The 56,364-nt window shown below is 61.2% G+C and carries 54 protein-coding genes (1 of these 54 cut by a window edge); 31 read left to right on the top strand and 23 right to left on the bottom strand.

What is annotated here, in order from left to right:
• Positions 1-123 precede the first annotated feature (123 nt).
• Positions 124-501 carry a hypothetical protein gene (locus AB4O09_RS24075; protein ID WP_003198577.1) on the bottom strand — a complete coding sequence of 126 codons (378 nt, stop codon included), beginning with the start codon at positions 499-501 and terminating at the stop codon, positions 124-126.
• 246 nt (positions 502-747) lie between these two features.
• On the opposite strand from AB4O09_RS24075, the gene AB4O09_RS24070 reads away from it, so the two are divergent.
• Together AB4O09_RS24070 and def are read left to right on the top strand one after the other, a co-directional pair.
• Entirely contained in the window at positions 748-1,698 is a 951-nt protein-coding gene (locus AB4O09_RS24070) for a YihY/virulence factor BrkB family protein (protein WP_003198579.1), read from the top strand.
• Positions 1,695-2,234 (top strand): peptide deformylase, encoded by a 540-nt coding sequence (gene def / locus AB4O09_RS24065; protein ID WP_003198581.1) that lies wholly within the window; start codon positions 1,695-1,697, stop codon positions 2,232-2,234. The genes AB4O09_RS24070 and def overlap by 4 nt, the downstream gene beginning before the upstream one ends.
• Positions 2,235-2,358: 124 nt before the next feature.
• On the opposite strand, the gene AB4O09_RS24060 is transcribed toward def, so the two are convergent.
• The 3 genes from AB4O09_RS24060 to gntR form a co-directional block, all read right to left on the bottom strand.
• Positions 2,359-2,778 (bottom strand): GNAT family N-acetyltransferase, encoded by a 420-nt coding sequence (locus tag AB4O09_RS24060; protein WP_003198583.1) that lies wholly within the window; start codon positions 2,776-2,778, stop codon positions 2,359-2,361.
• 291 nt (positions 2,779-3,069) lie between these two features.
• Positions 3,070-3,624, bottom strand: a complete 555-nt coding sequence (locus tag AB4O09_RS24055; protein ID WP_003198586.1) for a hypothetical protein — start codon at positions 3,622-3,624, stop codon at positions 3,070-3,072.
• Between the two features lie 156 nt (positions 3,625-3,780).
• Positions 3,781-4,812, bottom strand: a complete 1,032-nt coding sequence (gene gntR / locus AB4O09_RS24050; protein WP_027912033.1) for an HTH-type transcriptional regulator GntR — start codon at positions 4,810-4,812, stop codon at positions 3,781-3,783.
• 216 nt (positions 4,813-5,028) lie between these two features.
• Between gntR and AB4O09_RS24045 the strand changes: the two genes are divergently transcribed.
• Together AB4O09_RS24045 and AB4O09_RS24040 are read left to right on the top strand one after the other, a co-directional pair.
• On the top strand, positions 5,029-5,562 hold the full coding sequence (locus tag AB4O09_RS24045) for a gluconokinase (protein ID WP_003198590.1): 534 nt from the start codon (positions 5,029-5,031) through the stop codon (positions 5,560-5,562).
• Between the two features lie 92 nt (positions 5,563-5,654).
• The gene (locus AB4O09_RS24040) at positions 5,655-7,007 is read left to right on the top strand and encodes a GntP family permease (protein ID WP_003198592.1); all 1,353 of its coding nucleotides are present in this window, start codon (positions 5,655-5,657) and stop codon (positions 7,005-7,007) included.
• Positions 7,008-7,174: 167 nt separating this feature from the next.
• Here AB4O09_RS24040 and alaC read toward each other — a convergent pair whose 3' ends face one another.
• Entirely contained in the window at positions 7,175-8,392 is a 1,218-nt protein-coding gene (gene alaC, locus AB4O09_RS24035) for an alanine transaminase (RefSeq protein ID WP_003198594.1), read from the bottom strand.
• Between the two features lie 208 nt (positions 8,393-8,600).
• Here alaC and AB4O09_RS24030 point away from each other — a divergent pair, with 208 nt between their 5' ends.
• Complete coding sequence (locus AB4O09_RS24030) at positions 8,601-9,263, top strand: LysE family translocator (protein ID WP_027912032.1); 663 nt, start codon at positions 8,601-8,603, stop codon at positions 9,261-9,263.
• A gap of 79 nt (positions 9,264-9,342) precedes the next feature.
• A complete protein-coding gene (locus tag AB4O09_RS24025; protein ID WP_460107567.1) occupies positions 9,343-9,831 on the top strand; it encodes a GyrI-like domain-containing protein in 489 nt (162 codons plus the stop codon).
• A gap of 11 nt (positions 9,832-9,842) precedes the next feature.
• On the opposite strand, the gene AB4O09_RS24020 is transcribed toward AB4O09_RS24025, so the two are convergent.
• Both AB4O09_RS24020 and AB4O09_RS24015 read right to left on the bottom strand, forming a co-directional pair.
• Positions 9,843-10,448, bottom strand: coding sequence for a pyridoxamine 5'-phosphate oxidase family protein (locus AB4O09_RS24020; RefSeq protein ID WP_027912031.1), 606 nt, complete (start codon positions 10,446-10,448; stop codon positions 9,843-9,845).
• 35 nt (positions 10,449-10,483) lie between these two features.
• On the bottom strand, positions 10,484-10,969 hold the full coding sequence (locus AB4O09_RS24015) for a GNAT family N-acetyltransferase (protein WP_003198602.1): 486 nt from the start codon (positions 10,967-10,969) through the stop codon (positions 10,484-10,486).
• 140 nt (positions 10,970-11,109) lie between these two features.
• On the opposite strand from AB4O09_RS24015, the gene AB4O09_RS24010 reads away from it, so the two are divergent.
• The 4 genes from AB4O09_RS24010 to AB4O09_RS23995 all read left to right on the top strand — a co-directional run bounded on the left by AB4O09_RS24010 (position 11,110) and on the right by AB4O09_RS23995 (position 13,695).
• Positions 11,110-11,544 carry a YybH family protein gene (locus AB4O09_RS24010; protein ID WP_003198604.1) on the top strand — a complete coding sequence of 145 codons (435 nt, stop codon included), beginning with the start codon at positions 11,110-11,112 and terminating at the stop codon, positions 11,542-11,544.
• 67 nt (positions 11,545-11,611) lie between these two features.
• Positions 11,612-11,956: a YciI family protein gene (locus tag AB4O09_RS24005; RefSeq protein ID WP_003198606.1), complete on the top strand. Its 345-nt coding sequence runs from the start codon at positions 11,612-11,614 to the stop codon at positions 11,954-11,956.
• A 27-nt stretch (positions 11,957-11,983) separates the two neighbouring features.
• On the top strand, positions 11,984-12,460 hold the full coding sequence (locus AB4O09_RS24000) for an SRPBCC family protein (protein WP_013692446.1): 477 nt from the start codon (positions 11,984-11,986) through the stop codon (positions 12,458-12,460).
• Positions 12,460-13,695: an RNA polymerase sigma factor gene (locus AB4O09_RS23995; RefSeq protein ID WP_003198610.1), complete on the top strand. Its 1,236-nt coding sequence runs from the start codon at positions 12,460-12,462 to the stop codon at positions 13,693-13,695. Before AB4O09_RS24000 ends, AB4O09_RS23995 begins: the two co-directional genes overlap by 1 nt.
• A gap of 161 nt (positions 13,696-13,856) precedes the next feature.
• On the opposite strand, the gene AB4O09_RS23990 is transcribed toward AB4O09_RS23995, so the two are convergent.
• From AB4O09_RS23990 to AB4O09_RS23975, 4 genes are all read right to left on the bottom strand, one after another.
• Positions 13,857-15,200 (bottom strand): imelysin family protein, encoded by a 1,344-nt coding sequence (locus AB4O09_RS23990; protein WP_003198612.1) that lies wholly within the window; start codon positions 15,198-15,200, stop codon positions 13,857-13,859.
• 267 nt (positions 15,201-15,467) lie between these two features.
• Complete coding sequence (locus AB4O09_RS23985; RefSeq protein WP_038855942.1) at positions 15,468-17,519, bottom strand: putative bifunctional diguanylate cyclase/phosphodiesterase; 2,052 nt, start codon at positions 17,517-17,519, stop codon at positions 15,468-15,470.
• A gap of 294 nt (positions 17,520-17,813) precedes the next feature.
• The gene (locus tag AB4O09_RS23980; RefSeq protein WP_003198616.1) at positions 17,814-18,410 is read right to left on the bottom strand and encodes a superoxide dismutase; all 597 of its coding nucleotides are present in this window, start codon (positions 18,408-18,410) and stop codon (positions 17,814-17,816) included.
• A 175-nt stretch (positions 18,411-18,585) separates the two neighbouring features.
• The gene (locus AB4O09_RS23975; RefSeq protein WP_460053050.1) at positions 18,586-19,188 is read right to left on the bottom strand and encodes a LysE/ArgO family amino acid transporter; all 603 of its coding nucleotides are present in this window, start codon (positions 19,186-19,188) and stop codon (positions 18,586-18,588) included.
• A gap of 97 nt (positions 19,189-19,285) precedes the next feature.
• Here AB4O09_RS23975 and AB4O09_RS23970 point away from each other — a divergent pair, with 97 nt between their 5' ends.
• The 4 genes from AB4O09_RS23970 to AB4O09_RS23955 all read left to right on the top strand — a co-directional run bounded on the left by AB4O09_RS23970 (position 19,286) and on the right by AB4O09_RS23955 (position 23,336).
• Positions 19,286-20,185, top strand: coding sequence for a LysR family transcriptional regulator ArgP (locus AB4O09_RS23970; protein ID WP_003198619.1), 900 nt, complete (start codon positions 19,286-19,288; stop codon positions 20,183-20,185).
• Positions 20,186-20,269: 84 nt separating this feature from the next.
• Positions 20,270-21,262 carry an NAD-dependent epimerase/dehydratase family protein gene (locus AB4O09_RS23965; RefSeq protein ID WP_003198621.1) on the top strand — a complete coding sequence of 331 codons (993 nt, stop codon included), beginning with the start codon at positions 20,270-20,272 and terminating at the stop codon, positions 21,260-21,262.
• Positions 21,263-21,368: 106 nt separating this feature from the next.
• Positions 21,369-22,238: an ATPase gene (locus tag AB4O09_RS23960; RefSeq protein ID WP_013692448.1), complete on the top strand. Its 870-nt coding sequence runs from the start codon at positions 21,369-21,371 to the stop codon at positions 22,236-22,238.
• 255 nt (positions 22,239-22,493) lie between these two features.
• Complete coding sequence (locus AB4O09_RS23955) at positions 22,494-23,336, top strand: cache domain-containing protein (RefSeq protein ID WP_003198625.1); 843 nt, start codon at positions 22,494-22,496, stop codon at positions 23,334-23,336.
• Positions 23,337-24,428: 1,092 nt separating this feature from the next.
• Here AB4O09_RS23955 and rapA read toward each other — a convergent pair.
• On the bottom strand, positions 24,429-27,275 hold the full coding sequence (gene rapA / locus AB4O09_RS23950) for an RNA polymerase-associated protein RapA (protein ID WP_003198627.1): 2,847 nt from the start codon (positions 27,273-27,275) through the stop codon (positions 24,429-24,431).
• Between the two features lie 229 nt (positions 27,276-27,504).
• On the opposite strand from rapA, the gene AB4O09_RS23945 reads away from it, so the two are divergent.
• The 3 genes from AB4O09_RS23945 (at position 27,505) to ccoM (ending at position 28,363) form a co-directional block, all read left to right on the top strand.
• Positions 27,505-27,846 carry a hypothetical protein gene (locus tag AB4O09_RS23945; protein ID WP_003198629.1) on the top strand — a complete coding sequence of 114 codons (342 nt, stop codon included), beginning with the start codon at positions 27,505-27,507 and terminating at the stop codon, positions 27,844-27,846.
• Between the two features lie 94 nt (positions 27,847-27,940).
• Positions 27,941-28,102, top strand: a complete 162-nt coding sequence (locus AB4O09_RS23940; RefSeq protein WP_003198631.1) for a hypothetical protein — start codon at positions 27,941-27,943, stop codon at positions 28,100-28,102.
• Between the two features lie 144 nt (positions 28,103-28,246).
• Positions 28,247-28,363, top strand: coding sequence for a cytochrome c oxidase subunit CcoM (ccoM, locus tag AB4O09_RS23935; RefSeq protein ID WP_014336959.1), 117 nt, complete (start codon positions 28,247-28,249; stop codon positions 28,361-28,363).
• A 254-nt stretch (positions 28,364-28,617) separates the two neighbouring features.
• Here the strand turns inward: ccoM and AB4O09_RS23930 are convergent, their stop codons facing one another.
• A complete protein-coding gene (locus AB4O09_RS23930; protein WP_003198633.1) occupies positions 28,618-30,093 on the bottom strand; it encodes an inorganic phosphate transporter in 1,476 nt (491 codons plus the stop codon).
• Positions 30,094-30,459: 366 nt separating this feature from the next.
• Positions 30,460-30,660 carry a hypothetical protein gene (locus AB4O09_RS23925; RefSeq protein WP_003198635.1) on the bottom strand — a complete coding sequence of 67 codons (201 nt, stop codon included), beginning with the start codon at positions 30,658-30,660 and terminating at the stop codon, positions 30,460-30,462.
• Between the two features lie 578 nt (positions 30,661-31,238).
• Between AB4O09_RS23925 and pcaR the strand changes: the two genes are divergently transcribed.
• The 11 genes from pcaR to pcaC all read left to right on the top strand — a co-directional run bounded on the left by pcaR (position 31,239) and on the right by pcaC (position 42,082).
• Positions 31,239-32,081: a pca regulon transcriptional regulator PcaR gene (gene pcaR, locus AB4O09_RS23920; protein ID WP_003184507.1), complete on the top strand. Its 843-nt coding sequence runs from the start codon at positions 31,239-31,241 to the stop codon at positions 32,079-32,081.
• A 140-nt stretch (positions 32,082-32,221) separates the two neighbouring features.
• Positions 32,222-33,568 carry a 4-hydroxybenzoate transporter PcaK gene (locus AB4O09_RS23915; protein WP_003198637.1) on the top strand — a complete coding sequence of 449 codons (1,347 nt, stop codon included), beginning with the start codon at positions 32,222-32,224 and terminating at the stop codon, positions 33,566-33,568.
• 248 nt (positions 33,569-33,816) lie between these two features.
• A complete protein-coding gene (locus AB4O09_RS23910; protein ID WP_003198638.1) occupies positions 33,817-34,677 on the top strand; it encodes a CoA transferase subunit A in 861 nt (286 codons plus the stop codon).
• Entirely contained in the window at positions 34,674-35,453 is a 780-nt protein-coding gene (locus tag AB4O09_RS23905; protein ID WP_003198639.1) for a CoA-transferase subunit beta, read from the top strand. The genes AB4O09_RS23910 and AB4O09_RS23905 overlap by 4 nt, the downstream gene beginning before the upstream one ends.
• On the top strand, positions 35,450-36,655 hold the full coding sequence (gene pcaF, locus AB4O09_RS23900) for a 3-oxoadipyl-CoA thiolase (protein ID WP_172681394.1): 1,206 nt from the start codon (positions 35,450-35,452) through the stop codon (positions 36,653-36,655). The genes AB4O09_RS23905 and pcaF overlap by 4 nt, the downstream gene beginning before the upstream one ends.
• Before the next feature lie 37 nt (positions 36,656-36,692).
• A complete protein-coding gene (gene pcaH / locus AB4O09_RS23895; RefSeq protein ID WP_003198643.1) occupies positions 36,693-37,397 on the top strand; it encodes a protocatechuate 3,4-dioxygenase subunit beta in 705 nt (234 codons plus the stop codon).
• A 1-nt stretch (position 37,398) separates the two neighbouring features.
• Positions 37,399-37,965: a protocatechuate 3,4-dioxygenase subunit alpha gene (gene pcaG / locus AB4O09_RS23890; protein WP_053161982.1), complete on the top strand. Its 567-nt coding sequence runs from the start codon at positions 37,399-37,401 to the stop codon at positions 37,963-37,965.
• Between the two features lie 196 nt (positions 37,966-38,161).
• Complete coding sequence (locus AB4O09_RS23885) at positions 38,162-39,457, top strand: MFS family transporter (RefSeq protein ID WP_003198647.1); 1,296 nt, start codon at positions 38,162-38,164, stop codon at positions 39,455-39,457.
• Between the two features lie 44 nt (positions 39,458-39,501).
• Positions 39,502-40,866: a 3-carboxy-cis,cis-muconate cycloisomerase gene (locus AB4O09_RS23880; RefSeq protein WP_027912024.1), complete on the top strand. Its 1,365-nt coding sequence runs from the start codon at positions 39,502-39,504 to the stop codon at positions 40,864-40,866.
• Between the two features lie 12 nt (positions 40,867-40,878).
• The gene (pcaD, locus tag AB4O09_RS23875; protein ID WP_013692454.1) at positions 40,879-41,679 is read left to right on the top strand and encodes a 3-oxoadipate enol-lactonase; all 801 of its coding nucleotides are present in this window, start codon (positions 40,879-40,881) and stop codon (positions 41,677-41,679) included.
• Between the two features lie 10 nt (positions 41,680-41,689).
• The gene (gene pcaC / locus AB4O09_RS23870) at positions 41,690-42,082 is read left to right on the top strand and encodes a 4-carboxymuconolactone decarboxylase (RefSeq protein ID WP_003198653.1); all 393 of its coding nucleotides are present in this window, start codon (positions 41,690-41,692) and stop codon (positions 42,080-42,082) included.
• A 224-nt stretch (positions 42,083-42,306) separates the two neighbouring features.
• On the opposite strand, the gene AB4O09_RS23865 is transcribed toward pcaC, so the two are convergent.
• Entirely contained in the window at positions 42,307-43,560 is a 1,254-nt protein-coding gene (locus tag AB4O09_RS23865; protein ID WP_039010766.1) for an OprD family porin, read from the bottom strand.
• A gap of 1,018 nt (positions 43,561-44,578) precedes the next feature.
• Between AB4O09_RS23865 and AB4O09_RS23860 the strand changes: the two genes are divergently transcribed.
• Complete coding sequence (locus tag AB4O09_RS23860; protein ID WP_013692456.1) at positions 44,579-44,929, top strand: DUF6124 family protein; 351 nt, start codon at positions 44,579-44,581, stop codon at positions 44,927-44,929.
• 213 nt (positions 44,930-45,142) lie between these two features.
• On the opposite strand, the gene adeC is transcribed toward AB4O09_RS23860, so the two are convergent.
• The 3 genes from adeC to AB4O09_RS23845 are packed head-to-tail and all read right to left on the bottom strand — an operon-like array spanning position 45,143 to position 50,922.
• A complete protein-coding gene (gene adeC, locus AB4O09_RS23855) occupies positions 45,143-46,600 on the bottom strand; it encodes an AdeC/AdeK/OprM family multidrug efflux complex outer membrane factor (RefSeq protein ID WP_003198658.1) in 1,458 nt (485 codons plus the stop codon).
• Complete coding sequence (emhB, locus tag AB4O09_RS23850) at positions 46,597-49,761, bottom strand: efflux RND transporter permease subunit EmhB (protein WP_003198660.1); 3,165 nt, start codon at positions 49,759-49,761, stop codon at positions 46,597-46,599. Before emhB ends, adeC begins: the two co-directional genes overlap by 4 nt.
• A gap of 3 nt (positions 49,762-49,764) precedes the next feature.
• Positions 49,765-50,922: an efflux RND transporter periplasmic adaptor subunit gene (locus tag AB4O09_RS23845; protein WP_003198662.1), complete on the bottom strand. Its 1,158-nt coding sequence runs from the start codon at positions 50,920-50,922 to the stop codon at positions 49,765-49,767.
• A 275-nt stretch (positions 50,923-51,197) separates the two neighbouring features.
• Between AB4O09_RS23845 and AB4O09_RS23840 the strand changes: the two genes are divergently transcribed.
• Positions 51,198-51,830 carry a TetR family transcriptional regulator gene (locus tag AB4O09_RS23840; RefSeq protein ID WP_003198664.1) on the top strand — a complete coding sequence of 211 codons (633 nt, stop codon included), beginning with the start codon at positions 51,198-51,200 and terminating at the stop codon, positions 51,828-51,830.
• Between the two features lie 212 nt (positions 51,831-52,042).
• Here the strand turns inward: AB4O09_RS23840 and AB4O09_RS23835 are convergent, their stop codons facing one another.
• The 4 genes from AB4O09_RS23835 to AB4O09_RS23820 form a co-directional block, all read right to left on the bottom strand.
• A complete protein-coding gene (locus AB4O09_RS23835; protein ID WP_013692457.1) occupies positions 52,043-52,669 on the bottom strand; it encodes a hypothetical protein in 627 nt (208 codons plus the stop codon).
• Positions 52,670-52,852: 183 nt separating this feature from the next.
• Positions 52,853-53,902, bottom strand: coding sequence for an alkene reductase (locus AB4O09_RS23830; protein WP_003198668.1), 1,050 nt, complete (start codon positions 53,900-53,902; stop codon positions 52,853-52,855).
• A 33-nt stretch (positions 53,903-53,935) separates the two neighbouring features.
• A complete protein-coding gene (locus tag AB4O09_RS23825) occupies positions 53,936-55,102 on the bottom strand; it encodes an MFS transporter (RefSeq protein ID WP_003198670.1) in 1,167 nt (388 codons plus the stop codon).
• Positions 55,103-55,120: 18 nt separating this feature from the next.
• Positions 55,121-55,423 carry an ArsR/SmtB family transcription factor gene (locus tag AB4O09_RS23820; RefSeq protein ID WP_003198672.1) on the bottom strand — a complete coding sequence of 101 codons (303 nt, stop codon included), beginning with the start codon at positions 55,421-55,423 and terminating at the stop codon, positions 55,121-55,123.
• Between the two features lie 156 nt (positions 55,424-55,579).
• Here AB4O09_RS23820 and AB4O09_RS23815 point away from each other — a divergent pair, with 156 nt between their 5' ends.
• Complete coding sequence (locus AB4O09_RS23815; RefSeq protein ID WP_003198674.1) at positions 55,580-56,164, top strand: acyl carrier protein phosphodiesterase; 585 nt, start codon at positions 55,580-55,582, stop codon at positions 56,162-56,164.
• Between the two features lie 113 nt (positions 56,165-56,277).
• Here AB4O09_RS23815 and AB4O09_RS23810 read toward each other — a convergent pair whose 3' ends face one another.
• A protein-coding gene (locus tag AB4O09_RS23810) for a lysophospholipid acyltransferase family protein (protein WP_003198676.1) crosses the window boundary here: on the bottom strand, positions 56,278-56,364 show its 3' end. The gene runs 708 nt beyond the window's last position; the window shows 87 of its 795 coding nt (coding positions 709-795); its start codon lies off the right edge, out of view; its stop codon occupies positions 56,278-56,280.

Raw genomic sequence — 56,364 nt, 5'->3', positions numbered from 1 at the left:
GCTATTCACTTAAGGAAACGGCGCTTTTCCGAGGGAGGGAAAGCGCCGTTTTCTTTTGGGCTGGATTGGGTACATATCCGTTACCGCAGCAACGGATCTACACACCAAAGCTAGGAAATCGCATTACAACCTGAACTGCGCAAAATCCAGATTGGTACCCCCCGGACGCATGTCCTGCAGGTAGGAATCCTTGTCAGCGCTCAATTCCAGGCTCAGGGCCGCCTTGCGCTTGCCCTGGTTGCGCACTTCCAGGCCTTCCATTTTCTCGCGCAGGAACACGGTCGGCACCTTCAGGTGCAGCAGCTCATCGGTGGCCGGCGTGTGCAGCAGCAGGTGAATCCATTCGTATTGACCAATGGCCAGGCGCCCCACCGGGATATCGAACCAGAAGATGTTGCGGTTACGGTTCAATTCGCTGAAGTGGCAGTTGTTGACGCCCAGTACGGCGCCGCCCAGTTCCTGGTTTCTGCGGGCGATGGCCTGCTTTTTATCGAGTTTCATAACGTTCCTACGGGGTTGGAGCTTCAGGCCGCAGCCTGAATACGTGGGGCATTCTCGGTGGTTGCCGGGCAAACATAAAGCCCCGGCTGTAGGAACAATGAAACTTGGCTTGGCAATCGTCGGTCAATTCAGCGTCGGGCATGAAAGACGAAATTGATCCAACGTCGCCAAACAGGCTACTTTGTTGTGATAACGGCCCCTGAGTCGCCAAGCGACCCCCTTTTTTTGCGGCGAAAGGAGACGCACATGATGTTCCCGGCCTTGAAAGGCTTACCCTTGCATCGTGTGATGATGCGCACCGTGACCGAGTTTCTCGACGACGAGATGTCGACCTACGCCTCGGCATTGGCTTACCAAATGCTGTTTTCGCTGTTTCCTTTCATTCTCTTTTTGATCGCATTGATCGGCTTCCTGCACCTGCCGGACTTCTTCTCCTGGCTGCGCCTGCAATCGGAGCTGGTGCTGCCGCCCCAGGCCCTGGAGCAGGTCAACCCAGTGATCGACCAGCTCCAGCAATCCAAGGGCGGGCTGTTGTCGGTGGGTATCGTCATTGCGTTGTGGACCGCCTCGGCGGGCGTGCGGCTGATGATGAGCGCGATGAACGCCGCCTACGATGTGGTCGAGGGCCGTCCGGCCTGGAAGCGTTTTCCGCTGTCGATTTTCTACACCATCGGCATCGCCGGCATGCTGTTGGCCGCCGCTGCACTGATGGTGCTCGGACCGCAGGTGATGGGCTGGATCGCGGCCCAGGTCGGATTGGAGACGTTCATCGTCACGCTGTGGACGATCGTGCGCTGGCCGGTGATTGTGTTTCTGTTGATGGTGGCCGTGGCGCTGATCTATTACGTGATGCCCGACGTCAAGCAGGAGTTCCGCTTCATCACCCCGGGCTCTGTGCTGGCGGTGGTGGTGTGGATCGTCGCCTCCCTGGGATTCGCCTTCTACGTCAAGACCTTCGCCGACTACAACGCCATGTACGGCAGCATCGGTGCGATCATCGTGTTGTTGCTGTATTTCTATATTTCTTCGGCGGTGCTGCTGCTCGGTGCGGAGATGAATGCGGTGATCGAGCACATGTCCACCGAGGGCAAGAACCCGGGCGAAAAAAGCGCGGGCGAGCACGAAAAACAGCATGTGTCGGGCCTGGGCCGCGACCATTCCATCCCTCATCCCCACCCTGACGAAGCCCGACCATGATCCGTGACATCCTGAAAATGGGCGACGAACGCCTGCTGCGCATCGCCCCACCGGTGCCCGCCGAAATGTTCGACAGCCCAGAGTTGTGGCAACTGATCGACGACATGTTCCAGACCATGGAAAGCGTCGGCGGTGTCGGCCTGGCGGCGCCACAGATCGGCGTGGACCTGCAACTGGTGATCTTCGGCTTCGAGCACAGCGAGCGTTATCCTGACGCCGAGGCGGTGCCCCAGACCATCCTGATCAACCCGCTGATCACCCCACTGGGCCCGCAGATGGAAGAGGGCTTCGAAGGTTGCCTGTCAGTGCCGGGCCTGCGCGGGGCGGTCGAGCGCTACCAGGATATCCGCTACGAAGGCTTCGATCCCAAGGGCGAGCCGATCGTGCGTTACGCCTCGGGCTTTCATGCGCGGGTGGTGCAACATGAATGCGATCACCTGATCGGGCGCTTGTACCCGTCGCGTATCAGTGATTTCAGCAAGTTCGGGTTTACCGAGGTGATGTTCCCGGACCTGGACCCTACGGCCGACGATTGATAACCCACCACAGAACACTGTGGGAGCGAGCTTGCTCGCGATTGCGGTGTGTCAGCCACTATTGATGCAACTGACCTGACGCCATCGCGAGCAAGCTCGCTCCCACAATGGGGTGTGTTGATTTTCAGGATTTTGCAGGCGCAAGCCCCATCGCAATCATCGGCTTGCTACGCGCATACCGGCTCAGGCGTTCGGCCATCGCATAGGGCAGTTCGGGGTCGAAGCTGAAACCACTCCGTTCATAAAAACCGCGCAGATCCGGGTGGCAGAACAGCCACACCGGTTCATTCACGCCGTTCACCGCTTCGGCGATCAACCGTGCGGCGATGCCTTGTACTCGGTACGCCGGGGCGACGAACAACCCTGTCAACCAATGCCCACCCGACACCGGCCGCAGGCACAGGGCGGCGACGATCTCATCGCGCCGCGCCACCCAGAGCTGCGCGTCACGCACCGCTTTCATCGAGGATTGGTGGGCGCGATAGAACTTGTTCATCAGCGGCCAGAGCGACTCTTCGAGCGCTGCATAATGGATTTCGGACATGACAGGGTCGTGGGCGATAAGGGGAGGGCGATTATAAAAGAACGCAGGTGCGGCGATAGGTGTATACCTGACTTCACATCCCGTATGAGTGGAGTACGTATCATGGCCAAAGGCATGGATTCAAAAAAAGCGGCAAAGAAAAAACCGGCGAAAACTGCCGATGAAAAGCGCGCCGACAAAAAAACCAAGAAGGTGAACCTGTTCGGTCATTGAACCGATACTGCTTCGGGTGGCCTCAGGTTTGAGCTGGGGCGCTAACCCCCAGCTCAAACGCTCCGCCATGCGCGAGGCTTAAAGCGAGGCGAGAAACATATCCGTGGCCGAGGCTTTGTCGTCGGTGCGGCTCTGCTGGGCCTTTTCCACCTGTGCGATCGCCGACTTGTCCTGCATGCGCTGGGCAATTTCCTGGCTGACAGCCATCTGCTTCTCGGGCGGCATCGCCTCGAACTCTTCCTCGGTAATGCCCATCTCTTCGAGAATGCTGTCGCGCAGGCGCTCTTCGGGCGTCTTGCTCATGTAGTCCTTGAATTCTGCCGTCGCAGAACCACCCAATGTCGTGGTTTCTTCGGATGCTGGTGAAGCCACGGTCTGCAATTGCACGCGGGTCTTGGCGAACGCCTCGTCGACGTTGTCGCTGATGGCGGTGCTCGCATTGACCTGTTGCGTGGCTCGTTGGGTGAAGGACTCCTGGACCTGGGCAGCGCCCTGGCTGGCCTGGGCCTGGACGTTATCGCGCAAAGCCTGCAACGCGGCACTTTGCAGGCCGCTGGCGGCTTCGGCAGTGGGATCTTCGCCCGGGCGTTTGAGCGGCAAGACCATCGCTTGCTGTTTTGCACTGACCAACATGATGAATACCTGTGGGTAATGACTGAGCGATGGGCAGGAGCAATTCCCATGCCGTCGCCGCGAGGCCCGTATTCCAACGCGATGGGCTGGCGCGGGGCGAGCGGGGCGGCCAATCCTTGCCGTTCGTCGGCATGGATCGACCGCATCGTGCCGGGCTCAGGTGCTTTCGCGGACCTTGAGCTCAAAGCCCATGTCCACCACCGGCTGCGCGATGCGGTTGCCGGCCATTAACGTCAGCATTTGCTCGGCTGCGCGGCGGCCGATGGCTTCCCGTGGGGTGCTGATGCTGCTCAGGCGCGGCACCGTGTGGGCCGAGGCGGGCAGGTCGTTGAAGCCCAGCACCGCAACCTGCTCGGGAATCTTGATGCCGCAGCGAAGGGCCTCGAACAAGGCACCGTGGGCCAGGTCGTCGTTGCCGAAGAAGATCGCATCGACATCGGGGTGGTTGTCCAGCAACTGCAGGAACAATTCGCCGCCCAGGCCTACCGATGACGGGCGCGGGGTCAGCAGTTCCAGGTCCGGGTCATACAGACCGGCTTTCTGCAGGGCGCGGCGAAAACCTTCGCCACGCAGCAGGGTGCGTTGGTCCAGTTGCGCGCCGATGTAGGCCAGGCGCTTGCGGCCCTTGGAGATCAGATGCTCGGCCGCCGTTTCGCCGGCCTTGAGCTGGGAGAAGCCGACGCAATTGAGCCCCGCGCCGGGGTCCAGTTCCATCATGTACACGCAGGGAATATTGCTGGCCTCGATCATGCGTCGGGCGCTTTCGGTGCGGTCGAAACCGGTCAACAGCAAACCACGCGGCTGATAGGCCATGTAGTTGCGCAACAGGTCTTCTTCTTCGTCCCGGGAATAGTGGTAGTTGCCGATCACCACTTCGAAACCCTTGGGTCGCAGGACCCGATGAATGGCTTCCAGGGTGTCGATGAACAACAAGTTGGACAACGACGGCACCAGCACCACCACCGAATGGCTCTGGGCCGAAGCCAGGGCGCGGGCGGCGGGGTTGACGACGTAGTTGAGCTCCACGGCGGCCTGGCGGACCTTTTCCACCAGATCGACGGCTACGGTGCTGACGCCGCGCAGGGCACGGGAGGCGGTGATCGGGCTGACACCGGCCAGGCGTGCGACTTCGTTGAGCGTAGGGCGACCGGTGGTGCGAGTATTCTTATCGTTTTTAGGGGCGGTCATCAGGGCGGCTTGCCAAACAAAAATCAAGGCACTAAGGTAGCGCTGTCTCGACGCGGCTGCAATTGCGTAAGTGGGGTTTGCCTGATCCCCCGTGTGCTGGTGTCGTGAACGAACATGCTGCAACCACAAAAATGACAAGAAGGCGTCGGCAACTTCTGCTTTTGCTGCGGTGTCATAACTGGCAAAGGTAGCGCTGTCTGCGCGCTGAGGTGTTACATGAATAATCCCATCACCGCCCTGGTCATTATGGGCGTTGCCGGTTGCGGCAAAACTTGCGTCAGCCAGGCGCTATGCGAGCTGAGCGGCGCCACTGCCATTGAAGGCGACACTTTCCACCCAGCGGCCAACATCCAGAAGATGAGCGCCGGTATTCCCTTGAACGACGACGACCGTGCCGGCTGGCTCGACAGCCTGTGCGATGAGTTGCGCCGTGTCGATGCCACGGGCGAGCGCCCGGTGCTGACCTGCTCGGCCCTCAAGCACAGTTATCGCGAGCGTCTGCGCAGTGCCTTGCCTGGCCTGGGCTTCGTATTCCTTGAATTGACCCCCGAAGTGGCCGCCGACCGCGTTTCCCATCGTCCCGGCCATTTCATGCCGTCGACCCTGATCGACAGCCAGTTTGCCACCCTTCAATCCCCTGTCGGCGAGCCCCTGACCCTGGCTCTGGATGCGTCCAGCCACAGCGTTGAAGAGTTGGCGCATCAGGCTTACGTCTGGTGGTTGGACCATGGTTTGAAGCTTGCCGGCTGAGTTTCAAAAAATTTGCGTCAGAAAGATAGCGCTACCCCGGCGGCTAACCAATAACTGCTTCAATAACAACAACAAATCAGGAGACACCTCCCATGTTCGGCATGTCCCACGAGACGTTCCTGCTGCTTGATGCAGTGGTCACGGTGATCGGACTCATCATCCTCATCACCAAGTTCAAATTCCACCCGTTCATTGCACTGACCATCGCCGCCGCGTTCCTCGGCCTGACGTCGGGCATGCCGACCGGCACCATCATCAAGGCGTTCCAGGACGGCTTCGGTGGTGTGCTGGGCTTTGTCGGCATCATCCTGGCGCTGGGCACGATGCTCGGCAAAATGATGGCCGAGTCGGGCGGGGCCGATCAGATCGCCCAGACCCTGATCCGCGCCTTCGGCAAGGACAAGGTGCAGTGGGCCATGATGTTCGCCGCGTTCCTGGTGGGCATCCCGCTGTTCTTCGAAATCGGCTTCGTGTTGCTGATCCCGCTGGTGTTCATCGTCGCACGTCGCACCGGCGTGTCGATCATCAAGATCGGTATCCCGCTGCTGGCCGGTCTTTCCGCCGTCCACGGCCTGGTGCCGCCGCACCCGGGGCCGCTGCTGGCGATCGGCGTGTTTGGCGCCGACATCGGCAAGACCATTCTCTATGGCCTGATCGTAGCGCTGCCGACGGCCATCATTGCCGGGCCGATCTTTGGTACGTTCATTGCCAAGCACATCCCCGGCCATCCGAACCAGGAGCTGGTGGACCAACTGGCCCGCGAGACGGACTCCGCCGAACTGCCAAGCTTCAGCATTACCCTGATCACCGTGCTGTCGCCGGTATTCCTGATGTTGCTCAAGACGTTCGCTGACGTAGCGCTGCCCGATGGCAACCTCTTCCGCGCCTGGATGGACATGATCGGCCACCCGATCTCGGCGTTGCTGCTGGCGTTGCTGCTGTCGCTTTACACCTTCGGCTACAAGCAGGGCATCGGTGCCAACCAGATGCTCAAATGGCTGGATGCCAGCCTTGCGCCGACCGCCGCGATCATCCTGATCATCGGTGCCGGTGGTGGCTTCAAGCAGATGCTGGTGACCAGTGGTGTGGGCGACGTGATCGGCCACATGGCGGTGAGTGCGCAGATCTCGCCGATCCTGCTGGCGTGGCTGGTGGCTGCGGTGATCCGCATTGCCACAGGCTCGGCGACGGTGGCGACCATTACCGGTGCCGGGATCGTGGTGCCAGTGGTGGGGATGATGCCGGGTGTGAACCGTGAGCTGCTGGTGCTGGCGACCGGTGCCGGTTCGTTGATCCTGTCCCACGTCAACGACGCGGGCTTCTGGCTGGTCAAGCAGTACTTCAACATGACCGTGGCCGAAACGTTCAAGACCTGGACCGCGATGGAAACCATCCTGTCCGTGGTGGGGTTGATCTTTATCCTGCTGCTGTCGCTGGTGGTCTGAACCAGAGCAATACCCAACTGTGGGAGCGAGCTTGCTCGCGATGGCGGTGTAACAGTCGACAGAGATGCTGACTGTTATGTCGCTATCGCGAGCAAGCTCGCTCCCACACTGGTTTCGGGTGATCAACAGATCCAGGGTGGGAGCAAACTCCCACCGTTGTTTTTGCGTCAGGCGCCAGGTTTGTTTATCAACCCATCCGCCCGGAACATCCCACGTATCCCGCGCACGGCCTGGCGAATCCGGTCCTGGTTTTCGATCAGCGCGAAGCGCACGTGATCATCCCCATATTCCCCGAACCCCACCCCCGGCGAGACGCAGACCTTGGCTTCGGCCAACAGCTTCTTGGCAAATTCCAGTGAGCCCAGATGGGCATAGGCTTCGGGAATCTTGGCCCAGACGTACATCGACGCCTTGGGGTTTTCCACCATCCAGCCCAGTTCATGCAGGCCCTTGACCAGTACGTTGCGGCGCTGGCGGTACTGCTCGGCGATGTCGCGCACGCATTGCTGGTCGCCTTCCAGGGCGGCGATGGCGGCCACTTGCAGCGGGGTGAAGGTGCCGTAGTCGTGGTAGCTCTTGATCCGCGCCAGGGCGTTGACCAGTTCCGGGTTGCCCACCATGAAACCGATGCGCCAGCCGGCCATGTTGTAGCTCTTGGACAGGGTGAAGAACTCCACCGCGATGTCTTTCGCGCCAGGCACCTGCATGATCGACGGGGCTTTCCAGCCGTCGTAGACGATGTCGGCGTAGGCCAGGTCGTGGATCACCAGGACGTCGTACTGCTTGGCCAGGGCGATGACCCGTTCGAAGAAATCCAGCTCCACGCACTGGGCGGTGGGGTTGGAGGGGAAGCCGAGGATCATCATCTTCGGCTTGGGAATCGAGCCGCGAATGGCCCGCTCCAGTTCAGCGAAGAAATCCACCCCTGGCACCAGCGGTACCGAACGCACCTGGGCGCCGGCGATCACCGCGCCGTAGATGTGGATCGGATAGCTGGGGTTGGGCACCAGCACCGTGTCGCCCTGGTCCAGGGTTGCCAGCATCAGGTGGGCCAGGCCTTCCTTGGAACCGATGGTGACGATGGCTTCGGTTTCCGGGTCGATGTCCACCTCATAGCGGTCCTTGTACCAGCGCGAAATGGCGCGGCGCAGGCGCGGGATGCCTTTGGAGGTGGAATAGCCGTGGGTGTCTTCCCGCTGGGCGACGGTGACCAGCTTTTCCACAATGTGCGGGGGCGTGGCGCCGTCGGGGTTACCCATGCTCAAGTCGATGATATCTTCGCCGCGCCGACGCGCAGCCATCTTCAGCTCGGCAGTGATATTGAATACGTACGGGGGGAGTCGATCGATACGCGCAAAGCGGCGCGGCGAACCTTGTTCGGCCATTGTTGCCTCGAGATACGTGAGCGCCCGGAACCGTCCGAGCGACGTTGGCCACTGCGGTGGCCTGCGGCGCAAGATAATCGGGCGGATGTCGGATTGTCCAGTAGCCGCGCACAACTATTTTCGACGACACTGTCGACCTCGCCACGCAGCCATCAACGCCGGCTGCGGGCAGTTGAATTCGCTGTAGCCCAATCGAACGGAATGAATGATGGAATTTTCCAGCGGTTTCCTGCTGAGTCTCTCCCTGTGCCTGGACATAGGCGTGGCCAATATCGCGATGATCACCCTGGCGATGCAGCGCGGTTACTTCCAGGGTTTCGCCCTGGGCCTGGGCACCTGCGTGGGCGACCTGGTCTACGCCGTCCTGGCCCTGGCGGGCATGACTGTCCTGCTGCAATACGAAGCGGTGCGCTGGGTGCTGTGGCTGGGTGGCTCGGTGCTGTTGCTGTATTTCGCGGCGAAGATGATCCATTCGGCGATCTATCACAGCGCCGTGCTGGCCGAGGCTGGGGAGGTGCAGGGCAACTCCCCGCGCCAGGAGTTCTTTCGCGGGATTTTCCTGGCCATGTCATCGCCCAGTGCCATCCTCTGGTTCGCTGCGGTGGGCGGCACACTGATCGCGCGTTCGGGTGGTGGCACCTTGCTCAGCTCGGCGCTGTTCCTCAGTGGTTTTCTCTGTGCCGGGTTGTTGTGGTGCGCGGCCCTGTGCCTGGCGGCGACCCAGGGCGGCAAATTGTTGGGGGATAAACTGCTGCGTTACTCCTATTGGGCATCCGCCGCGATCTTCTGCTATTTCGCGGTGTACGTGATTGTTTCTGGCTACAACGAGTTTATCGGAAAAGCCGTCACCAGCGCCTTGCCTGGAATCTGACAAGCGAAACGGCCCTGGCAATCACGGTTTGGCTTCTATACTGCCAAGCCCGACTTCACGTTTGCTGGAGTGTTGCCGCATGGAAAAGCCCAAACGCGATTACATAGCCGAACCACGCTTTGAACAGGGACGTTTTCAGCTTATTGCCGGCTTTGGTGCTCGGTTTACCCAGGACACTGCCCAAGATATTCCTTTGCTCTGGGAAAAGTTCCTGCCCTGGCTCGGCAAGGTGCCAGGGCAGAAAGATGAAGTGACCTACGGCGTGTGTTGCAACCCGGACGGGAAGGATGGGTTCGAATACATCGCTGGCGTGGAAATCAGCCGGCTCGACGATCTGCCGGAACAATACCGCTGGATCGAAATCCAGCCGGGGTATTACGCCGTCTTCGAACATAAGGGGTCGTTGAAACAACTGCCGGACACGTTCCAATACATCTGGAAGGAGTGGCTGCCGCGTTCCGGTCACACGGCGGCGCAATTGCCGGAGTTCGAGCGCTACAGCGAGGACTTCAACCCCAGGACCGGCGAAGGCACCCTGGAGATCTGGATCCCGCTCAAGCCAAGTTGATCGTCGCTGCTTCAGTACAGGCTGGCCTGCACCCGCGCAGGTGCTTCACGGTCATAAGTCTCGGCATCGAACTGCCCATCATTCAAGCGCTTGTGGATCGCCCCGGCGCTGGGCAGGGCCGAGCGTTCGAGATGGCGAGCCGGATTCCACAGGTCTGAGCGCACGATGGCTTTGGCGCAATGGAAAAACGCCGCTTCGACCGTCACCAGCAGCACCGTGCGAGCCGGCTTGCCGTTGACTGCAAAGCGCTCCAGCAGCGCGGGTTCGGCGCTGATCCGGGCCGTACCGTTGACCCGCAAGGTCTCGCCAATCCCGGGAATGAGGAACAGCAGCGATACCCGCGGATCGTGCAGGACGTTGCGCAGGGTGTCGATGCGGTTGTTGCCGGGACGATCCGGCAAGGCCAGGGTGCACTCGTCGAGGACCTGCACGAAACCCGGCACATCGCCCCGCGGCGAGCTATCAAGGCCGTCGGGCCCTGCCGAACCGATGACCACCAGCGGCGAGGCCCGGACCATCGCCTGGTAATCCTCGTTCAGGAAGGGGATCTGTTTGCGCACTGCCCGTTCGTGGGGCAGGCCATAAAGCGCTTCCAGCTGTTCAATCGACGTCAACATCATCCATTCATCCTGAGTCTATGGGTCAAGGTCCATCAAAACGCCAACCCCATTCGCCGCTCGTAACCGATGCGGCCCTTGTAGGCCTCGCCACTGTCGACCCAGCCCAGCCGGGTGTACAGGCCGATGGCCGAGTCGTTATCGGCGTCAACCGAGAGCTCCAGCCCGCGGATTTCCGGCCAGGCGGCTCGCGCCACGGCGGGCAGCGCCTGCAGGCAGGCCTTGCCATAACCTTTGCCCTGGGCCCGGTGATCGACTTGCAGGGCATGCAGGGTGGCGCTGTGTTCATTGGCCCAGGCGGGCAGTACCGGCGGGCGCTTGAGCAGCAGGAAGGCCACCGGCACCTCTTCAGCCAATAGCGCAAACCCTTTGACCCCGGGGCCGGGCTTGGACAGCAGCGTGTGCAGGGCGCCGTGGATATCGCCGGCGAACTTGATCTGTTCGGGGTGGATTTCGATGGCGCTGACCTGTTCGCGTTGCAGCGGGGTCAGGTCTTCGTAGGGTACGAGCTGAGCGGTCACAAAAACATCCGTTGTTTACCAGCAGAATAGGACCTGGATTCTAGCGAATTTTTTCTTTGAATTATTTTTGTTGGGTTGTCGATTCGCTGTTTCTCCAAACGACAAAGGGTGTCTTCAACAAAAAACCGCGGAGAATCACCATGAATACCCAAGCCACTGAAACCGAAATCCAGGCCCTGATCGACACCTATCGCCAAGCGGTCATGGCCAAGGACGTCGAAAAGGTCATGGCGCTCTATGACGAAGACATCGTCTCGTTCGATGCCATCCAGGCCTTGCAATTCAAGGGCAAGACCGCTTACCGGGCCCATTGGCAAGCCTGCATGGAAATGTGCCCCGGCCCGCACAAGTTCGACTTCCATCAGGTCAAGATTACCCCGGCCGAGAACATCGCCTTCGCCCACTGGCTGGCCTATTGCGGCGGCACCAACGACAAAGGCGAGGAACAAGCCTGCTGGATGCGCGTGACGGCCTGCTACCGGCGTGTAGCCGGGCAATGGCGGATCGTCCATGAACATTGGTCCGCGCCGTTCGACCCGATGGCCGGTACGACGCTGTTCGACCTGCAACCCTGATCGTCGGTTTTTTTGCTGAGCCTCATTCTGCCGTCCATAGTTGATCAGTCCGATCACGGAGCCTTCCATGAAGTACCTATGCTTGGTGTATAGCAACGAACACACGCTGCACAACTCGCCCGACAGCCCGGAGGACGCCGAGTGCATGGCCTATGCCGAATCGATCCAGGGCAGTGGGCGGATGCTGGCCGCCGAGGCCCTGGAGTCGGTGCAGACCGCTACCACGGTGCGCATGCGCGGCGGCAAGCTGTCGATCACCGACGGCCCGTTCGCCGAAACCAAGGAGCAACTGGCGGGCTTCTACCTGATCGATGCCAAGGACCTCAACGAAGCCATCCAGGTCGCCGGCAATATCCCGGCGGCCCGGGTCGGCTGCGTCGAAGTGCGACCGGTACGCCAACTGAACCCCTGAACAACAAATACAAACAGGACTTCATTCATGAACCTTGCAGCTGCCCCTTACGCGTTATCCATCAGCCGAATGATCGACGCTCCGCGTCAGAAGATTTTCCGCGCCTGGACCGAGCCCGCCTTGCTGGTCCAATGGTGGGGCCCCCATGGCATGACCACGCCGGAGTGCGAAATGGACCTGTGGGTCGGCGGTCAGTTTCGCACCCTGATGCGCGCGCCCGACGGCAGTGAATACCCGACCATGGGCGTGTTCCTGGAAATCCTCGCCCCGCAGCGCCTGGTGTTCACTGACGCGTTCGTGCCCGGTTGGATTCCCTCCGGCAAAGCCTTCATGACCGCTGAGGTACTGCTCGAGGAGGTGGACGGCAAAACCCGTTACACCGCCCGTGCGCTGCACTGGAGCGAGGAGGATCGCCAGGCGCACGAAGCCATGGGCTTCCATGAGGGCTGGGGCCAGAGCCTGGACCGGCTTGAAACATTGGTCACCCAAGGCATGCCCGACTGATGTCGGTCGAAGCGGTCAAGGCGCGGGTCGAGCAGGTTTATCGGCAAGACTCGCGGCGGATCCTGGCGACGTTGATTCGCCTGCTGGGGGATTTCGATCTCGCCGAAGAAGCCTTGCACGAGGCCTTCTTCATTGCGGTCGAGCGCTGGCAGCGCGACGGGGTGCCGGACAACCCGCGGGCCTGGCTGGTGTCTGCCGGGCGTTTCAAAGCCATCGACAGTTTGCGCCGGCGCGCGCGTTTCGCCGCGTCCCGGCCGATGTTGATCGCCCAGCTCGAAGAGCTGGAGCAGGGCCAGTGGAGTGACGAAGACGTGGAAGACGATCGCCTGCGGCTGATTTTCACCTGTTGCCACCCGGCCCTGGCGGCGGACGCGCAGGTGCCCCTGACGCTGCGGGAAGTCTGCGACCTGACCACCGAGCAAATCGCCCGGGCTTTCCTCGCCGCCCCGGCGGCCATTGCCCAGCGCATCGTACGGGCCAAGGCGAAGATCCGCGATGCCAGGATCCCCTACCAGGTGCCGTCCCGCGCGGAACTGCCGGAACGGCTGGACAGCGTGCTGCGGGTGATCTACCTGGTGTTCAACGAAGGTTATTCGGCCTCGATGGGCGCCGAGCTGACCCGCGAAGACCTGACGCGCGAAGCCATCCGCCTCGGGCGCCTGCTGATGGAGTTGCTGCCCGAGGCTGAGGTCATGGGGTTGCTGGCGTTGATGCTGCTGCACGAATCCCGGCGTCCGGCGCGAACTTCATCGACCGGTGAGCTGATCCTGTTGGATGAACAGGCGCGATCCTTATGGGATGCCGAGCTGATCGCCGAGGGCTGTGCGTTGGTGGAAGCCGCGCTGAAAACTCGCCGGTTCGGGCCGTACTGCCTGCAAGCGGCGATTGCGGCGGTGCATGCCGAAGCGCCGACGGCGCAGGAGACCGACTGGCCGCAGATCGTCGGGCTTTATGATGTGCTGCTGCGCGCCGTGCCATCGCCGGTGATCGAACTCAACCGCGCCGCTGCCCTGGCCAAGCGCGATGGACCGGAAGCCGGCTTGCGCCTGGTCGAGGCGATCCTGGGGCGTGGGGAATTACTCGACTATCACCTGGCCTACTCGGCGCAGGCGGAGTTCTGTCGTCAACTGGGACGCTTGGACGAGGCGAGGTCGGCGTATCGACGCGCGCTTGAGTTGACGCAGCAATTGCCGGAACGGCGGTTTATCGAAGGGCGGCTTGCGGGGTTGCAATGATGAATCACAAGCAACGAAATTCCTGTGGGAGCGAGCTTGCTCGCGATGGCGGTAGACCGGCCAACATGAATGTCGACTGATAGCCCCCAATCGCGAGCAGGATCGCTCCCACAGGTTTGTGGCTTGGCTGGCTGCGTTAACCGTCAGCCAGCCGGCGTTGATCAGAACTCGTGATCAGCGTTGTCCGGGTTCAGGTCGCTGATGCCCAGTTTGCCCGCAGCCTGTTCGATCGAACCGGTCTGCTTGACCAGTGCGGCGATGGCGTCGCGCACGATCTGGTTGCCCGCGGTGTTGCCGGCGGCGATCAGTTGGTCGTAGTGCTCACCTTTGTTGGCGTGATCGACCATGACCTGGATCTTGGCCTCGGTGTCGGCTAGGTCGGCCTTGAGCGCGGTGTCCGCGGCCGGATCGGCCTTGGCGACCAGGGACGACAGGCTCGCGCCGGTCATCTTGGTGCCGTCGACGCGGGTGTATTCGCCCAGGTACACGTTACGTACACCCTTGGCATCGTAGAAATGCGAGTTATGGGTGTTGTCGCTGAAGCAATCCTGCTCGTCTTCTGGCGAGTTGGCTTCCAGGGACACTTTCATGCGTTCGCCCGCCAGTTCCCCCAGGGAAAGGCTGCCCATGCCGAACAGCATCTTGCGCAGGCCGCTTTCGGCGGGCTCGGCTTCCAGGGTGGCGCGGTAGTTGTCAGACACGTTCGGCTTCCAGTTGCCGACCATCTCTTCGAGGTCGTTGACCAGCAATTGGGTCACGGACTTGAGGTAGGCCCGACGACGGTCGTTGTGACCGCCGGTGGCGCCAGCGCCTTGCAGGTAGTCCGACGCCGGGCGGTTACCCGCGCCAGGGCCGGTGCCGTTGAGGTCCTGGCCCCACAGCAGAAATTCGATGGCGTGGTAGCCGGTGGCGACGTTGGCCTCGGAACCGCCCAGCTCATTGAGGCTGGCGAGTTTTTCCGGGGTGATGTCCTTCACATCGACCTTGTCTTCGCCGACCTGGACTTCGGTGTTGGCGATGATGTTGGCGGTGGCGCCCGGGTTACCCAAGGCGTGCTCGTAGGATTTGTCGACGTAGTCGATCAGGCCCTCGTCCAGGGGCCAGGCGTTCACCTGGCCTTCCCAGTCGTCGATGATGGTGTTGCCGAAGCGGAACACTTCGCTTTGCAGGTAAGGCACGCGTGCGGCGACCCAGGCAGTCCGGGCGGCCTTCAGGGTCTCGGCGTTCGGCTTGGCCAGGAACGCGTCGACGGCGGTTTGCAGGGTTTTTGCCGTGGATTCGGCATCGCTGTAGACGGCATAGACGATGTCGGCATAGTGCGCGACAACGGCCTTGGCGGCAGCTTCGTCGATTTTGCCGGCGGCAGCAGGGGCGACCGGTGCCGCGGTGCTGGCGGCAGGCGTTGGCGCTTGCGGCGCGGCGGCCTTGTCTTTGCCTTCGCCGCAACCGGCGAGGGAAATAGCGATAGCCAGCAGACTGGCAGTAGCCAGGGGCATACGAATCATGGCAAATCCTGCTTCGATGATGGATGGGACAGGCGCGAGGTGCGCGAAACTGCGACATAATGCGAAAGATTTGCATTATGTGTAAAGGGTTGCAGGTGTAAATATTTCTTATTTAATGATGGGAGATTGCCGCCTTCGATAGCGTCTGTAGGAGCTGCCGAGCGAAGCGAGGCTGCGATCTTTTCACTGACGCTTGAATCCCAGGCGAACAAACCGAAGATCGCAGCTTCGCCAGCTCCTACAAAGGCTTGGCGCCGGGGGGAGAAATCAGATGATGGAAACCTTGCTGCGCTCGGCCTGCTTCAGGTAAAGGCCCAATTCCCGTGCCGGCAGCGGTTTGCTGTAGTAATACCCCTGACCTTCGTGGCAGCCCTCGGCGATGATGTAGGCTTCCTGTTCGACCGTCTCGACGCCTTCGGCAATGACCTGCATCCCCAGGCTCTTGCCCAACTGGATGATGGCCCGGACGATGGTTGCATCGTCCTCGTCGTCGAGCAGGTCCTGGACGAAGCTCTTGTCGATCTTGATCTTGTCCAGCGGCAGGCTCTTGAGGTAGCTCAGGGACGAATAGCCGGTCCCGAAGTCATCGATGGCAATCAGCGCCCCGGAGCGGCGCAGGCTCAGCAAATGCTGGGCAGCGGTGGTGATGTCTTCCATCAGGCCGGTCTCGGTAACTTCCAGTTCCAGGCTGCGCGGCGGCAGCCGGTACATTTGCAGGAGATTGTTCACCACCCGCGGCAGTTCGGCGTGGTGCAGTTGCACCGTCGACAGGTTGACCGCCATGCGCAGGTCGAGGAAGCCCTGGTCGTGCCATTCGCGCAATTGCCTGCAAGCCTGGTCCAGCACCCATTCACCGATGGCGATAATGGTGCCGTTCTGCTCGGCCAGGGGAATGAACAGATCCGGCGGCACCAGGCCGTGCTCGGGATGGTGCCAGCGGATCAGGGCTTCGGTGCCCACCACCCGCAGGTCGCGGTAGCTGATCTGCGGCTGGTACACCAGGGTGAACTGCTCGCGGGCCAGGGCCTCGCGCAAGTCTTTCTCCAGTTCGCGACGGCGGCGCATCTCGCTGTCGACGCTGGCGATGTAGAACTGGTAGCGATTGCGCGAGCGGCTCTTGGCCAGGGTCATGGTCTGCTCGGCTTTCTGCAACAGTTTCTCGGTGCTGTCGCCGTCTTCGGGGAAGAGGGTGATGCCGATGGTGGCCCGCAGGCGGATTTGTTGATCGTCGATGGCGAACGGCGCTTCCAGGTCATCGAGGATGCTCTGGGCCAGTTCGGCGGCCTCGTAAGGCTGTTCGATGTCGGCCTGGACCAGGGCGAACTGGTCGCCCCCCAGCCGCGCCAGTGCGCCGAGCCGGCCGCTGTGGGCCCGCAGTCGGTCGGCCAGGGCCAGCAGCAACTGGTCGCCGGTCTGATAGCTGAACTGTTCGTTGATGCCCTTGAAGTCATCCAGCCCCACACACAGCACCGCCACCCGGCGTTGCAGGCGCCCGGCGTCCACCAGGATCTTGTCCAGTTGCTGTTGCAGCTGCTGGCGGTTGGGCAGGCCGGTGAGGAAGTCGTACTGGGCCATGCGCAGCAGGCTGTTTTCCGCTTCGTGGCGTAGGTGCGTGTTGCGCTCGATGGATTCGAGCAGTTGGTTGGCCGTATTGATCCACAGGCCCAGCTCGTTTTGTTCGTGACCGCGCAACTGCGGGATTTTGTGCGCGCTGGGGCGATCGGGGTTGATTTCGGTCAGGTGCTGGATGATCCGCGACAATGGTTTGGTCAGCAGCCAGTGATAGACCAGGTACAGCACCAGGCCCATGGCCAGGGCTCGCAGCATCCCGGAAATGAAAATGATCACCGAGTTGACGATGAAGCCTTCGCCGTAGGTGGCGGTGTCGAGGGTAATGCTCAGGTCGCCGTAATATTCGCTATAGGGGCCGCGTCCCACCAGTTGCGTGGTAAAGGTGCGCTCCTTGCCCAGGATCAGGTCGGTCAGCCAGCGGCTTTCGGAGTGCTGCAAGGGCCGGGTTTTTTCGGCGAGCATGGTTTCGCGTGGATGGCCGATGGAAGCCATGCGTACGGCTTCGTCCTGGAACAGGCCCTCGATCACTTGCATGCCCATCTCCCGGTCCAGGCTGTAGACGGCCTGGGTCGAAGGATCACGGAACATGTCGAGGATCCGCTGGGCGTCACTGGCGACGGCCTGGTTGGTTTTGTAGGCATCGTACACGATCTGGGCGCAGCTCAAGACCATGCCAACGATCAATGCCGAGAGGAGCACGACCCGGAGCAACTTCACAGACAAGCTGTTCTTGAGTTCCAGCTTCAAAGAGTGGTTCCTTGTTCCGTGCGGGTAGCGTCAAGTTGCCATGAGTATTGGCAATCCTGTGATGTCAGTCAAAGGGACAATCAAACACAAGGGTTTTCGCTTGAAACCTCACCGATGTACGTTTTTTCCAGAGTGATTGCTCTACGACCATTGTGTCGGTTGGAAGGGGCCGCAACTTGAGGCCTCCAGGGATTTTTTCTTGGGTTCCAGACCCGAGGTATTTTGCCTGCGGTCATTTTTGCCCGGCAAAAAAAACCCGGCACGACGCCGGGTTTTCTTGTCTGGCATCGACGCTTAGGCGGTGAAGGCTTTGCCTTCGAACTGCTCGGCGACGAATTTCCAGTTGACCAGGTTCCAGAACGCTTCGACGTATTTCGGACGAACGTTGCGGTAGTCGATGTAGTAGGCGTGTTCCCACACGTCGCAGGTCAGCAGCGGGGTGTCGCCGCTGGTCAGCGGGTTGCCGGCGCCGATGGTGCTGGCCAGGGCCAGGGAACCGTCAGCCTTTTTCACCAGCCAGCCCCAGCCGGAACCGAAGGTGCCGATGGACGTCTTGCTGAATTCTTCCTTGAACTTGTCGAACGAACCGAAGGCCTTGTTGATGGCTTCAGCCAGCGCGCCGGTTGGTTGACCGCCGGCGTTTGGCGCCAGGCAGTTCCAGTAGAAGGTGTGGTTCCAGACCTGAGCGGCGTTGTTGAAGATACCGCCCGAGGAAGTCTTGACGATTTCTTCCAGGGTCTTGCCTTCGAACTCGGTGCCAGGCACCAGGTTGTTCAGGTTCACGACATAGGTGTTGTGGTGCTTGTCGTGGTGGTATTCCAGAGTCTCTTTGGAGATGTGCGGCTGCAGTGCATCGTGTGGATAGGGCAGCGGCGGCAATTCGAAAGCCATGGTGATTCTCCTAATCAGGTCAGTTGCGGTGAGCGCAAGGCCGATCACGGGCGGCCAGACTAGCGCCGGGGAGTTTGTACTCTTTGCGGCGCAGGAGTCGGATCATAGCACCGGGGGTGCGGCATAACCACGCAACAACTGTGTGGAATAGAGGTTCCAGAGCGGTTTGGAATAATCAGCCGTTCACGATCAATTGCACCGCCACGGTAAACATCATCGTCGCCACGAGCAGGTCGAGGATCCGCCAGGTGCTTGGGCGAGCGAGCCAGGGTGCCAGCCACGCAGCGCCGAAGGCCAGGGTGAAGAACCACAGCAGCGAGGCACTGGCCGCGCCCACGACATAGGCGCCGGGCACGCTCTGCTGGGCACCGAGGGAGCCGATCAGCAGCACGGTGTCGAGGTAGACGTGGGGGTTGAGCAGCGTCACCGCCAGGGCGCTGAGCAGCACCGCCCGCAGCGAGCGCACGGCCTGGTTTCCCCCCTGTTGCAGGCTTTGCTTCGAGCCGGCCCGGCGCAGTGCCAGGCTGCCGTACCAGAGCAGGAAAGCCGCACCGCCCCAGCGGGCTATCGACAGCAGCAACGGACTCTGGGCCAGCAATGTCGCCAAGCCGAAAACCCCGGCGGCGACCAGCAGCGCATCGAATGTGACGCACAGCGCCGCCACGGGCAGATGATGTTCGCGGCGCAGGCTCTGGGCCAGCACAAATGCGTTCTGGGCGCCGATGGCCATGATCAGCCCAAGGGCTACCAGCAGGCCGTTCATATAACTTTGCCACATAGGTTTGATCCCCGGTTTGTGTACGAATGCTGGCCATTCTCCGGGGAAGGGTTGTATAAGAAAAACCAATCCTGCTGATTGCTCATTAGGAAAACTGATGTTCGACTACAAATTGCTTTCTGCCCTGGCTGCCGTGGTCGAGCAGGCCGGTTTCGAACGCGCGGCCCAGGTGTTGGGTTTATCGCAATCGGCCATTTCCCAACGGATCAAACTGTTGGAAGCGCGCATCGGCCAGCCCGTGCTGGTACGTGCCACGCCGCCGGCACCCACGGAGATCGGCCGACGGCTGCTCAATCACGTGCAACAGGTGCGTCTGCTTGAGCGCGACCTGCAAAGCCTGGTGCCGGCCCTGGATGAAGAGGGTCTGCCGGAACGTTTGCGCATCGCCTTGAACGCCGACAGCCTGGCAACCTGGTGGGCGGCAGCCGTGGGCGATTTCTGCGCCGAGCATCACCTGTTGCTCGACCTGGTGGTGGAGGACCAGACCGTTGGCCTCAAGCGCATGCGCGCCGGTGAAGTGGCGGCGTGTGTCTGCGCCAGCGAACGTCCGGTGGCGGGCGCCCGCAGCGTGTTGCTGGGAGCGATGCGCTACCGGGCGCTGGCCAGCCCGGCGTTCATTGCCCGGCATTTCCCCGACGGGGTACGGGCCGATCAACTGGCCCATACGCCGGCATTGGTGTTTGGCCCGGATGACTTCCTGCAGCACCGCTACCTTGCGTCCGTGGGCGTGGAGGGCGGTTTCGAGCACCATCTGTGCCCCTCGTCCGAAGGTTTCATTCGTCTTGCTGAAGTCGGGCTGGGCTGGGGGCTCGTGCCGGAGCTGCAAGTGCGCGAACAGCTGGAGCGAGGCGTGCTGGTGGAATTGCTGGCAGATAAACCGATCGATGTGCCGCTGTACTGGCATCATTGGCGCAATGGCGGGCAGTTGCTCGGCTTGTTGACCGAGCAGTTGATCCGCTCCTCCCGGCAGTGGCTGGTGCCTTGGGAGGCGCAGTAGACGTCAAGCTGCTGGTAAAAGCGGCGCACAGATAAATTTGCAGTTGTAGCGCGAGACTCGTAACCGCATTTCTTAGGAGCATTCATGAAAATTCTGGTCACCGGCGCGAGCGGCTTCATCGGCGGGCGCTTCGCGCGTTTCGCCCTGGAGCAAGGCCTGGATGTACGGGTCAACGGTCGCCGGGCCGAGAGCGTGGAGCACCTGGTGCGTCGCGGTGCACAGTTTGTCCAAGGGGATCTGAGCGACCCGCTGCTGGCCCGGGATTTGTGCCTGGATGTCGAAGCGGTGGTGCATTGCGCCGGCTCCGTGGGGCTCTGGGGCCGTTATCAGGATTTCCACCAGGGCAATGTCCAGGTCACGGAAAATGTCGTCGAGGCCTGCCTCAAGCAAAAGGTTCGCCGGCTGGTTCATCTGTCCTCGCCGTCCATCTACTTCGACGGGCGTGACCACCTCGGGTTGACTGAAGAACAAGTGCCCAAGCGCTTCAAGCACCCTTACGCCGCCACCAAGTACCTGGCTGAGCAGAAAGTCTTCGGCGCCCAGGAGTTCGGCCTCGAAGTGCTGGCCCTGCGCCCGCGTTTCGTGACCGGCGCCGGTGACATGAGCATTTTTCCGCGGCTGTTGAAAATGCAGCGCAAGGGGCGCCTGGCAATTGTCGGCAACGGGCTGAACAAAGTGGATTTCACCAGCGTGCAGAACCTCAACGAAGCGCTGCTCAGCAGCCTGCTGGCGACCGATTCAGCGTTGGGCAAGGCCTATAACATCAGCAATGGGGCACCGGTTCCGCTGTGGGATGTGGTCAATTATGTGATGCGCCAGATGGAAGTCCCACAGGTCCGGCGTTATCGTTCCTACGGCTTGGCTTATAGTGTCGCGGCCCTGAATGAAGGTTTCTGCAAATTGTGGCCGGGCCGCCCCGAACCGACGCTGTCGCGCCTGGGCATGCAGGTCATGAACAAAAATTTCACCCTGGACATCAGCCGGGCCCGGCATTATCTCGATTATGATCCGCAGGTCAGCCTGTGGACCGCCCTCGATGAATTTTGTGCCTGGTGGAAGGTCCAAAGTGCCCGCTGATCGCCCCGTCATGAACCGAGTGCCAGGTTCGGGGTCAATCGGTGCGGCGGGTGAGGGGGTTATACTCACCGCATCAAGCCATCACCGGTTTCCCAAAGGTTGAACCATGCCCATGCGTAACGATGCCAACGACGACTTCGATGATGTACCGAGCCTGCGGATGCGGGCCGACATTCCCGATGACGATGATTTCCTGCCCAACCGCCAGCCTCACGTGCAAGCGCGCCCGGCGCCCGTTGCCGCGGCCAAGGTCAAGGGGCCCAGCACCGGGCCGCTGTGGGCATTGGTCGGCGCGCTGCTGTGTGCGTTCGGTTTCCTGGCCTGGTGGAGCTTCCAGCAGATTTCCCTGATGGAGCAGCAACTGGTGGCCACCCAGGAGAGCTTCGCGCGGATCAGTGAAGATGCGGCGGGACGACTGCAGGAGTTTTCCGGCAAGGTCGTCGCCGGCCAGTCCAACGTGATGAGCGACAGTGAGGCCTTGAAACTGCAGATCAAGCAGTTGGAAAGCAAGCTGCAGGATCAGGGCAAGCAATTCGACAACAAACTGCTGGAGCAGTACAAGCAACAGCAAGCTACCTTCGGTCCGTCTGCCGACCTGGACAAGGAACTGGCCCAGCTCATTGCCCAGGCCACTGAACAGCAGAACACCAACACTCAGTTGCAAGCTTCCAACAAGGAGCTCCAAGCCCAGGTCAAGACGCTGGTGGCTGAAGTTACTGCCCTGAAAAGCCAAGGCGAGGGTGGCGCTCTGGATGCTCAGCTCAAGAGCATCGGTGCCGACATCACCGCCCTGAAAAGAGCCACTTCCAACTCGGCTATCGATCGCCTGGAGCAGGATGTGATCGTGCTCAAGAGCCAGCAGGACAAGGGCGGCAATACCGCCGAGTTCGACGCCTTCCGCGGCCAGGTCACCCGTAATATCAACACCCTGCAGGCGCAGATCCAGAACTTGCAGCAGCAACTCCGCAGTCAATAAGCCTGTTGGCGTTTGTTCGCGATAGTGGCGTGTCAGTGCGCATCATGCTGAATGTGCCGCCGTTATCGCGAGCAAGCTCGCTCCCACAGGGTAAGCACCTCCAGTGTGGGAGCGAGCTTGCTCGCGATGACGTCCTGTCAGTCAGTATCAATACCCACTGATGCACCAGGCCTCCCCAGCAATTCCCTGAATACTCCAACATCACCCCACGCCGTCTACGCTCTTGAAACACCAACAAGAACGAGGGGCGCGCATATGGTTTTTTTTCACAGGATGGCCTGGCTGGGCGCAATGCTTGTGCTGGGGCTGGCACCGGTTCATGCAGCGACACCGGATGACGGCCAGGCGGCCCGCTCGCTGCTGGAAAAGGCCTTGGCCTATTACCACGACAACGGCGACAAAGCCTTTGCCGCTTTCAGTCGCCAGGGGGATTTCGTCGACAAGGATCGCTACGTATTCGTGGTGGATACCCAGGGTGTGATGCTCGCCAGCGGCGGGCCTTCCTCAGCGCTGATCGGGCGAGACGTGTCCGAAGTGCTGGGCCCGGACCTGCGCAAAGCCTTCAAGGACGCCTTGAAAACTCCCGAGGCCAGCGGCATCCAGCAAGCCGAGTACCGTTGGCAGAACTGGGCGGACGGCAAGGTTGAGCGCAAGCATGTGTATTTCCAGCGTGTCGGCGAGCGAATCCTGGCCGTCGGCTACTACCTGCCACGGGCTTCCGCCGAACAGGCCAAGGCGTTGCTGGACAAGGCCTCGAGCGACCTGCTGAAAAACGAGAAAGCCACGCTGACGGCGGTTAACTCCCTCAAGGGCGGTTATCTGCAGGATGACCTGTATGTCTTTGTCGTTGACCTCGATACCCGGCGGTATGTCGGCCATGGCACCAACCTGCGCTTGATCAATACCGATTTTGCCAAGGTCAAGGATCCGGATGGCAAACCGGTGGGGGAGCCGATCCTGACCATGATCGGCAAGCAGGATGTGGGGGAGTATGAGTATCGTTGGAAGAACCCGGTGACTGGCAAGGTTGAGGACAAGCATGCTTACCTGAAGAAGGTTGGGCATTTTCTGGTGGCGGTGGGGTATTACAGTCCTTGAGGGGGGCTTCGTTTGGTGTGTATATCCGTTGCTGCGGTAACGGCGGCTTATGGTTCCGCCCTGACGGCGGGTCACTTTCGAAAAGCCCGGAAGCCGGCCCAGTCGAAAGTAACCAAAGCGCTTCTGCCCCACCACTTGGTGCCTCGCCTAGGCTCGGCATGCCTGAACGAAGGCATTGCTCCGTGGGCCCGCCGCGAAGGGCCATCCATGGCCCAGCGCGGGTATCCCGGCATCCATGCCGGGATACTCACTGCGCAATACCTTCGTTCAGCCAGCGTGGTTAATGGGGCGCCCCAGATCAAAAACAAAACCGAGGCGGCCTGATAGCCGACCTGGTTCTTGGTGAGACCGCGTTTTTCCTGTGGGAGCGGGCTTGCTCGCGAAAGCGGTGGATCAGTTTGCAATGATGTTGGATGGTACCGACGCCTTCGCGAGCAAGCCCACACAGGGTTCTGCGGCGTCTGGGCATCTTGTGGCTGCCGAAAATCCATGTGGGAGCGAGCCTGCTCGCGAAGGCGGCGCCCCAGTCGATGAAAATGTTGGATGTGCTGACCTCTTCGCGAGCAGGCTCGCTCCCACAGAGGTACTGCGACTCACATGAACTCTGTGACCTCTGAAGATCAAATGTGGGAGCGAGCTTGTTCGCGATGGTGGTGGTTCAGTCACATGGATGTTGAGCTGACTGGCCTCATCGCGAGCAAGCTCGCTCCCACAGGAGAAATGCGGTCCTATCAAGAGCCAGGTCGGCTATCAGGCCGCCTCTCGGTGGACGTTGATCTGAGGCGCCCCGTTAACCACGCTGGCCGAACGCAGACATTGCGCAGTGGGCATCCCGGCATGGATGCCGGGATAGCCGCGCTGGGCCATGGATGGCCCTTCGCGGCGGGCCCACGGAGCAATGCCGGAGTGAGGGCATGCCGAGCCTAGGCGAGGCACCAAGTGGTGGGGCTGAAGCGCTTTTGGTTACTTTTGGCGCTCTTCCAAAAGTGACCCGCTGTAAGAGCGGAACCGCCAGCCGCCGTTACCGCAGCAACGGATATACACCCGATAAAACCACCACAGCGGGGACCCATATCGGGCCCCCCGCCAATCTCAGCCCGCCACCAAAACCCGAATCGCCTCCAAACGCAACGCCGCCTTCTCAAGCATCGCCAGGCCTTGCTCGCGCTGTTGGCGCAGGGCTACCAGTTCGCTGTCGCGCACGGTCGGGTTGACCGCTTGCAGGGCGGTCAGGCGGGCCAGTTCCTCGTCGGTATCGGCGGCCAGGCGACGTTGGGCCTCGGCCACGCGTTCGGCGTGACGCGGGGCGATCTTTTCTTCGCCGGCATTGATCCGTGGCGTGAGCTGGTCGCGCTGGGCCTGGATGAACTTGTTGGCGCTGGCACGGGGCACGCTTTCGAGCTGGTCGTTCAAGGTTTCGAACGAGACCCGGGCGGCGAGGTCGTTGCCGTTGGTGTCCAGCAGGCAGCGCAGGGCGGCCGGCGGCAGGTAGCGGCCCAGTTGCAGCGAGCGTGGGGCCACTACTTCACTGACGTAGAGCAGCTCCAGCAACACGGTGCCGGGCTTGAGGGCCTTGTTCTTGATCAGCGCCACGGCGGTGTTGCCCATGGAACCGGACAGCACCAGGTCCATGCCGCCTTGCACCATCGGGTGCTCCCAGGTGATGAACTGCATGTCTTCGCGCGACAGCGCCTGGTTGCGGTCGTAGGTGATGGTCACGCCTTCGTCGTCGCCCAGCGGGAAGCTGGCGTCGAGCATTTTTTCGCTCGGCTTGAGGATCAGCGCGTTTTCCGAATGATCCTCGCTGTCGATACCAAAGGCGTCGAACAGGGTTTCCATGTAGATCGGCAGGGCGAACTGGTCGTCCTGCTCGAGAATGGCTTCCACCAGCGCATCGCCTTCACCAGCGCCGCCAGAGTTGAGCTCCAGCAAACGGTCGCGACCGGTGTGCAGCTCGGCCTCCAGGCGCTCGCGTTCGGTGCGGGCTTCGTCGATCAGCGCTTGCCACTGGCCATCGTCGGCTTCTTCCAGCAATGGCAGCAGGCGCGGGCCGAACTGATGCTGCAAGGCGTTGCCAGTCGGGCAGGTGTTGAGGAAGGCATTCAGGGCTTCGTGATACCACTGGAACAGCCGCGCTTGCGGGCTGGTTTCCAGGTACGGCGCATGCAGCTCGATGGTGTGCTTCTGGCCGATCCGGTCCAGACGACCGATGCGTTGCTCGAGCAAGTCCGGGTGCGCTGGCAGATCGAATAGCACCAGGTGATGGGCGAACTGGAAGTTGCGGCCCTCGCTGCCGATTTCCGAACAGATCAGCACCTGGGCACCGAACTCTTCGTCGGCGAAATAGGCCGCCGCGCGGTCGCGCTCCAGAATGTTCATGCCTTCGTGGAACACCGTGGCCGGGATACCGGAACGCACGCGCAGGGCGTCTTCCAGGTCCATGGCGGTTTCGGCGTGGGCACAGATCACCAGTACTTTGGTGCGCTTGAGCATCTTCAGGGTGTCGATCAGCCACTCCACCCGCGGGTCGAAACGCCACCAGCGTTCTTCTTCGCTGGCGTCCGGCTGGGCCTGGAAGCTGACTTCCGGGTACAGCTCGGGGTGATCGCCCAGGGGCAGCTCGAGGTACTCGTCCGGGCACGGCAGCGGGTAGGCGTGCAGCTTGCGCTCGGGGAAGCCTTGCACCGCTGCGCGGGTGTTGCGAAACAGCACGCGGCCGGTGCCGTGGCGGTCCAGCAGTTCACGCACCAGGCGAGCACTGGCTTCGACATCGCCATCATTGACCGCGGTCAGCAACGCTTCGCCTTCATTGCCCAGGAAGCCTTGTATGGTCTTGTGGGCCTCAGGCGAAAGACGGCCTTTGTCCAACAGCTCCTGCACGGCTTCGGCCACCGGGCGATAGTTTTCGCTCTCGGCGCGGAAGGCCTTGAGGTCGTGGAAGCGATTTGGGTCCAACAGGCGCAGGCGAGCAAAGTGGCTGTCCTGGCCCAGTTGTTCCGGGGTTGCGGTCAGCAGCAGCACGCCCGGGATTGTCTCGGCGAGTTGTTCGACCAGCGCGTACTGCGGGCTGACCTGATCTTCGTGCCACACCAGGTGATGAGCCTCGTCGACCACCATCAGGTCCCAGCCGGCGGCGAACAGCGCGTCCTGGGCCTTCTCGTCGTCCACCAGCCACTCCAGCGCCACCAGGGCCAGTTGAGTGTCTTCGAACGGGTTGCTGGCATCGCTTTCGATGAAGCGTTCTTCGTCGAACAGCGCGACCTGCAGGTTGAAGCGCCGGCGCATTTCCACCAGCCATTGGTGCTGGAGGTTTTCCGGCACCAGGATCAGGACGCGGTTGGCGCGGCCGGACAGCAGTTGACGGTGGATGACCAGGCCGGCCTCGATGGTCTTGCCCAGGCCCACTTCGTCCGCCAGCAATACCCGCGGCGCAATGCGGTCGGCCACTTCACGGGCAATGTGCAATTGGTGGGCGATAGGCTGGGCACGAACGCCGCCCAGGCCCCAAAGCGAAGACTGTAACTGGCGGCTGGTGTGTTCCAGGGTGTGGTAGCGCAGGGAGAACCAGGCCAACGGGTCGATCTGGCCGGCGAACAGACGGTCGCTCGCCAGGCGGAACTGGATAAAGTTCGACAGTTGGGTTTCCGGCAGGGTGACGACTTCGTTCTGCCCGTTGAGGCCGTGATAGACCAGCAACCCGTCGACGTCATCGACTTCGCGCACGGTCATTTTCCAGCCTTCGAAGTGAGTGATCACATCGCCCGGCGAAAACCGTACACGGGTGAGCGGCGCATTCCGTAGCGCGTACTGGCGAGTGTCGCCAGTGGCCGGATAGAGCACGGTCAACAAGCGGCCGTCCTGTGCCAGAACGGTGCCTAAACCCAGCTCGGCTTCGCTGTCACTGATCCAGCGTTGCCCCGGTTGATACTGCTGCGCCATGCTGCCTGACTCCCGCCTTGAAAAAGCCGGTTATCTTAACGGAAGGATCCCTCAGACCAAAGGATTTACGTACGCTGATCAGTTACTGACGGCACGGAACTTAAGCTTGCCCAGCGATCAAACAAGCTCGGCCCTGGGGATCGCTGCAATGCCAACTGGGTCACAAGTTTCAGACCGGCGGTTCAAGCTGCCACTTTCCCAGCCGACAACCTGAAGACAGGAGACCTTTATGTTGCCACCCATGCTCCCTTTGAGCGCCGTACCCATCACCGCTCAACAGGATCCGGTTCGCCAGCGACCGGACATACCGCCCGTGGTCCCGGTGCAGCCAAGCTCCAACGAAAGCACCATCGACCTGCAGAACCGCGACCCGGAAGAGGCCGCGCTGCTGTTGCGCGAGGAACAGCGTCGCCGGCAGGAGCGCGACAAGCGCCACCGCGAGGCCAATGAAGACCCTGAAGAACATCTGGCCGTACCGGGGACCGAACTCAACGCCGACAACACCGTGCCGGTGGTGCCGCTGATAGACGAAGAGTCGCGCCAGGGCTTGTGGGTCGATATCCAGATCTGATCCAGGTGTTTGCCGACGTACGCAGGCTGGTCAACTCCGCCAACAGCCCGCATCATGGGCGCATCCGCAATTCACTGCACGATGCCCACACGCCATGAGCCAAGACGACAAGCTGATCGACCTCAGTGCCGAGCGCGCCAAGCGCGTTCACGACCTCAACGAAAAACGCCTCAATGAAGTCCGCCAGGCTTTCGAGCAGGCCATGCCGTTGGGCAAGCCCAAGAAAAAGTCGAAAAACAAACCGAAAAAGCGCTGAACCCCCTCGATCCATTGATGCAGATCAGTTATTTCCCCACCTTTTCGCCCCGTTGCGGGCGTTATTGACCCCGGTCAATTTTCATCCAGGCCTGATTGGTTAACTTGAACCCATCGCAACAGGGGCAAGACCAGGAGGCCAGTCATGTTTTTCGATAATGTGGTGTTTGCCGGGGTGTTGACGGTCGGCCTCATGGTCGTGTTTTTCGCAGGCTTTGGATTATTCATCTGGAAAGACGCGCACAAGCGGAAAAAACCGTAGGTCTTTCCGGCTACAACGAGCACGCAAGGCATTTTGGGCGACTTCGGTCGCCCTTTTTTTTGTTCGTGATTCTCCAGCCAGATACCCAATCAACTGTGGGAGCGAGCTTGCTCGCGATAGTGGTATGTCTGTAGATACATGTGTTGACTGACCCACCGCCATCGTGAGCAAGCCCGCTCCCGCAGGTGTCTGACGTCAGGGCATAAAAAAAGGTGCGAACCGCAAGGATCGCACCTTTTTTTGAGTCGCTGGAATCAGCTACCCAGAGCCTTGGACGCCAGCCAGAACAGCCCGGCCGACAGCGCCACCGTGGCTGGCAGGGTCAGCACCCAGGCCAGCAGGATGTTGCGCACGGTGCCACCTTGCAGGCCGCTCTTGTTCGCGACCATGGTACCGGCCACGCCCGAGGACAGTACGTGGGTGGTGGAAACCGGCAGGCTGAAGATGTTCGCCATGCCGATCATGCACGCGGTGGTGATCTGCGCCGACATGCCCTGGGCGTAGGTCATGCCTTGCTTGCCGATCTTCTCGCCGATGGTCAGTACCACACGCTTCCAGCCGACCATGGTGCCCAGGCCCAGTGCCAGGGCGACCGCCAGGATCACCCAGAACGGGGCGTACTCGGTGGTGCCGGTCAGGTCCTTGCGCAGCTTGTTCAGGTCGTCTTTCTCACGGGCGGCCAGGCCTGGCAGCTTGCCGACCTTCTTCGCCGTGTCGTCCAGGCAGAGCAGGTAGCGACGCACTTCGATACGGCTTTCCGACGGCAGCGAATGGTAATCGGCGACGCCCTTGAGGGTGTTGAGCAGGGCATCGATGGTGGGTTCGGTCTGCTGCGGGTTGCACCGGAATTTTTCCGGCAGATCGCCTTCCACGCTCTTGCCCAGTGCCAGGAATTCACCCAGGGATTCGCTGTTGCGCTGGTAGAACTGGCTCAGGTGCAGGGTCGCGTCGCGGGTCCGCTCGATCTGATACGTGGTGCTGCTCAGGTCGAGTACGAACTGCGAAGGCACGATACCGATCAGTACCAGCATGATCAGGCCGATGCCTTTCTGGCCATCGTTGGAGCCGTGGACAAAACTGACGGCCATGGCCGAGATCACCAGTACCAGGCGGTTCCAGAACGGCGGGTGTTTCTTGTCGTCGATCTGGCGGCGCTGTTCCGGTGTCTTGTGCATCTTCGACAGCGGACGCCACCATTTCAGGCCGATCAGCACCAGGGCAGCGATCAGGAAACCGGCCATGGGCGAGAACACCAGGGAGGCGCCGATATCGATCGCCTTCTGCCAGTTCACTCCGTCGGCCAACGGGATATCGTTGATCAACGCGTTGGCCAGGCCCACGCCGAGGATCGAGCCGATCAACGTGTGGGAACTGGACGCCGGGATACCGAAGTACCAGGTGCCCAGGTTCCAGGTAATGGCCGCTGCGAGCAGCGAAAACACCATGGCCAGTCCATGTCCGGTGTTCACATTGATCAGCAGCTCTACGGGCAGCAAGTGAACGATGGCGTACGCCACCCCCACACCGCCCAGCAGCACACCGAGGAAATTGAACACACCGGAAAAGAACACCGCCAGATGAGGCGGCATGGCTTTGGTGTAGATAACAGTGGCAACCGCGTTAGCGGTGTCATGAAAGCCGTTGATGAACTCGAAGGCGAGGACAAAAGCCAGGGCGAGCAAGAGGCTCACAAGCACCCAAGCATCCAGTCCGCTGAATAAATCGATCATGAAGGTTTTCTGACCCGGTCATAAGGGGGCGCGATTATGCCAGAAAACCATGGCAATCGATGCATTGCCTGCTCGTCGGCAACATTCTTCAACGAAATAATTTGCAGGAATGCCTCTGGCGCGAGGTTTTCCGTGGGGCGCGTAACCCTTTGATTCAGGGGCGCAAAGCGTCCCGGAACCTGATCGCCGCCCGCTGTAGAGCACTTCGAGCGGTTGTATGAAATATCTGAAATGAAGGTCGGCCATGAGCCTTCCCCGGCCGTCGGACGGGAGCGGATGGCGGCCCGCTCATGGCGGGCGTGCGCTGCGGTTTCCGGCCTGGGTGGCGGCCGGAGACCTCTTCACAAGAACATCAGGCCCAGAGCGTCACTGCTCTTCGGCTTTGAGTTCTTTTTCCATTTTCTGGAGTTCCTGGGTGAAGGCCTGGTCCTGAACGGTGGCGCGCTTACGCCAGGGTTTGCGTTCCGGTTCAGGCTGCGCGGCGTAGGTGGTGATTTCCCCGCCGTAAACTTCCTTGTAACGTTGTTCCTGGCGCTCAAGTTCAGCGCGCAGTTCGTCTTTCGTCACAGTTGTACCTAATTAATTGAAATTGAATCTGGTGATACGCACTGCATGTAGACATGCAGACGGCCACGGCACCAGAGCTGACAGCTGACGTAGCATCAGGGCTTCGTGTTGTTGCCAATACAGGGGAAGCGACCCTAAAGGTGCTTCGGGCGCCAGGGTATTAACCAAGGTGCCTGCGTACGGGAGCGGTCGATTGGCCGTACCGTCGCTGAATTGCATTATAGCGGTCCAGCTGAATAACACTATCGGGAAATATTTAAAGGGGCCTGTTGTTGTGTGAAACGATGTTTGTATGTGCAAACTTGTGTCAATCAGGTTTCAGAAGATGCTTGCTAGTGCCGATGTCCTGATGCCATTCAAGGCGACAAGTTCAATATCGCCCACGCCCTCACGTCAAATCGCTTGTTGCTCTCGCTCAACTTGTTATCGAGCGTTCGACGGCTGGCGAACTCATGACACCGGGCAGGATTGCGATTATCGGTTGCCGGTTCGATAATCGAACGCTGTTGGCGGTCCGACCCTTGTCTGTCCGTCGGACAGCCGCTTGTAATAGCCGTCATTCCCGGGGAAGACCAGACATGAACGACCAATTGCGCAATGCTTTCACTTCAGTCGCGCCACCGATCGTCGCCTCGCCGGCCAAGCGGATCCAGGCCCTGACTGGCGATCCTGATTTCATGACGTCCCTGGCCCGCGGATTGGCCGTGGTCCAGGCCTTCCAGGAACGCAAGCGGCACCTGACCATCGCCCAGATCAGCCATCGCACGGAAATCCCTCGCGCCGCCGTCAGACGTTGCCTGCATACCTTGATCAAGCTTGGCTACGCCACCACGGACGGGCGCACTTATTCGCTGCTGCCCAAAGTGCTGACCCTGGGGCACGCCTATCTGTCCTCGACACCCCTGGCCGTTTCTGCCCAGCCGTACCTGGACCGCATGAGCGAGCAACTGCACGAAGCCTGCAACATGGCGACGCTCGAAGGCGACGACATCCTCTATATCGCTCGATCAGCCACCACCCAGCGCCTGATTTCGGTCGATCTGTCGGTCGGCGGGCGTCTGCCAGCCTATTGCACTTCGATGGGCAGGATTCTCCTGGCGGCCCTGGATGATGCTTCGTTGCGCGACTACCTGGACCATGCCGACCTGCAAGCCAAGACCAGCCGCACCTTGCACACCCCCGAGGCGTTGCTTGAATGCCTGCAACAGGTGCGGCAGCAGGGCTGGTGTATCGTCGACCAGGAACTGGAACAGGGCCTGCGTTCGATTGCCGTGCCGGTGTATGACGCTTCCGGTCAAGTGGTGGCCGCGCTCAACGTCAGTACCCATGCCGGGCGGGTCAGCCGCAATGAGCTGGAACAGCGTTTCCTGCCAGGCCTGCTGGGGGCCAGCCGCGACTTGAGCGCGCAGCTGTTCACTTAAGCTGTTCGATAAACGCACACAGTCGGCGGCGATGAATTGACGGTATTTGCCTGCCCTCATTAATGTCGCGCAGCGTCATCCGGCGTGTTTCGCCGGTCCCTGATCGTTCGCCTGCGTTTATCGCGTGGAATAAAAATAAAATGAATCAGCCCCAGACCTCCGTAGGCAACTGCCTCGATGTGCAGTCCTTCATCAATGCCCAACCCATTTCGCGCTACCAGTGGCGGGTGGTGATTCTTTGTTTCCTGATTGTTTTCCTCGACGGCCTCGATACTGCGGCCATGGGCTTCATCGCCCCGGCGCTGTCCCAGGACTGGGGCATCGACCGGGCCAGCCTTGGCCCGGTGATGAGCGCCGCGCTGATCGGCATGGTGTTTGGCGCATTGGGTTCAGGGCCGCTGGCTGATCGCTTCGGACGAAAAGTCGTACTGGTGGGCGCGGTCCTGCTGTTCGGCGCGTTCAGCCTGGCGTCGGCCTACAGCACCAACGTCGATCAATTGCTGGTACTGCGTTTCCTGACCGGTCTGGGATTGGGCGCCGGGATGCCGAACGCCACCACCTTGCTCTCGGAATACACCCCGGAACGCAAGAAATCCCTGTTGGTGACCAGCATGTTCTGCGGCTTCAACCTGGGCATGGCCGGCGGCGGGTTCATCTCCGCCAAGCTGATACCGGCGTTCGGTTGGCACAGCCTGCTGCTGATTGGCGGGATCCTGCCGTTGATCCTGGCGGTCGTGTTGCTGTTCTGGCTGCCAGAGTCGGCGCGCTATCTGGTGGTGCGCAATCGCGGCACCGACAAGGTGCGCAAGACCCTGGCGCCGATCGAACCGAACACGGTGGCCCAAGCGGCGAGTTTCAGTGTGCCGGAACAGAAAACCGTGAAAGCCCGCAACGTGCTGGCGGTGATCTTCTCTGGCACCTACAGCGCTGGCACCTTGCTGCTGTGGCTGACCTATTTCATGGGCCTGGTGATCGTCTACCTGTTGACCAGTTGGCTGCCGACCCTGATGCGCGACAGCGGCGCGAGCATGGAGCAGGCAGCGTTTATCGGTGCGCTGTTCCAATTCGGCGGCGTGTTGAGCGCCGTCGGGGTGGGTTGGGCGATGGATCGGTTCAATCCGCACAAGGTCATCGGCATTTTCTACCTGATGGCCGGGTTATTTGCCTACGCAGTGGGGCAGAGCCTGGGCAACATCACTTTGCTCGCCACCCTGGTGTTGGTAGCCGGCATGTGCGTCAACGGTGCGCAATCGGCGATGCCTTCCCTGGCCGCGCGTTTCTACCCGACCCAGGGTAGGGCCACCGGTGTCTCGTGGATGCTGGGCATCGGTCGTTTCGGCGCGATCCTCGGCGCCTGGATGGGCGCGACCCTGTTGGGCCTGGGCTGGAACTTCGAACAAGTCCTGACCGCCCTGGTGATCCCGGCGGCCCTGGCGACCACGGCGGTGGTGATCAAGGGCATGGTCAGCCATGCGGATGCGACCTGAGCCCACGACATAACCCCTGTGGAAGACAAATCTGAGGGCATGCAGGCTCCCACAGGGTCTGCTTCCACAGGGGCTCTGTGTGCTTGGCGAATATAGATAGCCAAACAACAATATGTTCGATAAACGAACACTCAGTCGATTATCGGATTGTTTGGCTTTTCCCCCAGGCTTAATCTTCAGTCACTCCGGCGCTTAACCTCGCGCCTTTTTTCTTCATGTCGGTCTACTGGAAAACGGGAGCCTGCCCCATGGCTGAAATCCTTTCGCTGCACGACGCGGTGAAGCAATTCGTCAACGACGGCGATACCGTCGCGCTCGAAGGCTTCACTCACTTGATTCCTACGGCGGCGGGTCATGAAATCATTCGCCAGGGAAAGAAAGACCTGACCCTGGTGCGCATGACACCTGACCTGATCTATGACCAGTTGATCGGCGCCGGTTGTGCTCGCAAGTTGATTTTCTCCTGGGGCGGCAACCCTGGCGTCGGGTCGTTGCACCGCTTGCGCGATGCCGTGGAGAAGCAGTGGCCACACCCGCTGGAGATCGAGGAACACAGCCACGCCGACCTGGCCAACGCCTACGTCGCCGGCGCCTCCGGCCTGCCGTTCGCGGTGCTGCGAGCCTACGCCGGTTCCGACCTGCCGAAGGTCAACCCACTGATCAAGAGCGTGACCTGTCCCTTCACCGGTGAAGTATTGGCCGCTGTACCTTCGGTGCGCCCGGACATCACGGTCATCCACGCCCAGAAAGCCGACCGCAAGGGCAACGTACTGCTGTGGGGCATCCTCGGTGTGCAGAAAGAAGCGGCCCTGGCCGCCAAGCGTTGCATCGTCACCGTGGAAGAAATCGTCGACGATCTGAACGCGCCGATGAACGCTTGCGTACTGCCAACCTGGGCATTGAGCGCCGTCTGCCTCGTGCCGGGTGGTGCCCATCCGTCCTACGCCCATGGCTACACCGAGCGTGACAACCGTTTCTACCAGGCGTGGGATCCGATCGCCCGGGACCGTGAGACCTTTACCGCATGGATCAACGAATACATCCATGGCACTAAAGACTTCAGTGAATTCCAGGCCAGACTGGCAGCCGCTTCGCAGGTGAAACCATGACTTACTCCACCAACGAAATGATGACCGTCGCCGCGGCGCGTCGCTTGAAGAACAATGCCGTGTGCTTCGTTGGCATCGGCCTGCCGTCGAAAGCGGCCAACCTGGCGCGGCTGACGTCGTCGCCGGACGTCGTGCTGATCTACGAATCCGGCCCGATCGGTGCCAAGCCCAGCGTACTGCCGCTGTCCATCGGCGACGGTGAGCTGGCGGAAACCGCCGATACCGTCGTACCGACCGGTGAGATTTTTCGCTACTGGCTGCAGGGCGGGCGCATTGACGTCGGTTTCCTCGGCGCAGCCCAGGTCGACCGTTTCGGCAACATCAACACAACGGTGGTGGGCGACTACCATCAGCCGAAAGTCCGCCTGCCGGGTGCCGGTGGCGCACCGGAAATCGCCGGTTCGGCCAAGAGCGTGTTGATCATCCTCAAGCAGTCGGCTCGCTCGTTTGTCGACAAGCTGGATTTCATCACTTCGGTCGGCCATGGTGAAGGCGGCGATTCGCGCAAACGTCTGGGCCTGCCCGGCGCCGGTCCCGTGGGCATCATCACCGACCTGTGCATCATGGAACCGGAAGCCGACACCCATGAGTTCGTGGTCACTGCGCTGCACCCCGGCGTGACCCGCGAGCAAGTCATTGCGGCCACCGGGTGGGCGATCCGTTTCGCCGACCAGGTGCAAACCACCGCCGAGCCGACCGAGCTGGAGCTGAGCGCACTGCGCGACCTGGAAGCTCGTACTGCGGCGGCCCACGGTCAGACACCGGGAGAAGCCTGATGCGCGACGTTTATATCTGTGATGCGATTCGAACCCCCATCGGTCGGTTTGGCGGCGGTTTGTCCGCCGTGCGCGCCGACGACCTGGCGGCCGTGCCGATCAAGGCGCTGATGGAGCGCAACCCATCGGTGGACTGGAGCGCAGTGGACGAAGTGTTTCTCGGCTGCGCCAACCAGGCCGGCGAAGACAACCGCAACGTGGCGCGCATGGCGCTGTTGCTGGCGGGCCTGCCGGAAAGCATTCCCGGCGTGACCCTCAACCGCCTTTGCGCCTCGGGCATGGACGCCATCGGTACGGCGTTCCGTGCCATCGCCAGTGGTGAGATGGAGCTGGCCATCGCCGGTGGGGTGGAGTCAATGTCCCGTGCGCCGTTTGTGATGGGCAAGGCCGACGCGGCGTTTTCCCGCAACATGAAGCTGGAAGACACCACCATCGGCTGGCGTTTCATCAACCCATTGATGAAAGCCCAGTACGGTGTGGACGCGATGCCGCAGACCGCTGATAACGTGGCTGATGACTACGCCGTGTCCCGCGCCGACCAGGACGCTTTCGCCTTGCGCAGCCAACAGCGCACGGCAGCGGCCCAGGCGGCAGGTTTTTTCGCCGAAGAAATCGTTCCGGTGCGTATCACCCACAAGAAAGGTGAAACCGTGGTCGAGCAGGATGAGCATCCTCGCGCCGATACCACGCTGGAAACCTTGAGCAAACTCAAACCGGTCAATGGTCCCGACAAAACCGTCACTGCCGGCAACGCCTCGGGTGTCAACGATGGCGCGGCTGCACTGATCCTGGCGTCGGCCGAAGCGGTAAAAAAACACGGCCTGACGCCGCGCGGCAAAGTGCTGGGCATGGCCAGTGCCGGCGTGGCGCCGCGGGTGATGGGCGTCGGGCCGGTGCCGGCGGTGCGCAAGCTCATTGAGCGCCTGGGCCTGGCGGTTGCGGATTTCGATGTGATCGAACTCAACGAAGCTTTTGCCAGCCAGGGCCTGGCGGTGTTGCGCGATTTGGGGCTGGCGGACGATGCGCCCCAGGTCAACCCGAACGGCGGAGCCATCGCCCTCGGCCATCCCCTGGGCATGAGCGGGGCGCGCTTGGTGATGACGGCGCTGCACCACTTGGAAAAGACCGGCGGCAAGAAAGGCTTGGCGACCATGTGCGTCGGCGTCGGCCAAGGGCTGGCGCTGGCGATCGAACGCGTCTGACGCGTCGTTCTACTAATAAGAATCCGAGGAACGCTGCATGACTGACAAGCCTGGTTATCGTCGCCCCCAAGCGGGCACCCAGCCGGAGTATCTGCACCCGCCGTACCAGTCCACCAACCTGCGCTCGCCGTCCAAGCCGTTGGTGTTTCTGCCTCATTCGCTGTCGGAAATTACCGGCCCGACTGTCGGTGCCGACCGCGTGCAAGAGAAGGACCACGACCTGACCGCCCAGCATGCCGGCGAGCCGCTGGGGGAGCGGATCATCATTCACGGGCGCGTGCTGGACGAGCATGGCCAGCCGGTGCCGGGCATCCTGGTGGAGATCTGGCAGGCCAACGCCGCCGGTCGCTACAACCATGACCGCGACAACCATGACGCGCCACTGGACCCGAATTTCACCGGCACCGGTCGCACCGTCACCGACGCCGACGGTTGGTATCAGTTCCAGACCATCAAGCCTGGCGCCTATCCGTGGGGCAACCATCACAATGCCTGGCGCCCGGCGCACATCCATTTCTCACTGTTCGGGCCGAGCATTCTGACGCGCCTGGTGACGCAGATGTATTTTCCGGGCGACCCGTTGCTGGAATACGACCCGATCTACAACTGCGTGCCGGACACCCGCGCCAAGGAACGCTTGATCGCCAGTTTCGACCTGGAAAAAACCGTCCCTCACTACGCCCTCGGTTACCGCTGGGACATCGTCTTGCGCGGCCGCGATGCCACGCCGATGGAGAAATAAGATGACGCTCACCGCCACCACGTCCCACACCGTTGGCCCTTACTACCACATCGGCCTGACCTGGCTGAACCGCGAAGACCTGACCGTCGCACAAACCCTCGGTCAGCGCGTGGCGATCACCGGGCATGTGGTCGACGGCAATGGCCAGTTCGTCAACGACGCGATGCTGGAAGTCTGGCAGGCCAACGCTGCCGGTAAATACGCCCACCCGGAAGACGACCAGGACAAACCCCTGGACCCGCACTTCGAAGGCTTTGGCCGGGTGCCGGTGGATGCCGAAGGGCGCTTCCGATTCACCACCATCAAGCCGGGCACTGTGCCAGGGTTGAACGGTACGACCCAGGCACCGCATCTGGTGGTGCTGGTGTTCGCTCGCGGGCTGGTCAAGCATTTGCTGACGCGTATCTATTTCGACGGCGAACAGGCCAACGAAACCGACCCGCTGCTGGCCTGCGTACCCGAGGAGCGTCGCGCCACGATCGTGAGCAAGCCCGATGCGTCGGGTGTGTATCAATGGAACGTGATCCTGCAGGGCACGGATGCCGAGACGGTGTTCTTCGATTACTGAGTGAGTCAACACTGGCGCCATCGCGGGCAAGCCTTGCTCCCACAGGGGTACACGACATGCGATGGGCAATGGCAACAACCTCTGTGGGAGCAAGGCTTGCCCGCGATAGCGTCAGTCCAGGCAATGCAATACTGTGGAACGGGACTGTTACTAAGTGTGTCTAGACTTTGTTAAGTCCCCAACGAGCGAGTAACCCATGACCACCCCAACCAGCCACTACACCGGTGAAGAACGCAGCAAGCGCATCTTCGCCATCGTCGGTGCCTCATCCGGCAACCTGGTCGAATGGTTCGACTTCTACGTCTACGCGTTCTGCGCGATTTATTTCGCGCCGGCGTTCTTCCCCTCGGACAACCCTACGGTGCAACTGGTCAACACGGCCGGTGTGTTCGCCGCCGGTTTCCTGATGCGGCCTATCGGCGGCTGGATTTTCGGCCGGGTGGCGGATCGTCACGGGCGCAAGAACTCGATGATGATCTCGGTGCTGATGATGTGCTTCGGCTCGTTGCTCATCGCCTGCCTGCCCACTTACAAGGACATCGGCGTCTGGGCGCCGCTGTTGCTGTTGTTCGCGCGTTTGCTGCAGGGCCTGTCGGTGGGTGGCGAATACGGCACCACCGCCACCTACATGAGCGAAGTCGCCCTCAAGGGCCAACGCGGCTTTTTCGCCTCGTTCCAGTACGTGACGCTGATCGGCGGGCAATTGCTGGCGGTGTCGCTGGTGGTGATCCTGCAACAGTTCCTCAGCGAAGACGAGCTGCGTGCCTATGGCTGGCGGATTCCATTCGTGGTGGGCGCCGTGGCTGCGTTGATTTCCCTGTTCCTGCGGCGCTCCCTGAAGGAAACCAGCAGCAAGGAAATGCGCGAGAACAAGGACGCCGGCAGCATTATGGCGTTGTTTCGCAATCACAAGGCCGCGTTCATCACCGTGCTGGGCTACACCGCCGGTGGTTCGCTGATTTTCTACACCTTCACCACTTACATGCAGAAATACCTGGTGAACACCGCCGGCCTGCACGCCAAGACCGCCAGCTACATCATGACCGGTGCGCTGTTCCTCTATATGTGCATGCAGCCGTTGTTCGGCATGCTGGCGGACAAGATTGGCCGGCGTAATTCCATGCTCTGGTTCGGAGCCCTGGGGGCGTTGTGCACGGTGCCGATCCTGCTGACCCTCAAAAGCATCAGCAGCCCGTTCCTGGCGTTTGTCCTGATTACGTTGGCGCTGGCGATTGTCAGTTTCTACACCTCCATCAGTGGCCTGGTGAAAGCGGAAATGTTTCCACCTGAAGTGCGGGCGCTGGGAGTAGGGTTGGCTTACGCGGTGGCCAATGCGATTTTTGGCGGCTCGGCGGAGTACGTTGCCTTGAGCCTGAAGGCCCAGGGCATGGAGAACACTTTTTACTGGTATGTCACGGTGATGATGGTGGTGGCGTTCCTGTTCAGCCTGCGCCTGCCCAAGCAGCCGGCGTATTTGCACCACGACCTTTGACCCAACCGCGCCGGCCGTGAGGCCGGCGCACCCAAGGACTGTTTATGAGCGAACGACCGGGCAATCAGCTGTTCGATGCCTACTTCACGGCTCGCGACATGCGCGAGGTGTTCTGCGATGCGGGGCGGGTCCAGGCCATGCTGGATGTCGAGGCCGCGCTGGCCCGGGCCGAGGCGCGGGTAGGGTTGATCCCCCAGGATGCGGTGGCGCCGATCGAGAACGCCTGCCGTGCCCAGTTGTACGATTTTTCGGCATTGAGCGAAGCGATTGCCAGTGCCGGCAATTCGGCGATCCCGTTGGTCAAGGCATTGGGCAAGCGCATCGCCACCGAGAGCGCCGAGGCCGAGCGCTATGTGCACCTGGGCGCGACCAGCCAGGACGTGATGGACAGCGGGCTGGTGCTGCAACTGCGCCAGGCGTTGGGCTTGATCGAGGCGGAGCTGGCGCAACTGGCCGGCACCCTGGCCCGCCAAGCCGAACGCTACGCCGCCACGCCGCTGGCCGGGCGCACCTGGTTGCAGCATGCGACGCCGGTGACCCTGGGGATGAAAATCGCCGGTTGGCTGGGGGCGATCACCCGCAGTCGCCAACGTTTGAAAGAACTCAAGCCGCGCTTGCTGGTACTGCAATTCGGCGGCGCCTCCGGAACGCTCGCCGCGTTGGGTGAGCAGGCGCTGCCTGTCGCCGAAGCCCTGGCTGCCGAGTTGCAACTGAACCTGCCGGAACAGCCGTGGCACACCCAGCGCGATCGCCTGGTGGAGTTCGGCGCGGTGCTGGGTTTGATCGCCGGTAGCCTGGGCAAGCTGGGCCGCGACATCAGCCTGTTGATGCAGACCGAAGCCGGCGAAGCGTTCGAGCCGTCGGCGCCGGGCAAGGGCGGTTCGTCGACCATGCCGCACAAACGCAACCCGGTGGGCGCGGCAGTGCTGATCGGCGCAGCGACGCGAGTACCTGGCTTGTTGTCGACGCTGTTCAGCGCCATGCCCCAGGAACACGAGCGCAGCCTGGGCCTGTGGCACGCCGAATGGGAAACCCTGCCGGAGATCTGCTGCCTGGTGTCCGGTGCCTTGCAACAGGCGCGGCTGCTGGCCGAAGGGCTGGAAGTGGACGCGGGGCGCATGGCCCGCAACCTGGAACTGACCCAGGGATTGGTGCTGGCCGAAGCGGTGAGCATCGTCCTGGCCCAGCGTGTGGGGCGCGACACGGCGCACCATCTGCTGGAGCAATGTTGCAAGCGCGCCGTGGCCGAGCAACGGCATTTGCGTGATGTGCTGGGGGATGAACCCCAGGTCACTGCGCAGCTATCCGCGACCGAGCTTGATCATCTGCTCAACCCGGCGCACTACCTCGGACAAGCCCAGACCTGGGTCGCCCGGGCCGTGGCCGAACACCTTTTCTTGAACGCCTGAAAGGAGATTGTTGTGGGATTCGTCAAACTCGCCGAGGGCGATCTGAACTATCGTTTTGATGGGCCGCAAGACGCCCCGGTGTTGGTGCTCTCCAATTCCCTGGGCACCGATCTGCACATGTGGGACGAGCAGGTTGCGGCCTTCAGCGAACACTTTCGCGTGCTGCGCTTCGACACGCGCGGACATGGCCAGTCGCTGGTGACCGAAGGCCCCTACAGCATCGAACAACTGGGCCGCGATGTGCTGGCGATGCTTGATCAGTTGAACCTCGACAAGGTGCATTTCTGTGGCTTGTCCATGGGCGGGTTGATCGGCCAGTGGCTGGGGATCAATGCCGGCGAGCGTCTGCACAAACTGGTGGTGTGCAACACCGCGGCCAAGATCGGCGATCCGTCGGGGTGGAACCCGCGCATCGAAACCGTGCTGCGTGACGGCAAGGCGGCGATGGTGGCGTTGCGCGATGCCTCGATTGCCCGTTGGTTTACCCCTGACTTTGCCGAGGCCCAGCCTGCGACGGCAAAAAAAATCACCGACATGCTCGCCGCCACTTCGCCCCAGGGCTATGCGGCCAACTGTGCGGCGGTGCGTGATGCCGATTTCCGCGAGCAGTTGTCGTCGATTCGCGTCCCGTTGCTGGTGATCGCCGGCACCGAAGATGCCGTGACGCCGCCGTCGGGTGGGCACTTCATCCAGGAGCGGGTCCGTGGGGCCGAGTACGCCGAGTTCTACGCCGCGCACCTGTCCAACGTCCAGGCCGGTGCCGCGTTCAGCGCGCGGGTGTTGGATTTCCTGCTCGATTCTGGCCGTGCCTGAGGAGTTTTTTGTGGACGAGAAACAACGTTACGACGAAGGCATGCAAGTACGCCGCGCGGTCCTGGGCGATGCCCACGTCGATCGCAGCCTCAGTGCCCTGACCGAGTTCAACAGCGAATTCCAGGAGATGATCACCCGCCACGCCTGGGGTGATATCTGGACCCGCCCGGGCCTGCCGCGCCACACCCGCAGCCTGATTACCATTGCCATGCTGATCGGCATGAACCGCAACGAAGAACTCAAGCTGCACCTGCGCGCCGCCGCCAACAACGGCGTGAGCCGCAGCGAGATCAAGGAAGTGATCATGCAGAGCGCCATCTACTGCGGCATCCCGGCGGCCAACGCGACCTTCCACCTGGCCGAATCCGTCTGGGATGAACTGGGCGTCGAATCGCGGGTTTGAGAACCACCGCCGATCCCTGTGGGAGTCAATACTGTGGGAGCAAAGCTTGCTCGCGATGCAATGCCACACTCACCAGAAATGCCACAGACCCACCGCTATCGCGAGCAAGCTTTGCTCCCACACGGGATCTTCAGTGAGCACTGATTTTGTGCTCGGCACCGATTCCTTGTGGGAGCGAGCCTGCTCGCGATGACGGTGGTACTGCCTCCCTCCATGTTGGGTTTTTACAGCAGGCTGATCGGATAGCTGATGATCAACCTGTTCTCATCGAACTCATTGGTGCTGTAATCCCGACGCATCGTCGAGTTGCGCCACTTCACATTGAGGCTCTTCAGCGCGCCGCTCTGCACGGTATAGGCCAGCTCACTTTCACGGCCCCATTCCTTGCCGTCATCAACGGTGGCGGTGTGCACGTTGTCACCGCTGATGTAGCGGTTCATCAGGGTCAGGCCCGGCACGCCGACAGCGGCGAAGTTGAAGTCGTGGCGCACTTGCCAGGATTTTTCCTTGGCGTTGTCGTAGCTGGAGTTGTAGCTGTCGTTGGCCAGGGTGCCGCCGCTGGTGCCGTTGACGCGCATCCAGGCATCATCGCCGCCGACTTTCTGCAGGCCGACGTAGAAAGTGTTGCCGCCGTATTTGGCCGAAAGCATGGCGAACGCGGTTTTGTTGTCCAGGTCGCCGGCCAGGGCGCTGCCGTCTTCCTTGCCGATGAAGTAGCCGAGGTTGGCGCCCAGGGTCCAGTCGCCGATGGGCTGGCTGTGGGTCAGGTTGAAATATTGTTGCTGGTAGATGTCGGACAGTTCCGAGTACCAGACGCCGACCTGGGTGCGTTTTTCGTTGAAGGCGTATTCACCGCCGCCGAAGTTGAAACGGTCGGAGGTGAACGCACCGCGGCCGTTCATCGACATGTCTTCCATGCTCGCGTCGTTGCGCGGGCTGTTGGCGCGGAACTGGCCGCCGTAGAGAGTCAGGCCGCTGATTTCGGTGGAGGTCACTTGGCCGCCACGGAAGGTTTGCGGCAGGGAACGGCCATCGTCGGAACGCAGGATCGGCAGTACCGGCATCCACTCACCGACTTTCAGTTCGGTCTTCGACACCTTGGCCTTGAGGGCGACACCCAGGCGACCGAAGTCATCGGCGGGGCGCCCGTCATCATGCACCGGCAGCAGTTGCGTACCGGCCGTGCCACGACCGCCGTCGAGCTTGACCGAGTACAGGCCCAGCACGTCCACGCCGAAACCGACCACGCCCTGGGTGAAGCCGGACTTGGCGTCGAGGATGAAACTCTGGGTCCATTCCTCGGCTTTGCCTTGGGCATTGTTCGGGTTGGTGAAGTTGCGGTTGATGTAGAAGTTGCGCAGATTGAGGTTGACCTTGGCATCCTCGACAAACCCCGACTCCGCGGCCAGGACGGGCAGGGCGGCGCTGGTCAGGGCGACGGCGATGAGGCTGGGGAAAAGGTGCTGTGTGGGCTTCATGGGTGTTGTCTCTATTTTTTATGGACGAAGCGAGTTGTTGCCGCACGTTTGAGGTGCAGGCGCTAAGGGTGGAGCCAGGGGCATCAGGGCGATCGGGGATCAGCCGGGTGAGGCGGGGCGTAGGGGCATGGCGTCGAACCTGTTGTTATTGGTTTTGTGCGAGCGATGGTGAAGGGCCGCCCGGGATTGGTTCAATTGCCGTTTGCGGGTTTTGGGCGATTATCGAACGGCAAAACAACTGATTGGATGGACGCATTCCACTGTGGGAGCGAGCTTGCTCGCGATGGCGGCCTAACAGACGACCGGGTTCTGGCAGCTGTACTTCGACCCAACTGTGGGAGCGACCTGCTCGCGAAAGCGGCCTGACAACCGACCTAGCTCTGGCGGCTGTACTTCAATCCAAGTGTGGGAGCGAGCTTGCTCGCGAAGGCGGTATCACAGTCGGTGGAGATGTTGAATTTGCCGGCCTCTTCGCGAGCAAGCCCGCTCCCACAGGAGGAACGCGGTCCCACCAAGAACCAGGTCGGCTACCAGGCCGCCTCGTGGTGGACGTTGATCTCGGGCGCCCCGTTAACCACGATGGCCCTTCGCGGCGGCCCACGGAGCAATGCCTTCGTTCAGGCATGCCGAGCCTAGGCGAGGCACCGAGTGGTGGGGCAGGAGCGTTTTGTTTACTTTTGACTGGGCCGGCTTCCGGGCTTCTCAAAAGTGAGCCGCCGTCAGGGCGGAACCCTAAGCCGCCGTGACCGCAGCAATGGATATGTACCCGATCAACAGAATCTTGGCCAGCCGTAAGGCCGCCATCGCGGGCAAGCCTTGCTCCCACAGGATTTGTGGCCGGTCTGACAGACGCGGCGACTTTTCCGACGAGGTTTTAAGGTTGCTGCTCGGAAGCGGTATCTCTAGCTTGTTCGTGTCGCTGCCCATTCAGCGACCGGGACTGCAAGCCCGCCGAATTCGTTAGGCGCCAGCGCCCGGACCTAATGTCTCGGGCTCCAATTGATGCAGGAGCGCCGTTATGAAAAAACATCATCCTTCTTCGCCATCAGAGAGCACCTTCCCCTACAACGACCCCGATCCAGAAAAGCTCAAAGAGGCCGCAGACCGAGCACTCGATTACCATCTGGGCACCCACCCTGATCCCAAGCCAAAAACCTCAACTCAAGTTTTCACCGTCATCGATACCCTCGACACCGAATGTCTACTGGCGAACCTCAGCGAAACCCTGGCCTCGGCCAGTGCCATGGTCAACGACCTGGCGTTCGACCTGAAAGGCTCTCGGCGGCATGTCGCGCTAGGCGTGGCGCAGATGATTGACTTGAGTGAGTTGTTGGCCAATCGAGCGCTGGATCTCGTCGACCCGCGTTAACCAAGTGTGGCGAGGGGATTTAGCGAAGCGTCGCATCGCCCCGCTGGGCTGTGGGAGCAAAGCTTGCTCGCGAAACAGGCGCCTCGGCTCCTGAAAGCCCGCATCGCCTTCATCGCGGGCAAGCCTTGCTCCCACATAGGCCAGCGTTAAAGCGCACACAAACAAAAAGCCCACCTTTCGGTGGGCTTCGTGTTTCAGTCTTCAGGCATCAAATCAGAACAACTTCATCTTCGGCGCTTCTTCTTTCACCGGTTCGTTCTTGCCCGTCTCGGCATTCCAACCACCGCCCAATGCCTTGTACAGATTGACCTCACTGGTCAGTTGCGCAAGACGGTCAGTGATCAGCGACTGTTGCGCGCTGAACAACTGGCGTTGGGCGTCGAGGAAGGTCAGGTTGCTGTCGACGCCGATGCGATAGCGACGCTCGGCCAGGCGGTAGTAATCCTGGTTGGCGGCGACGAAGTCGGTCTGGGCCTGCAACTGTTCGTTATAGGTCTGGCGCGCGGCCAGGCCGTCGGAGACTTCCTGGAACGCCGTCTGAATCGACTTCTCGTACTGCGCGACGTTGATGTCTTTCTGGATCTTGGCGTAGTCCAGGCTCGCACGCAGACTGCCGGCGTTGAAGATCGGCAGGTTGATTTGCGGCGCGAAGGTCCAGGTGCCCGAACCACCCTTGAACAGGCCGGACAGGTCCGGGCTCAGGGTGCCGGCGTTGGCCGTCAGGCTGATGCTCGGGAAGAACGCGGCCCGCGCGGCGCCGATGTTGGCGTTGGCGGCCAGCAGGTTGCGTTCGGCCTGGAGGATGTCCGGACGACGTTGCAGCAGGTCCGACGGCAGCCCGGCCGGCACTTCGCTGAGCAGGTCATCGTTCAACGGTTGCGAGCTCAGGTTCGCCGGCAGGCCGGTGCCCAGCAGCAGGGTCAGGCTGTTTTCGTCCTGTGCGACCTGGCGGGTGTAGCGGGCCAGTTGCACACGGGCGTTTTCCACGGCGGTGCGCGCCTGGCTCAGGTCCAGGGCCGAGGACACGCCGACTTCGGCGCTGCGCGAGGTCAGCTTGAAGCTTTGCTCGTAGGCTCCGAGGGTTTCCTGGGTCAGCTTGAGCAGTTCCTTGTCGGCTTGCCAGGTCAGGTAGGCATTGGCGACGTTGGCCACCAGGCTGATCTGGGTGCTGCGACGGGCTTCTTCGGTGGCGAAGTAGCTTTGCAGCGCTTGCTCGCTCAGGCTGCGAACCCGACCGAACAGGTCCAGTTCATAGGCGCTGATGCCCAGGGTGGCCGAGTAGGAGCTGCTGATGGCCGCTTCACCGCTTTGCGAAGCCCGTGCCGGTACCCGCTGGCGGCTGCCGGAGCCGGTGGCCGAGACCGCCGGGAAGAGGTCCGCGCGCTGGATGCGGTATTGCGCGGCATAGGCATCGATGTTCAGTGCCGCGACGCGCAGGTCGCGGTTGTTTTCCAGCGCGACCTGGATCAGCTGTTGCAGGGTCGGATCATGGAAAAACTGCTTCCAGCCTTGCTCGGCGGCGGCCTGGCCGGGCGCATTGGCCGCCTCGTAGGCCGGCCCTTGCGGGTATTGCGCCGCGACCGGTGTTTCGGGCCGCTGATAGTCGGGGATCAGCGAGCAACCGCTGAGCACGACGGCGGCGATGGTCAGGGAGAGTAGCGACTTGCTCATTGGCCAGCCTCTTTAGAAGTTTCAGGAGTGTCGTCCTGGTCGATAGGTTTGCGACGACCCATTGACGACACCGTCACGAAGAACAATGGCACCCAGAAGATTGCCAGGATGGTAGCGGTGAGCATACCGCCAATCACGCCGGTACCGATGGCGTGCTGGCTGCCCGAACCGGCACCGGTGGAGATGGCCAACGGGACTACCCCGAGGATGAATGCCAGCGACGTCATGATGATCGGCCGCAGACGCATCCTGCAGGCTTCGATCGCGGCTTCCATCAGCGTGCGGCCCTGCTCATGAAGTTCCTTGGCAAACTCGACGATCAGAATGGCGTTTTTCGCCGCCAAACCGATGGTTGTCAACAAGCCCACCTGGAAGTACACGTCGTTGGACAGGCCGCGCAGGCTGGTCGCCATCAGGGCACCGATGATCCCCAGCGGCACCACGAGCATGACCGCGATCGGAATCGACCAGCTTTCATACAGCGCCGCCAGGCACAGGAACACCATCAGCAGCGACAGGGCGTACAACGCAGGTGCCTGGGAGCCCGACAGGCGCTCCTCGTAGGACAGGCCCGTCCAGGAAATACCAACCCCGGCCGGCAGCTTCTTGGCGATGGCTTCGACTTCGGCCATGGCTTCGCCAGTGGAGTAACCCGGGGCGGGGGCGCCAAGTATTTCCATCGCTTCCACGCCGTTGTATCGGGCCAGTTTCGGCGAGCCATAGACCCACTCGCCCTTGGCGAATGCCGTGAACGGCACCATGGTCCCGGCGCTGTTGCGCACGTACCATTTCTTCAGGTCTTCCGGGCTCATGCGAGCGCCGGGTTGACCCTGTACATACACCTTCTTCACCCGACCACGGTCGATGAAGTCGTTCACGTAGCTACTGCCCAGGGCAATCGACAGGGTGTTGTTGATGTCCGACAAGGTGATGCCCAGCGCGCTGGCCTTCTCGTCATCGATTTCCAGTTGGTATTGCGGCTCGTCGTTCAGGCCGTTTGGACGCACCTGGGACAGGATCTTGCTTTGGGATGCCATTCCCAGGAACTGGTTACGGGCTTGCATCAACTTATCGTGGCCAATGCCGGCACGGTCCTGCAGGAACACGTCGAAACCAGTGGCGTTACCCAGCTCCAGTACCGCTGGCGGAGCAAAGGCGAACACCATCGCATCACGGAACGTGAAGAAGTGCTGCTGGGCGCGGGCCGCGAGTTTGAACACGCTGTTGTCGGCGTTACGCTCTTCCCATGGCTTGAGCATGATGAACGCCATGCCGGAGCTCTGGCCACGACCGGCGAAGTTGAAGCCGGTCACGGTAAATACCGAGGCCACCGCATCGCCTTCACCGCCGTCCTTGCTGGGGCGCAACAGGAACTCGCGCATCTTGTCCACCACCACCTGGGTACGCTCGGCACTGGAGCCCGCCGGCGTTTGTACCTGGGCAAACAGTACGCCCTGGTCTTCTTCGGGCAGGAACGCAGTCGGGATGCGGGTGAACAGCCAGATCATGCCAACCACGATGAGCACGTAGGCCAGCAGGTACGGGGCCTTGTGCTTGAGCATATTGCCCACACCACGCTCGTAGCTGCGCACGCCGCGGTCGAAGTTGCGGTTGAACCAGCCGAAGAAGCCGCGTTTCGGCGTGCCGTGCTCACCCTTGGGGATCGCCTTGAGCATGGTGGCGCACAGGGCCGGGGTGAAGATCAAGGCCACCATGACCGACAAGGCCATGGCCGAGACGATGGTGATGGAGAACTGCTTGTAGATCACCCCCGTGGAGCCACTGAAGAACGCCATCGGCAGCAGTACCGCCGAAAGCACCAGGGCGATACCTACCAGGGCGCCCTGGATCTGGCCCATGGATTTCTTGGTGGCTTCCTTGGGTGACAGGCCTTCTTCGCTCATCACCCGTTCGACGTTTTCCACCACGACGATGGCGTCGTCCACCAGCAAGCCGATGGCCAGCACCATGCCGAACATGGTCAGGGTGTTGATGCTGAAGCCGAACGCCGCGAGGATCCCGAAGGTACCCAGCAACACCACCGGCACCGTCATCGTGGTGATGATGGTCGCGCGGAAGTTCTGCAGGAACAGGAACATCACCAGGAACACCAGCACGACCGCTTCGACCAGGGTTTCAACCACACCCTTGATCGATTCGCTCACCACCGGCGTGGTGTCGTACGGGAACACCACTTCCACGCCTTGCGGGAAGAACGGCTTGAGGTCGTCGATGGTCTTGCGCAGGGCCTTGGCCGTGTCGAGGGCGTTGGCACCGTTGGCCAGTTTTACCGCCAGGCCCGACGCCGGGGCGCCGTTGAACTGGGCGCTGACGCTGTAGTTCTCACCACCCAGACCCACTTCGGCAACATCGCCGACGCGCACTTGCGAGCCGTCCGGGTTGACCTTGAGCAGAATCGCCTTGAACTGCTCGGCGGTCTGCAAACGAGTCTTGCCGATGATGGTGGCGTTCAGTTGCTGGCCGGGCAGGGCAGGCAAGCCGCCGAGTTGGCCGGACGAGATCTGGACGTTTTGCGCGGCAATGGCGTTTTTGACGTCCACCGGAGTCAGGTTGAAATTGTTCAGCTTGGCCGGGTCGAGCCAGATGCGCATGGCGTACTGGGCACCGAAGACCTGGAAGTCACCGACACCGGCGGTACGCGAGATAGGGTCTTGCAGGTTGGAAACGATGTAGTTGGCCAAGTCGTCCTTGGTCATGCTGCCGTCGCGCGACACCACGCCGATGACCATCAGGAAGTTCTTCACGGCCTTGGTCACGCGGATACCCTGCTGCTGCACTTCTTGCGGCAGCAGCGGGGTGGCCAGGTTCAGCTTGTTCTGGACCTGGACCTGCGCCGTATCGGAGCTGGTGCCCTGTTCGAAGGTCGCGGTGATGGTCATGCTGCCGTCGGAGTTACTTTCCGAGGACACATAACGCAGGTTGTCGATGCCGTTGAGTTGCTGCTCGATGACCTGCACCACGGTGTCTTGCACGGTTTGCGCGGACGCACCCGGGTAGGTCACCTGGATCGCAATGGCCGGTGGCGCGATACTCGGGTACTGGTTGATCGGCAATTTGAGGATCGATAGAGCCCCGACCAGCATGATCACCAAGGCAATTACCCAGGCGAAAATCGGACGGTCGATAAAAAATTTCGACATGGTTTACTCCCCTTTGCCGCCGGCTGCTTTATCAGCTGCCTGAGCGGGGGCCGGGTTCTTGGCATCGACATTGGTGGCTTCGGTGGCTTTGACTTCCACTCCGGGCCGTACGTATTGCAACCCTTCGGTGATCAGGCGGTCGCCGGCCTTGAGCCCATCTTCGATCAGCCACTGGCTGCCGACGGTGCGACTGGCCTTGAGCTGACGCAGCTCGACCTTGTTGTCCGGGCCCACCACCAGGGCAGTCGGCATGCCTTTGAGGTCGCGGGTCACGCCTTGTTGCGGGGCGAGGATCGCCGCGCTGTTCACGCCGGCCTGCAGTTGTGCATGGACGAACATGCCCGGCAGCAGGGTGTGGTCAGGGTTGGGGAATACGGCGCGCAAGGTCACCGAACCGGTGGTCTGGTCGACCGACACTTCGGAAAATTCCAGCTTGCCTTCGTGTGGGTATTGGCTGCCGTCTTCCAGGGTCAGCTTGACCATGGCTGCATTGTCACCGGCCTTCTGCAAACGACCACTCTGCAGCTCGCGGCGCAGTTGCAGCAGCTCGACCGAGCTCTGCGTCACGTCGACGTAGATCGGGTCCAGTTGCTGGATGGTCGCCAGGGCGTCGGTCTGACCATTGCTTACCAATGCGCCTTCGGTCACCGAGGAACGCCCGATACGGCCGGAGATCGGCGCGTAGACCTTGGTGTAGCGCACATTGATCTGGGCGGTCTGCAGGTTGGCTTCCGACTCCAGGCGGTTGGCCACGGCGGTGTCGTATTCCTGACGGCTCACCGCCTGTTCGTCCACCAGTTGCTTGTAGCGGTCGGCAATCGACTTGGTGGAACGCAGGTTGGCCTCGGCGCTCTTGAGGGTCGCTTCATAGACGGCCGGGTCGATCTGGTACAACTGCTGGCCGGCCTTGACGTCGGCGCCTTCCTTGAACAGGCGCTTGAGAATGATGCCGTTGACCTGCGGACGTACTTCCGCGACGCGGAACGCGCTGGTGCGCCCCGGAAGCTCCGACGTCAGGGTGAAAGGCTGGGTCTTGAGGGTTACGACGCCGACCTGAGGAGGCGGAGGAGCAGGTGCAGCCTCTTCCTTTTTGCATCCGCTGAGCAGCGATGCCAGGGCGATGGCAGTAACCAGGGCAGTAACAGCTGGCTTGAATTGCATGGAAATCCTCGGGTCCAGGCGCGCAACTGGCGCACTCGAAAGGTGGAAAGGTAAAAGGCGCACTATTTCAATTAGTAGGATGCTAAGAAATATACTTACGTACACGGTTGTTTGTAAACAGCCAAATTGCGTAATATCCGGATTTACAAAAGCCTGACAAAGGCCAGCGTAGATCGGGGACGCGTTCCAAGAGACGTCGCCTCATATTTTGTCCAACTGATTCTTACGCATTGCTGACGCGTTGCTGACGCATCCTGATTGAGGTGTTTACTGCCATGGTCCGTCGTACCAAAGAGGAAGCCCAGGAGACTCGCAGCCAGATACTCGAAGCCGCCGAAAGGGCGTTTTTCGAGCGAGGCGTGGCGCGTACGACCCTGGCCGACATCGCGACACTGGCCGGAGTGACGCGCGGCGCCATCTATTGGCACTTCAGCAACAAGGCGGACCTGCTCCAGGCCATGCTCGATACCCTGCACGAGCCGCTCGATGAGTTGGCCCGTGCCAGTGAGAATGAAGAGGAGCTTGATCCGCTGGGCTGTATTCGCAAGCTGCTGGTACGGTTGTTCCAGCAGGTGGCCCTGGACCCGAAAACCCGGCGCATTAATGAGATTCTGTTCCATAAGTGTGAATTCACCGATGAAATGTGCGATTTGCGCCAGCAGCGACGCGAGGTCAGCCTCGACTGCAATGTGCGCATCGCCCTGTCGTTGCGCAATGCGATGAAACGCGGCCAGTTGCCGGATGATCTGGATCCCGAAAGGGCGGCAGTTGCCATTCATGCCTACATCGACGGCATCTTGTACCAATGGCTACTGGCCCCCGACAGCTTCGCCCTGGCGGCTGAGGCCGAGCGCTGGGTGGAGATCGGGCTGGACATGCTGCACTTGAGCCCTAGCCTGCGCAAATGAAACAAAATGCGTAATTGCGTCGGTTTGTGTCAATACGTCCACGTAAGGATGCTTTTATAAACCGACACTGGCGCGGTTGATAGGCAATCAGCGGCGAATTTTGTAGGAAATTTGTTTCGCGCCTGTCAAAACGGATGAAAATTCCGCTCAGGCAAGGGCGTCTGAAGCGGTAGGTAGATGCCCCGTCAGACCGATCTGACGGGGTCGCCTGTTCAGCTCAGTGTGATCTCCACGGTAAAACCATACGGTTCCTCATTGGACGAATGAATGATCCGGGTCACGCATTTGATGGGGGTTGTGCCGATAGAGGCCACCTTGTTTGTTCGGACGGGTGTCAGCGTTGGTGAAATAACACCGAAAGAAGTATTGACGCGTAAACCGAAGTCGAAGCGAAAGCCGAGAGCCTGGTCGCCAAATATAATAAAGCGCTTGAATATATCCTTGCTGCGACTGCCCAGTGGTCTGGAATAAAAGAAGTCGAACTTCAGGGCTTGGATATCCCAGGGGAGAATATTCATGAACGCTTGCTCGTCGGCATTCAAGCTGAGATCGTTTTCGCCGACTTCAAGGGGCTGGTCGGTATGATTGATTAACTTCACCAGGAAACGGCTGCGGTTTGGGCGCACGCTTTCCTGTCTCCAGGCTTGAAGCTGCCTGTTGACATCGTCGTTCTGCCTGGCCTTTTCCATCAAGGCCTTGAGCATCTGGGTATAGTCTTGCGTGTCGAGCGACTTGATGTATTCATACAGGATCGTCAGTGGCGCGTAGTTGAATTGGGAGAGTAGGTTTTCGTAAATACTGCTGCTGACCGGTTGAGCGTTTTCAGTGAGGTTGTTCACTTTGAATTCCTTTTCAATATTGGTTGTTAGTGGCTGTGCTGCGACAGCTCGGTTTGTTTTGTTGTTGGCGATAATATGATGAGTTGAACGGTTTTTAGAAAGTTTGGAAGTTTGACCGGATATTTAAAGGTAAATAAAAAGCCCTGGCTCTTTCGAGGCAGGGCTTTTTTTACCGGCTATTAATTAGAGCACAGGGTAATCGATGTACCCCACTGGCCCTTTGCCATAGAAGGTTTCCGGATGTGCTTCGTTCAGTGGTGCATCGGCTTTCAAGCGTGCTGGCAGGTCCGGGTTGGCAATGAACGGCACTCCGAAGGCCACGGCATCGGCCTTGCCCTCGGCCAGCCAGGCATTGGCGCTGTCCTTGGTGAAGCGTTCATTGGCGATGTACGGGCCGCCGAAAGCCTGCTTGAGTTGCGGGCCGATGCTGTCATCGCCTTCCTTTTCACGGGAGCAGATGAAGGCGATGCCACGCTTGCCCAGCTCGCGAGCCACGTAGCTGAAGGTTTCCAGGCGGTTCTCGTCACCCATGTCATGGGAGTCGGCGCGCGGTGCCAGGTGCACGCCAACCCGGCCGGCGCCCCAGACTTCAATGGCCGCGTCGGTCACTTCCAACAGCAGGCGGGCACGATTTTCCAGGGAGCCGCCGTAGCTGTCGGTGCGCTGGTTGGTGCTGCTTTGCAGGAACTGGTCGAGCAGGTAGCCGTTGGCGCCGTGGATTTCCACGCCATCGAAACCGGCAGCCTTGGCATTCTCGGCACCGACGCGGTACGCCTCGACGATGTCGGCGATTTCAGCGGTTTCCAGTGCGCGTGGGGTCGGGTAGTCGGCCAGCGGACGCACCAGGCTCACGTGGCCCTTGGGTTGGATCGCGCTGGGCGCCACCGGGGTTTCGCCGTTCAGGTACGACGGGTGGGAGATCCGGCCCACGTGCCACAGTTGCAGGAAGATCTTGCCGCCAGCGCCGTGGATCGCCTTGGTGACGTTGGACCAGCCGCGCACCTGGTCGTTGGACCAGATGCCCGGGGTGTCCGGGTAGCCCACGCCCATCGGCGTGACCGAAGTTGCTTCGCTGAGGATCAGGCCGGCGGAGGCGCGTTGCACGTAATATTCGGCCATCAGCGCGTTGGGCACGCGACCTGCGTCGGCGCGGCAGCGGGTGAGCGGGGCCATGATGATGCGGTTCTTCAACTCGATGTCGCCGAGTTTGATGGGGTCGAAAATAGTCGCCATGAAATACAACCTCGAAAGTGGAAGGGTTAAAAATCAGTGAGTTGCCGGCACCAGGTCGGCATTACCGCCCTGGCGGAAAGTGATCAGGGTGACCAGCAGCGCCAGCACGGCCAGCGCGCCGGCGGCCAGGGGCACGGAGGTCAGGCCCAGGCCATGGTCGATGACACTGCCGCCGACCCAGGCGCCCAGGGCGTTGCCGATGTTGAAGGCGCCGATGTTCAGGGTGGACACCAGGTTGGGCGCATCTTTGCCGAAGGTCACCACGTTGACTTGCAGGGCCGGCACGGCGGCGAAGCAGGCGGTGGCCCAGAGGAACAGGGTGATTTCGCTGGGGATCAGCGCCACGCTGGTCCAGCTCAATACGGTGGACACCACGGCCATGGTGAGGAAGACGCCCATCAGCGTGTTCGCCAGGCTCTTGTCCGCCAGCTTGCCGCCGATGATGTTGCCCAGGGTCAGGCCCAGGCCGATCAGCACCAGGGTCCAGGTCACGCCGCGGGGCGATACGCCGGTCACTTCACCCAACAGCGGGGCGACATAGGTAAACAGGGTGAACACCGAGGCGGAGAACAGCGCGGTCATGCTCAGGGACAGCCACAGGCCGGCCCCCTTGAGCGCTACCAGTTCCGAGCGCATATCGAGTGTTTCTTCATCGCGCTTGGCCGGCAGGAAGCGGATCAGGCCGATCAGCGCAATTACGCCAATCACAGTCACCGCCCAGAAGGTCGAGCGCCAGCCGGCTTCCTGGCCCAGTGCGGTGCCCAGCGGTACGCCGAGCACGTTGGCCAGGGTCAGGCCGGTGAACATCAAGGCCACGGCCGAGGCGCGCTTGTTGGGTGCCACCAGGCCGGCGGCCACCACCGAACCGATACCGAAGAACGCGCCGTGGCACAGGGCCGTGACGACCCGGGCGAACATCAGCACGTTGTAGTCGCTGGCGATGGCGCAGAGCAGGTTGCCGACGATGAAAATCCCCATCAACACCACCAGGGCGGCCTTGCGCGGCAGCCGGGCGGTGGCCAGGGCCATGAACGGCGCACCGATGGCCACGCCCAGGGCGTAGCCGGTCACCAGCCAGCCGGCGCCAGGAATCGACACGCCCAGGTCGGCCGCCACGTCGGGCAACAGGCCCATTATGACGAACTCGGTGGTGCCGATGGCGAAGGCGCTCAGGGCCAGGATCAGGAGTGAGAGGGGCATGATGAGGTCCTTGTCAGGTCAGAGCTCTTGGCTCATTTGCTTGAGGAACTGCTGGATCACTTCCTCGTTGCGTTTGAAGAAGTGCCATTGACCGACCTTCTGGCTGGTGATCAGCCCCGCCCGTTGCAACACCGCCAAGTGCGCAGACACCGTGGATTGCGACAGGCCGCAACGCTGGTCGATCTGTCCGGCGCAAATGCCGAATTCGTGGTTGTGCAACTGTTCCGGGAACTGGACCTTGGGGTCTTTGAGCCAGTTGAGGATGTCTCGCCGTACTGGGTGCGCCAGGGCTTTTATTATTTCGTCGAGGTCGAGGGTCATGGTTGGCAAGCTCGGGGTTGATAAAACGCTATATCGCGATGGAACGAACCTTAAATCGTTATTTCGCGATATACAAATATGGATTTGATCTGAATGCCGAACAAATCGCTATATCGAGTTATAACGATATTGGCAGGGTGGTGCTAAGCTGCGGCCATGAACTATCTCGCGCACCTGCACCTCGGCGGCCCTGGCCGGGAACAACTGCTCGGCAGCCTCTACGGTGATTTCGTCAAGGGACCGCTGCAAGGGCTCTACGACCCACGGATCGAAGCGGCGATTGCCCTGCATCGGCGCATTGACATGTACACCGACCGCCATCCCGTGGTGGACATCGCGCTGTCGCGCTTTTCCACCGTGCGACGGCGCTATGCCGGGATCGTGCTCGACGTGTTTTTCGACCACTGCCTGGCCCGGGACTGGACGTTGTACAGCGAAGGGCCGCTGCTGGAGTTCACTTCCCGGGTGTACCAGGTACTCGGCACCGAACCGCAGCTGCCGGGGCGCCTGGCGCACATCGCGCCGCATATGGCGGCGGATGACTGGCTGGGGTCTTATCAAGAGTTCGAGGTGCTTGGGCAGGTGTTGCGCGGCATTTCCCGCCGTTTGTCCCGGCCCGAGGAACTGGCCGGGGCGATGCCGGAGTTGATCAGGCTCTATGAGCCGTTGAGCGAAGATTTTCGGTTGTTCTACCCGCAACTGCAGGATTTTGCTCAAAACCAAGTCACGCTGCAGGACTAATTGTGGGAGCGAGCTTGCTCGCGATAGCGGTGTATCAGCCAGCACATCTGCTGAATGTTAAGCCGCTATCGCGAGCAAGCTCGCTCCCACAAGGGGCTGCGTAGCGATCCGAATCAGGCCGCAATCGCAGCAGGTCGCATCGGCGCTTGCTGTTTTTCTGGAAGCGCCCCGAACAACGCCTTGTGCACCGCCTGCTGCGC

Source organism: Pseudomonas sp. H1_F01, from assembly GCF_054681425.1.
Note: the sequence above shows the minus strand (reverse complement) of the source record. Positions and strands in the feature narration are given on the sequence as shown.

Bases quoted from the DNA above. Each gene is read 5' to 3' on its own strand.
- AB4O09_RS23840 (WP_003198664.1), top strand. From the start codon at position 51,198: ATGGTCCGTCGTACCAAAGAGGAAGCCCAGGAGACTCGCAGCCAGATA.
- AB4O09_RS23915 (WP_003198637.1), top strand. From the start codon at position 32,222: ATGAATCAGCCCCAGACCTCCGTAGGCAACTGCCTCGATGTGCAGTCC.
- AB4O09_RS24010 (WP_003198604.1), top strand. From the start codon at position 11,110: ATGAATACCCAAGCCACTGAAACCGAAATCCAGGCCCTGATCGACACC.
- AB4O09_RS23930 (WP_003198633.1), bottom strand. From the start codon at position 30,093: ATGATCGATTTATTCAGCGGACTGGATGCTTGGGTGCTTGTGAGCCTC.
- AB4O09_RS23820 (WP_003198672.1), bottom strand. From the start codon at position 55,423: ATGACCCTCGACCTCGACGAAATAATAAAAGCCCTGGCGCACCCAGTA.
- AB4O09_RS23995 (WP_003198610.1), top strand. From the start codon at position 12,460: ATGTCGGTCGAAGCGGTCAAGGCGCGGGTCGAGCAGGTTTATCGGCAA.
- AB4O09_RS23965 (WP_003198621.1), top strand. From the start codon at position 20,270: ATGAAAATTCTGGTCACCGGCGCGAGCGGCTTCATCGGCGGGCGCTTC.
- rapA (WP_003198627.1), bottom strand. From the start codon at position 27,275: ATGGCGCAGCAGTATCAACCGGGGCAACGCTGGATCAGTGACAGCGAA.
- AB4O09_RS23980 (WP_003198616.1), bottom strand. From the start codon at position 18,410: ATGGCTTTCGAATTGCCGCCGCTGCCCTATCCACACGATGCACTGCAG.
- AB4O09_RS24000 (WP_013692446.1), top strand. From the start codon at position 11,984: ATGAACCTTGCAGCTGCCCCTTACGCGTTATCCATCAGCCGAATGATC.
- AB4O09_RS24005 (WP_003198606.1), top strand. From the start codon at position 11,612: ATGAAGTACCTATGCTTGGTGTATAGCAACGAACACACGCTGCACAAC.
- def (WP_003198581.1), top strand. From the start codon at position 1,695: ATGATCCGTGACATCCTGAAAATGGGCGACGAACGCCTGCTGCGCATC.
- pcaR (WP_003184507.1), top strand. From the start codon at position 31,239: ATGAACGACCAATTGCGCAATGCTTTCACTTCAGTCGCGCCACCGATC.
- ccoM (WP_014336959.1), top strand. From the start codon at position 28,247: ATGTTTTTCGATAATGTGGTGTTTGCCGGGGTGTTGACGGTCGGCCTC.
- AB4O09_RS24070 (WP_003198579.1), top strand. From the start codon at position 748: ATGATGTTCCCGGCCTTGAAAGGCTTACCCTTGCATCGTGTGATGATG.
- AB4O09_RS23880 (WP_027912024.1), top strand. From the start codon at position 39,502: ATGAGCGAACGACCGGGCAATCAGCTGTTCGATGCCTACTTCACGGCT.
- AB4O09_RS23825 (WP_003198670.1), bottom strand. From the start codon at position 55,102: ATGCCCCTCTCACTCCTGATCCTGGCCCTGAGCGCCTTCGCCATCGGC.
- emhB (WP_003198660.1), bottom strand. From the start codon at position 49,761: ATGTCGAAATTTTTTATCGACCGTCCGATTTTCGCCTGGGTAATTGCC.
- AB4O09_RS23885 (WP_003198647.1), top strand. From the start codon at position 38,162: ATGACCACCCCAACCAGCCACTACACCGGTGAAGAACGCAGCAAGCGC.
- alaC (WP_003198594.1), bottom strand. From the start codon at position 8,392: ATGGCCGAACAAGGTTCGCCGCGCCGCTTTGCGCGTATCGATCGACTC.
- AB4O09_RS23955 (WP_003198625.1), top strand. From the start codon at position 22,494: ATGGTTTTTTTTCACAGGATGGCCTGGCTGGGCGCAATGCTTGTGCTG.
- gntR (WP_027912033.1), bottom strand. From the start codon at position 4,812: ATGACCGCCCCTAAAAACGATAAGAATACTCGCACCACCGGTCGCCCT.
- AB4O09_RS23905 (WP_003198639.1), top strand. From the start codon at position 34,674: ATGACTTACTCCACCAACGAAATGATGACCGTCGCCGCGGCGCGTCGC.
- AB4O09_RS24025 (WP_460107567.1), top strand. From the start codon at position 9,343: ATGGAAAAGCCCAAACGCGATTACATAGCCGAACCACGCTTTGAACAG.
- AB4O09_RS23975 (WP_460053050.1), bottom strand. From the start codon at position 19,188: ATGTGGCAAAGTTATATGAACGGCCTGCTGGTAGCCCTTGGGCTGATC.
- AB4O09_RS23830 (WP_003198668.1), bottom strand. From the start codon at position 53,902: ATGGCGACTATTTTCGACCCCATCAAACTCGGCGACATCGAGTTGAAG.
- AB4O09_RS24040 (WP_003198592.1), top strand. From the start codon at position 5,655: ATGTTCGGCATGTCCCACGAGACGTTCCTGCTGCTTGATGCAGTGGTC.
- AB4O09_RS24060 (WP_003198583.1), bottom strand. From the start codon at position 2,778: ATGTCCGAAATCCATTATGCAGCGCTCGAAGAGTCGCTCTGGCCGCTG.
- AB4O09_RS23815 (WP_003198674.1), top strand. From the start codon at position 55,580: ATGAACTATCTCGCGCACCTGCACCTCGGCGGCCCTGGCCGGGAACAA.
- AB4O09_RS23910 (WP_003198638.1), top strand. From the start codon at position 33,817: ATGGCTGAAATCCTTTCGCTGCACGACGCGGTGAAGCAATTCGTCAAC.
- adeC (WP_003198658.1), bottom strand. From the start codon at position 46,600: ATGAGCAAGTCGCTACTCTCCCTGACCATCGCCGCCGTCGTGCTCAGC.
- pcaH (WP_003198643.1), top strand. From the start codon at position 36,693: ATGACTGACAAGCCTGGTTATCGTCGCCCCCAAGCGGGCACCCAGCCG.
- AB4O09_RS23845 (WP_003198662.1), bottom strand. From the start codon at position 50,922: ATGCAATTCAAGCCAGCTGTTACTGCCCTGGTTACTGCCATCGCCCTG.
- AB4O09_RS23940 (WP_003198631.1), top strand. From the start codon at position 27,941: ATGAGCCAAGACGACAAGCTGATCGACCTCAGTGCCGAGCGCGCCAAG.
- pcaG (WP_053161982.1), top strand. From the start codon at position 37,399: ATGACGCTCACCGCCACCACGTCCCACACCGTTGGCCCTTACTACCAC.
- AB4O09_RS24030 (WP_027912032.1), top strand. From the start codon at position 8,601: ATGGAATTTTCCAGCGGTTTCCTGCTGAGTCTCTCCCTGTGCCTGGAC.
- AB4O09_RS23990 (WP_003198612.1), bottom strand. From the start codon at position 15,200: ATGATTCGTATGCCCCTGGCTACTGCCAGTCTGCTGGCTATCGCTATT.
- AB4O09_RS23945 (WP_003198629.1), top strand. From the start codon at position 27,505: ATGTTGCCACCCATGCTCCCTTTGAGCGCCGTACCCATCACCGCTCAA.
- AB4O09_RS24020 (WP_027912031.1), bottom strand. From the start codon at position 10,448: ATGTTGACGTCGATTGAACAGCTGGAAGCGCTTTATGGCCTGCCCCAC.
- AB4O09_RS23865 (WP_039010766.1), bottom strand. From the start codon at position 43,560: ATGAAGCCCACACAGCACCTTTTCCCCAGCCTCATCGCCGTCGCCCTG.
- AB4O09_RS24075 (WP_003198577.1), bottom strand. From the start codon at position 501: ATGAAACTCGATAAAAAGCAGGCCATCGCCCGCAGAAACCAGGAACTG.
- AB4O09_RS23970 (WP_003198619.1), top strand. From the start codon at position 19,286: ATGTTCGACTACAAATTGCTTTCTGCCCTGGCTGCCGTGGTCGAGCAG.
- AB4O09_RS23960 (WP_013692448.1), top strand. From the start codon at position 21,369: ATGCCCATGCGTAACGATGCCAACGACGACTTCGATGATGTACCGAGC.
- AB4O09_RS23860 (WP_013692456.1), top strand. From the start codon at position 44,579: ATGAAAAAACATCATCCTTCTTCGCCATCAGAGAGCACCTTCCCCTAC.
- AB4O09_RS24055 (WP_003198586.1), bottom strand. From the start codon at position 3,624: ATGTTGGTCAGTGCAAAACAGCAAGCGATGGTCTTGCCGCTCAAACGC.
- AB4O09_RS24045 (WP_003198590.1), top strand. From the start codon at position 5,029: ATGAATAATCCCATCACCGCCCTGGTCATTATGGGCGTTGCCGGTTGC.